Here is a 41,092-nt window from a genome sequence, read left to right as displayed (position 1 = left end):
AGTGGATGCAACGCGACCTCGCGGTGTTGTGGCATCCCTGCACCCAGATGAAAGATCACGAACAACTGCCGCTGATCCCGATCAAGCGCGGTGAAGGCGTCTGGCTGGAAGATTTCGAAGGCAAGCGCTACCTCGATGCGGTCAGTTCCTGGTGGGTCAACGTGTTCGGCCACGCCAATCCGCGAATCAACCAGCGGATCAAGGATCAGGTGGATCAGCTGGAGCACGTGATCCTCGCCGGTTTCAGTCATCAGCCGGTGATCGAACTGTCCGAACGCCTGGTAAAGATGACGCCGCAAGGCCTGACCCGGTGTTTCTACGCCGATAACGGGTCGTCCTGTATCGAAGTCGCGCTGAAAATGAGCTTTCACTACTGGCTCAACCGTGGTCAGTCGAACAAGAAACGCTTTGTCACGCTGACCAACAGCTACCACGGCGAAACCATGGCAGCGATGTCGGTCGGCGACGTGCCACTGTTCACTGAAACCTACAAGGCCTTGCTGCTGGACACCATCAAGGTGCCGAGCCCGGATTGCTACCTGCGTCCCGACGGCATGAGCTGGGAGGAACATTCGCGCAACATGTTCGCCGCGATGGAGCAGACCCTGGCCGAGAACCATGACAGCGTCGCTGCCGTGATTGTCGAGCCGCTGATCCAGGGTGCCGGCGGCATGCGCATGTACCACCCGGTGTACCTCAAGTTGCTGCGAGAAGCCTGCGACCGTTATGGCGTGCACCTGATCCACGATGAAATCGCCGTGGGCTTCGGCCGCACTGGAACCATGTTCGCCTGCGAACAGGCCGGCATCCGCCCCGATTTCCTCTGCCTGTCCAAAGCCCTGACCGGCGGCTACCTGCCGCTGGCGGCATGCATCACCACCGACGAGGTCTACAGCGCCTTCTACGACGATTACCCGACCTTGCGGGCCTTCCTGCACTCGCACAGTTACACGGGTAATCCACTGGCCTGCGCGGCGGCGTTGGCGACGCTGGATATCTTCGAAGAAGACAACGTCATCGAGAACAACCAGGCCCTGGCCCAGCGCATGGCCTCCTCCACCGCGCATCTGGCCGATCACCCGAACGTCTCGGAAGTGCGCCAGACCGGCATGGTGCTGGCGATCGAGATGGTCAAGGACAAGGCGAGCAAAGAAGCCTATCCGTGGCAGGAACGCCGGGGCTTGAAAGTGTTCCAGCATGCGCTGGAGCGCGGGGCTTTGCTGCGGCCGTTGGGCAGCGTGGTGTATTTCCTGCCGCCGTACGTGATTACTCCGGATCAGATCGACTTCCTGGCCGAAGTGGCGAGCGAAGGCATCGACATCGCCACTCGCGACAGCGTCAGTGTGGCGGTGCCGGAGAACTTCCACCCTGGCTTCCGTGATCCGGGCTGATTGGCAACGCTCGTTCCCACGCTCTGCGTGGGAATGCAGCCCGGGACGCTCCGCGTCCCAAAAGCGGACGCAGAGCGTCCGGTGAGGCATTCCCACGCAGAGCGTGGGAACGATCAAATTAAAGAGAATCCGCATGAGACTGTCCCGCTTCTTTATCGACGCCCCCCTGAGCATCGGCGAGCACGAACTGCCCGAGGCTCAGGCCCATTACATCAGCCGTGTGCTGCGCATGGCCGAGGGTGATGCGGTGCAATTGTTCGACGGCTCGGGCCATGAGTTTCGCGGCACGCTGACGGAAGTCGGCAAGAAGCGTGTGGTGGTGAGCATCGATGAGAGCTTCACCGGCCAGGTCGAATCGCCATTGCAGATCCACCTCGGCCAGGGCTTGTCCCGGGGCGAGCGCATGGACTGGGCGATTCAGAAAGCCACGGAATTGGGCGTCAGCGAAATCACGCCGATTTTCAGCGATCGCTGCGAAGTCCGGCTCAAGGACGAGCGCGCCGACAAGCGCTTGCAGCACTGGCGCCAGGTGGCGATCAGCGCTTGCGAGCAATGCGGTCGTTCAAGGGTGCCGGTAATTCGTCCACCGCTGTTGCTGGCCGATTGGTTGAAGCACACGGACGCTGAATTGAAGCTGGTACTGCATCCGGTGGCCGAGCCGCTGGTGAGTCATGCCAAACCTTCAAGCCTGGCATTCCTGATCGGCCCTGAGGGTGGGTTGTCCGATGCCGAAGTCGATCAGGCCAAGGCCAGCGGCTTCCATGCCGCCCGCCTCGGCCCACGGGTGCTGCGTACTGAAACCGCGCCGGTAGTTGCGCTGGCAGTAGCCCAGCAACTGTGGGGTGATTTCTAAGCTATTGCACCGGATCACTCACCGGTTTGGCAATGATCGCCTTGAGTTCGCTGGTCATCGGGAATTCAAGGTTCAACCCCTTCGGCGGGATCGGCTGCTCAAACCAGCGTTTATAGATGCCATTGATCTCGCCTGAACTGTACAGATCCGCCAACACACCGTTGACCAGCGCCAGGAACTGCGGATCGTCCTTACGCACCATGCAGCTGTAGATCTCCCGTGACTGCTCTTCCCCGACGACCACCCACTTGTGTGGGTCATGGGCCTTCGCGCGTTCGCCGTAGAGCAGCGCGTCGTCCATGTAGAAGGCCGCCGCCCGTCCCGATTGCAGCATCTGGAAGGCTTCGCCGTGGTCCTTGGCGCTGATCACAAACATGTCGATCTTGTGATCGACGTTGTAGCTTTTCAAGAAGCGCTCATTGGTGGTGCCGGCGGTCGTCACCACGTTCTTGCCGCGCAAGTCGGCGAAGCTCTTGATTCCGCTGTCCCTGGCCGTCAGCAACTGGCCTTTGACGTAGATGAAGCCGTAGGAGAACGCCACTTGTTTCTGCCGCTCGGCGGTCACGCCGGTGGAACCGCACTCCAGGTCAACCGTGCCGTTCTGTACCAGTGGAATGCGGGTTTGCGAGGTCACCAGGTTGTACTTCACCTTCAACTCCGGCAGGGCCAGTTGCTGCTGGATGCGCTCGACGATCTTGCCTGCCAGATCCACCGAGTACCCCATCGGCTTGCCGCTATGATCACCCACATAAGAGAAAGGCACCGAAGCATCGCGATAGCCCAGAGTGATGCTGTTGGCGCTGGCGACCTTGCTCAGGGTGCCGGTCAAAGGCATTTCATTGGCCTGAACCTGACTGCCGAACAACAGGCCAAGCGTACAAGTGAGCAACGTGACTTTTTGCATTGTTATTCTCCGTTGTGGGTATTGGTTTATCGGACGCGTGCCGCGATGACGGTGATTTCCACCAGCACCTGCGGTCGGGCCAGTTCGGCCTGCACGGTGGTGCGACTCGGCGCTTGACCCGGTGACAGCCAGGCCGACCAGACCTCGTTCATCGCGGCGAAATCTTCGGTGATGTTCTTCAGGTAAAGGGTCGCGCTGAGCAGATGGTCCTTGCCGCTCCCCGCCTCGGCCAGCAGCGAGTCGATTTTCGCCAGCACCTCGCGGGTCTGGCTGGCTGCATCAGTGGCATCGCCGGGCACCTGCCCGGAAAGAAACACCAGATCGCCAAAGGTCACGGCGCCGGACAGGCGCGGGTTGCTGTGCAGTCGGGTAATGCTCATAACAGTGTCCTCTTCAGAAGTCAGTATTCAGGCGGCGCGGTGGTTGAAACCCTGCAGGTCGATGGTAGTCCGACGCTCGCCAATCAGTTCACTGAGCAGGCGCCCGCTGCCGCATGCCAGGGTGAAACCCAGCGCGCCGTGGCCAAGGTTGAGCCACAGGTTGCGATACGCGGTCGCACCCAGCAGCGGCACTCCGTTAGGTGTAGCCGGGCGCATGCCGGCCCATTCGACAGCCGCGTCGTAGGCACCGGCATCGGGAAAGGTCTCACGGGCCTGACGCTTGATCAGCGCCAGTCGCTTGGGGTCGAGCGCAGGGTCGAAACCGACGATGTCGACCATCGCCGCCACCCGCAATTGCTCGCCGATACGCGCGTAGACGATCTTGCAGTCGTAGTCAGTGATGCTCACGTCCGGCGCCCGATGACCGACGCCAATTGGCACGGTCAGGCTGTAGCCCTTAAGTGGATACAACGGCAGTTGCAGCCCGGGCAGAGCCAACAATGGGCTGCGGTGGCCGGCGGCGATAACCAGGTGCTCGACCGGCAGCACTTGCTCGCCGAGTTCGATGGCGTTGACGCTGCCGTTGTTGTGGCGAATGCCGGTCACTGTTTGCCCGAGACGGAACTCGCAACGGCCGGAGGCCTGCAACCGGGCAGCCAGTTGCTGGCAGAAACCATGGCAATCGCCGACCTCTTCGTCCGGGGTGTAAATCGCGCCGACGAAGGGGGCATCGGCAAATGCCGGCTCCAGCCGCGTACATTCGGCAGGCGACAACACCTGCTGTTGCAGCGGGTCGGCCAGACCCCGGCACGCATGCTCGAAGCTGCTGTTCTGGCGGAAGGTCACCAGTTTGCCGTTGCGCCGCCACTGAAATCCCGTCAGTCCATCGTCCTCGCGCCAGGACTTCAAAGTGTCCTGGCTGAGCAGCGCCAGGCGCAGCAAGTGTGCGGCGTTCTCACGGTTGACCGAGCGACGGCAGGCGCCGAGGAAAGACGCCATCCAACGCCACTGGGCCGGGTCGAAGCGCGGGCGCAACTTCAGCGGTGAATCGCCGCGCAACATCCAGCCGATGGCCTGCAAAGGCACACCCGCGTCGGCCAGCGGCGCGACATAGCGATAGGAGAGCTGGCCGCCATTGGCGAAGCTGGTTTCACTGCCCAGCGAATCCCGGGCTTCGATCACTGTCACCTCGACGCCGTCGCGCACCAGCGCATAGGCCGTTGCCAGGCCGATCACGCCGCCTCCGATGATGCACACACGCTGAGCCATGTCCGTCCTTAAAGCCGTTGAGAAGACGATGCCAAGGTTAGAGCCAGGTGACAGACGTTGAACAATGCATAAAGATGGCAACCCCATAAACAAAGGTTATGGACTTGCCATGCGCCTGCGCCACATCGAGATTTTCCAGGCAATTCGACAAACCGGCTCGATCAGCGCTGCCGCGCAATTGCTGCACGTTTCGCAGCCGGCGGTGAGCAAAGTGTTGCAGCATGCCGAGCAACAACTGGGCTTCGCGCTGTTCCTGCGCGTACGCGGCAAACTGCAGCCGACGCCGGAAGCATTGGAGTTGGAGCGCGAGGTCGACAAGGTCAGCGAAAGCCTGCAAGGCGTGCGACGTCTGGCCCAGAGCCTGCGCCGCGAGCCTGGTCACAGTCTGCGGATCGGCGCCACGCCGGCGCTGGCCCTTTCATTGTTACCGCCGGCCATTCACGAGTGGACCAGACGCTACCCGGACATTGCCTGCGAACTGTCCAGCGCCCACAGTCGCGAACTGGTGCAGAACCTGTTGATGCGCGAAGTGGATGTAGCCCTGACCCTGCAACGCCCGGATCACCCAGGGCTCAAGGCACAGGCGCTGGCTTCGGGGGTTTTGGTGGCGCTGGCACCGGCGAGTTACTGGCCGGCGATGGAGGCAGGAACGCCGCTGCCGCTGATGGCGCTTGCCGATGCACCCTTGATCGGCCTGTCCAGCGCCGACCCATTGGCTGCCCGGCTCGATAGTTACCTGGAAGCGGTTGATCCACCGCCGCGGATACGCATCGCCGTGCAGACCTATTCACTGGCCCGGGCCATGGTGGAATCAGGTGCCGGTCTGGCGGTGATCGATCCCTTCACCGCCCTCGGCGCCTCACCGGGCACCACGACCCTCCGCCCGCTGGCCCCGCCATTGCCGATTACCCTGTATGCCGTGACTCGCGCCAGCGAACCACCGCCGCACACACTTGATGAACTGCTGCAGATCTTCAGTCGCCGTGCCCGGGAGCAATTGGACAACCTGATGCCTGGGCAACCCTGAAGTCTGATCAAGCCCCCTTGGCGCGTTACAGGACGTAGAACAAAATCGCCACAAAGTGCAGCAGACTTCCGGCGATCACGAACAGATGCCAGATCCCGTGGGCATGTCGCAATCGGTGATCGAGGGCGAAAAAGATAATCCCGACGGTGTACAACACGCCGCCCGACGCCAGCCAGGCAAACCCTGCGCTACCCAGTGCAGCCAGCAATGGCTTGACCGCCACCAGCACGATCCAGCCCATCACCGCGTAAATCACGATCGACAGGATCCGCGCTTCGGAACGCGGCTTGATCTCTTGCAGGATGCCGATCAGCGCCAACCCCCAGACAATCCCGAACAGCGTCCAGCCCCACGGTCCACGCAGCGTCACCAGACAGAACGGTGTATAGCTGCCGGCGATCAACAGGTAGATCGAGAAGTGATCGACTTTCTGCATGATCGCTTTCTTGCGCCCGCGCACGCTGTGGTACACGGTCGATGCGCTGTAGAGCGACATCAAGGTAAAACCGTAGATCGCCACGCTGACGATTTTCCATGGGCTGCCGTCCATGCTGGCAATCACCAGCATCCACACCACACCAACCGTTGCCGCCACTGCCCCGACCAAATGCGTCCAGGCGTTCAATCTTTCCCCGTGATACATCGTTTACCCACCTCATCAATCATTGCCGCAACACACAAGGCTCAGGCCTGCAGTCTGAAAGCGCAATATTTCAGAACATAACACCCCCCTGTAGGAGCCGGCTTGCTGGCGATAGGATCTCAAGTTTCACGTTGATCTTCAGGGCCTCATCGCTGGCAAGCCAGCTCCCACAAAGGTCTGCGTGCCCGAACGTAATTAGGCACAATCGAGCGATTCCAAAAAGAGTCCGCCCCATGCTGATCGATGAAGAGTTGACCCTGAAAAAACTCGAGGTGTTCCTGGCCTTCATGCGCACCGGCAACCTCGCCCGGGCCGCCGCCGAGTTGCAGACCAGCAACGTCAGCGTTCACCGCGCGATCCACTCTCTGGAAAGCGCCCTGCGCTGCCCGTTGTTCAAACACGAAGGCCGCAACCTGACACCGCTGGAGAGCGCCTATGTGCTGGAAGAGCGCGCGCAAAAGCTGATTCAGGACGTCGTCGAGAGCGTGCGCCTGACCCGTGAGGCCGCCGGATTTTCTGCCGAGCGCTTCAAGTTGGGTTCGCTGTATTCGTTGACGGTGAAGACCGTGCCGCAACTGATCATGGGCCTTAAGATCCGCCGCAGCGAGCTGAATATCGATCTGATTCTCGGCTCGAATTTCGACCTGTTGTACAAGCTCAAGAATATGGAAGTCGACGCGATCCTGGTATCACTGGACGACAGCATCATCGACCCGGACCTGGAACATATCCCACTGTTCTCTGACGACATCTTCCTGGCCACGCCGGCCGACTCGAAGTTCGCCCAACGGACCGAAGTCGACCTGGCCGAGGTCCGCGACGAAACTTTCATCACACTGACCCAAGGCTTCGCCACCCATCAGGATGGCAAGCGGGTATTCGAGCAGGCGGGGTTCGAGCCAAAGGTGGCGATGCAGGTCAACGACATCTTCACGCTGCTGAGCATGGTCAGCTCAGGCGTGGGTTACGCGTTGCTGCCGGGGAGGATTGCCGCGGTGTACGAGAACCGGGTGAAGCTGATTCCGTTGCAGGAACAATATCGCTTGCAGCAGCACATCGGCGTGGTGTTCCTCAAGGCCAAGGAGCGCGATCCGAATCTGCTGGCGTTGCTGGCGGAGTGTCGGATGTATGCCAATCGCCAGGCTTGAGTGTGGCGAGGGAGCTTGATGATCGTTCCCACGCTCTGCGTGGGAATGCTTCAAGGGACGCTCCGCGTTCCAGCTTTCGAATGGGACGCGGAGCGTCCCGGGCTGCATTCCCACGCAGAGCGCGGGAACGATCAGTTAGCCCACAATCCCGCGAACAATGAAGTACAACAACGAAGGCCCGAGCAGGCAGCCCAGCCCAGTGTGAAAGGTCGCCGTCAACGCCCCATAAGGCACCAACCGCCGATCCGTCGCCGCCAGCCCCGCCGTCACCCCGCTCACAGTGCCGGCCAACCCGCCAAACACCATCGCCGAACGCGGGTTATCCAGGCCCATCCAGCGCGCCGCCACCGGCGTGCCGACCATCACCAGAATCGCCTTGATCAACCCCGTGGCAATCGACAGCGCCATCACATCCGAGGTCGCGCCGATGGCTGCACCGGTCACCGGACCGACGATGTAAGTCACCGCGCCGGCGCCAATGGTGGTCATGCTCACCGCATCGCGATAGCCGAACACCCAGGCCATGCACGCACCGACAATGAACGGCAGCACCGTGCCGAGCAGCAGCGCGATCACCCCGATCAACCCGGCCTTCTTCGCTTCGGTCGCCTGCACTTCGAACGCCGTGGCAACGATGGCGAAATCGCGCAGCATGGCGCCGCCCATCAAGCCGATGCCGGAGAACAGCGTCAGGTCCGCCAGGCCTTTTTGCCCGCCGGTCATGGTGCCACCGACCCAGGCCAGCACCAGGCCGATGACGATGGCAATCGCCGAGCCATGAATGCGCCCGAAAGTCAGGCGTTTGGAGAGAATCACCGATACCCACATGATCACGCCGACGAAGGCGAAGGCAGTGACCAGACCGTTGTGTTCCAGACCTTTCTCGATGAGATCCCACATGTCAGCGACCTCCTGCCGGTGCGCCGACCGAGGTTACATCCGCCGGTTCATCGGGCAACGGTTCACCTTTATGAGTCCGGCTGATCAAGGCAATGGTGCAACCGCAGACCAGCACCGAACCGATCGCCGCCAGCACCGCCACCGGGCCGCCATGCAGTGCCGTGACCACGTTCTGTTGCGCGGCCATCGCCACCACCACCGGAATGTACATCGCGCCCCAGAAGCCGACGCCCATCTCGCAGTCCTTGGTCATGCCGCCACGTTTTTGCATCCACAACCGCGCGCAGATCAGCAGGATCATGGCGATCCCGACCCCGCCGACGTTGGATTTGACGCCCAGCAATACGCCGAGCATGTCACCCATGATCACTCCTGCCAGCGTACAGATCGCGAGCAGCGCCACACCGTAAATAATCATTGTTGTTGTCCTCAAAGTGCATCGTCGGATGTTGTTTTTGTTGTTCGAAGCCTGACTCGCGGATCTAAGGGTGGCGGCTTCCCTCCTCACGCATCAGCGCCTGCAGGGTATCGAGCCGTGCACCGTCGAAGGCAATCACGGTGCCTTGCTCGAATACCCGGCGCGCCAGCCCGGTCAACACCGCACCGGGCGGCAGTTCGATCTGTAGACGCACGCCACGCTCGTAGGCGCTTTGCACAGTGCCGCGCCAATCCACCACGCGGCACATGTTGAAAGCGAGGTCGTCGCGCAGCGCATCAACCTTGATCACCGGCCGCGCGCGACTGCCGCTCAGGTAACCGATCTTCGGGGTTTGCAGTTGCACCTTGGCGAAGGCTTCGGCGAGGGTTTTTGCAGGCATGTCCAACAGCGGGCAATGCGAAGGCACGCTCACCGCCAGACGCTTGGCCAGCCCTGCCCCGCGACTTCTTGCCAGCTCAGCCACTGCCTTCATCGCAGCGTCACTGCCGGCGATTACCACCTGGTTATCGGCGTTGATGTTGGCCAGGTAAACCGGCGTGTCGACGTTGTGCACCTGCGCCAGCAAACCTTCCACGGTGGCCAGGTCCAGACCGATGATCGCGGTCATGCCATAGCCCTGTGGATACGCCCGTTGCATCAGCTCACCGCGCAGGCTGACCAGATGCAACGCATCGCTGAACGCCAGGGCTCCGGCCACCACCGCTGCCGGATAGGCACCGATGGAAAGCCCCGCGACATGATCCGGGTCCATCGCCAACTGCCGTGAAGCCGCCACACCGGCGATCAGCAGGCAAAGCTGCACGGCCCTTGTCGACTGCAATGATTGCGCAGAATCCAGCAGCAAAACATCTTCACCAAGAATGTCGCTCGCCTCGCTCAAGGTTTGCCGAGGCAACCGCTGGAGCATGCCCGGCTGTTGCGCGCCTTGTCCCGGGAACACCAGCAAGCTGCTCATGCTGCTTGCTCCTGCGGGTTCCATGGGTCAATCACCAAGCAGGCTTCGCGGGTGTTTTTCAGTAGCACACGATTCGAAGTGCCGGCCCATTCGCGCAAGGCAACACCACCCGACGGCGTCTGCAATTGCATGTCCACGACACATGGCGCCGTATCGAGCAACGCCAGCAACTCCCGAGCCTGCTCACGCGCCAGAGGTAGTGGCGTACGCAAAATCAGATCCAGATCACTGCCCTGATGCAGCGCTGCAAAGCCGCTGGCCAATTCGAAGCCGGCACTGCCGCTGACGCCCCAGACCCAGCCGCACGCATCAAGCGCAGGGCGCAATTGCGCCAAGGCTTCAAGTGCCGGCAAGTCACGGGCGATATCGACACGGCAGAGTTCCTCGGGCGCTACGCGACGGGTAATAGAAGCCATCGCCATCGACGTCGCATAACGCTGCTCACGCAAACGCCCGCGCACGCCGACCGCAATCCGCTGCGCTGCCGACAGCGCGCGGCGCACCACCACCGGTTGCCCCGAGTTGAGCGACTCGACTGCCCACGCAGGCGCATTCGCAGGCAACTGCGCCGGGGTCATGCCCCAGAGCAGGTCGTGGGCCAGGGGCGCGTTCACCACTGCTCACTCAGCAATTGGCGGACCTTGCTCGAAGCGGCACGATTGGTCGCGCCGAGACGACCGCTGAGGTCGGCGCCCTTGTGCGCAACATCGTCAATCGCTAGCGTCAGGCATTCAGTCACCCGCGCCAGATCCGCCGCCGTCGGCTGTTCGATCTGTTCCACCGCCAAGGTTTCCCACAGCAGGCCGAGGCTGGCATAGCTGTCGATGTCATAGGCCATCGGCGGCACACTGGCAGCCAGGGTTTCCAGCTCTTCGACACTGCGCAAGGTCACCCGCGCGGCCGACGCTTTGCCCATGGCATGCACCATCACACCCGGATCACGCAGGGCGATCAGTCGGTTGGCCTGATACCCGTGGGCCAGGAACGCCCCGGACATCGCCTTGCCCACCAGCAAACCGATCACGGCATGACCGGCGAGGCGTGCACGAGCATAACTGTCCGCGGCAGCTGCCAGCGCCTGATGAATGCCCAGCGCTTCTTCGCGTCGACCATAAGCCTGGCTCGGCACATCGACGATGGCGATCAAGGCACGTTTCTGCGCTTTGTCCTGATCCGCCGTAATCACTTCATCCACAGCCTTGGCCAGACCCCAGCCTTCGAGCAATCCGACCTCGCCATGACGGGCGCGGACAAAACGGTTTGCCGGGTCGGCTACCACGGCGATAAATCGCACCGGTTGCCCGGCGAAAAAACCATCGGCGACTTTCAGCGAGGCCGGCAATCCGTCGACGGGTTTGGCATCGGCGCCCAAGGCCTTGAACCAGTTCAAGCCTCTGAGGGAATACGCACTCATGAACGCTCTCCTTGATACAGTTCGCGAACCACGCAGGGCTCGATTTGCGGCTCGGCATTCAGACGCGCCAGGCGTTGCAGGTACAGATCGGCTTGTTGACTGCGTTGCCGTGTCGGCAGACCCAATTTGAACAAATCACCGATTTGCTGGCGGATCTGCGCCGCATCGTCAGCGACATAACGATCCACCAGGCCGCTGGCGAAGCGTTGCTCGCCACCGGTCAGGCTCCAGATGAACGGACGGTCCCGCGAATCGTATTCCTCCAGCCCGGCTTCTTGCTCGATCACCTGCGGACCGTTCAAGCCAAGTCGTGCTTCCTGCGTCACCAGCAAATAGCTGCACAACCCGGCAGCGATCGACATGCCGCCAAAGCAACCCACGCTGCCCGCCACCACGCCCACGACCGGTTGGTATTGGCGAAGATCGACTATCGCCGCATGAATATCGGCAATCGCCGCCAGGCCGAGGTTGGCTTCCTGCAACCGCACGCCACCGGTTTCCAGCAGCAGCACGGCACGGGTCGGGATGCCTTTGCGGTTATCTTCGGCGGCCAGTTCCAGTGCGCCGGCAATCTTTGCCCCGCCGACTTCGCCAAGGCTGCCACCCTGGAAAGCGCCTTCGATGGCGGCGATCACCACCGGCAAGCCATCGAGGCTGCCTTTGGCGATGACTACGCCGTCATCGGCTTGCGGCACCACGCCCTGACGCGCCAGCCAGGGCGACATGACGCGCTGGAACGGGTCGAGCAATTCACGGAAAGTACCGGCATCGAGCAAGGCTTTCGCCCGTTGCCGGGCACCCAATTCGACGAAGCTGTGCTTGTTGAGCAACGAGGCGCTGTCAGTCATGGCCGATCTCCTCGAAGCCTTGTTCCAGACGCAGGCGTACCACACCGGGGGTTGCGCCGAAATCGTGGATATCAATGTCCATGGCGGCTGGCATCTGGCCCTCGAACATCCGTGCAAACAGATGCTGCCAGCGTTGTTCACTGCCGTTGACCGAGGTCTGCACGGTGATGGTCAACTTGCCGGACTGACCCGGTTCGATCAGTACTTCGAGATCGCCGGAACCGACACAGCCCACCAGCGTGCGACCGCGTGGCGGCTGCCCGGCGGGGAATTCGAAAGATAAGGTTTCCATCAAAAAACTCCCTTTTGCAGGCTGTCGCCCGACTCGATACCGTCGATCAACAGGCAGGCTGCGAGCAGGTCGGCAGCACCGCCGGGCGAGGCATTCAACGCGATAAGTTGTTGGTCGAGCTGGTGCAGCCGGCGCCGTCCGGCGAGGCTGGCACTGCCACCGGCATCGAGTACCGCCTGGGCGCCGATTTGCATGGTGCGCAGGCCCTGTTCGCCGGCGCGGTACAGCACGCAGGTGTCGGCCAGATCGGTCATGATCGCCAGCAGCGCATCGAGCCGAGCGTTCTGTTCGCCATGCCCGTTGGCGCGGCTGCGCTTGAGTTGCGGCAGCGCCCGTTGGATAACTGCCGGAAATCCCAGTTGGGCTTCTTCCCGGGCACCGCGCGCACCGTAGCGTTGCGCGACTTGCGCGCCGTGGCTGAGGGGACGTGGCGCGAAGCGATCATCGAGCAAGGCCAGCCTTGCCGCGCGCAACGCGATGGAACCGGCGGCGGTGGATTCAGGCTCCAGCGCGGCAGCGGCGACCAACAAGCCCAGCGCCCAGATCGCCCCGCGATGAGTGTTCACACCGTTGGTGGTGGTGAGCATCGATTGCTCGCCTTGGCGACCGATCAGGCCGATCGCTTCGCGCAGCGGCAAACCGATCTCGCCGATCTCGACAGCGGCTTCAGCCATTTCCTTGAACGCTGGCCACAAGGCCAGCGCCGAAGCGTGCATAAGCCCGAGGTGCAAATCGGTGTGGGCGCCATTGCCACGACGGTCGACCAATGCCGGTTTCGGCGACAGGTCCGCTTCGTCGATCAGCGCGTCTACCGCCCTATCCGCCAGCCGCTCGGCCAGGCTCAGGTTTTCTGGTTGCAGGTTGAGTGCGTGCATTACCAGCTCCTGAATTTGGCGGGTGGGTTGTAGAGGCCGCCGGACCACTCGACCAGATCGGCCACGCTCTTGGCGGCGAGCAGTTCGCGGGTGGCGTCGGTACGGCGGATGCCGAGGTCTTCGGGCAAGGCGATCAAGCCTTCGCGGCGCATGCGTGCGGTGTCTTTCGGGTTGTGGCGCAGGCCGATGGCAGTGACGCCAGCGACCGCAGCAATCATGGCCTGACGTTCTTCGAGCGAGCGCGCCTTGTACAAATAGGCGATGCCTTCTTCGGTCAACAGGTGGGTTACGTCGTCGCCGTAGATCATGATCGGCGCCAGTGGCATGCCGCTTTTCTTCGCCACTTCAATGGCGTCGAGGGTTTCGACGAAGGTTGGTTTTCCGCCCTCCTGGAAGGTCTCGACCATTTGCACCACCAGTTTCTTGCCACGTTCGAGCAACGGCTCGGCGGCATCGCCGTGGCGCATGTCCAGCCAGGCTGGCGTACCGTGGCGGCGACCCCGCGGGTCGTGACCCATGTTCGGTGCGCCGCCGAAACCGGCCAGCCGTCCACGGGTCACGGTGGAAGAATGGCCATCGCCATCGACCTGCAGCGTGGCACCGATGAACAGGTCCACGGCGTACTGTCCGGCCAATTGGCTGAACATCCGGTTGGAACGCAGCGAGCCGTCGCGTCCGGTGAAGAACACATCGGGCCGGGCGGCGATGTAGTTTTCCATGCCCAGCTCGGTGCCGAAGCAATGCACACTTTCAACCCAGCCGCTTTCAATCGCCGGGATCAGCGTCGGGTGCGGATTGAGCGTCCAGTTGCGGCAGATCTTGCCTTTGAGGCCGAGGGATTCGCCGTAGGTCGGCAGGATCAGCTCGATAGCGGCCGTGTTGAACCCGATGCCGTGATTGAGCGACTGCACGTTGTGTTTTTCGTAGATGCCACGGATCGCCATCATCGCCATCAACACGTGCACAGGCTTGATGTGCCGTGGGTCGCGGGTGAACAGCGGCTCGATGTAGAACGGCTTGTCGGCCACCACCACGAAATCGACCCACGACGCAGGAATGTCCACACGCGGCAAGTCGCTGACGTCGTCCACCAACTGGTTGACCTGGACGATGACGATGCCATCGCTGAAGGCCGCCGGTTCGATCAGCGCCGGAGTGTCTTCGGTACTTGGGCCGGTATAGATGTTGCCGGCACGGTCGGCCATGAAGCCGGCCGAGAGCACGACGTTGGGAATCAGGTCCACCACCAGTCGCGCATAGAGTTCGATGTAAGTATGGATCGCGCCGATTTCCAGCAGGCCGTCTTCGAGCAACTGGCTGATGCGCAGGCTCTGGGTGCCGGCGAAAGAGAAATCGAGCTTGCGGGCGATACCACGTTCGAACAGGTCCAGATGCTCGGAGCGGCCGACGCTGGGCATGATCATGTGCAGTTCGTGGAGCTTGCCCGGATCGACCTTGGCCAGGGAGCGCGAAAGAAAATCCGCCTGCTTCTGGTTGTTGCCCTCCAGTACCACGCGATCGCCCGGCAAGATCAATGCCTCGAGCGCCGCGACGATCTTGTCGGTGGGCAGCACCACCCCATCAGCCAGGGATTTAACCAACTCCAGACGCCGCTGCTTTTCGCTGCGCCGCCGCGTCCATCGCGAGTCGGGGGATATTGTTGTAGTCATGACCACTCCACGGGTTCGCTGTCGTGGGGGTCACATTAGGAGCGTTGGGTGGGGGCATCAATCAAGCAGCGTGGTGGATTGTTACGGTCAAGTTAATGGTTGCCTTCACTGACCCATCGCGGGCAAGCCTGCTCCCACAAGGTTCGCGCCGTACACAAAATTTGTGACCGACACGGTCACTGTGGGAGCGGGCTTGCCCGCGATGGCGTCAGTAAAGTCTCCAAAGTCTTGCGCCATGGAACATCACAGCTCAGCCATCTGCTCCTGCACTCGAATCAAAAGCTGGGAAGTACTTTCCAGCAATTGCGCCAGCAATGCCTCATCTTCATCCATATAGCCTTCGTACTCCGCCAGATTTCGCCGCTCATGACACAAGGCGAAAAGTCGGACCTGAAGCTTGTTCGCATCGGCGGTATGAACCAGACACTGGAAAACCAGGTAGCGCTTGTCGGAGCGATAGCCACTCAACCGCAGGGCAGTCAGCGCAATGGCGTGAGCAGCGTTGTAAGCCAAATCGAATCGACTTGCGAAGGAAAGAGAAAGGGTTTGTGCGTCTTTCAGTCAAGCGATGGCCGAACGCATCAAGCCTTCGCATTCCGTGCGTTCCGGCGGCTCGACCTTCAACCCACCGCTACGTACCAGATTCTCCAGACTCTCGTTGCTGCCCATCCTTGGACTCCACAGGGCTCTCACCCATCAGATTGATCTTGTCCTGTTGCGCTACCCGCACGACGAAGCTGTTTTCAGCCTTTATTTTTGCGGCCCAGTCTTCGGGGGTGTAGAGCGTCGGGTTAAAGGTGCGGCCCAGTTGCTCTTCCAGGGGCAAGAGCCGTTCCATCACTTCACTGTAGTGCAGCCCTTTACCAATCAGCATCAGATCAATGTCACTGGATGCGTTGGCCTGATCCTTGGCGATCGACCCATAGACAAACGCCCAATCGAGCTGATCGGCGAAGGCCTGCAATGCGTCGCGCAAAGGCTGTGCGATACCGAAGGTTTTGCGGGTGATACCCATAAGCTCTGTATAGATCGGGCAATCGGGATTGGCTTGATAGTGAGTCTGGTTGCCCTGTCGGGACATCGTCAGCACCCCCGCCCGTTGCAAACGATCCAGTTCGCGCATGAGGCTGCCTTTGCCCACTTGAGCCCAGCGCACGATCTCGTTGGCGTAAAAGCTTCGGTCGGGTTTGCCGAACAACAGGCCCAGCACTTTTTGCTGAGTGGTCGTGAACAAGGCTTCGCTGAGGGAGAGGTTTTGCACAGTGGACAACCAAAGAGTCCTAAAAAGGGAACGATAGGTCCCTTTTTTGGGACTTTTCATTCTTTTCCAACCCATTGGGTTCTGTATTTGAATATTTGTTCGTAGACACAGTGAGTGAATGCCCAGCCTAATGTCACGACCTAGAGCAATGCCGGAACTCGCTAAGTGGTGAATTGTTACCGTTACCGAAACTAATTCACGTCTTCTCGTATCTTCTTTAGTTTCTGTGCAAATCGATAAGTTGCCGCCGTAGACACCTCCGTCGCGCCACGTATATTTCCACTCGATACAAGCTCAGTTTGGACTGCGGCTACGCTAAATTTTGCATGAGCGCGACTCAGCCTAGGGGTAATTGAATTACCATTACCAAAGCTAGCAACTCTTTCCAATTGATCTAATACACCACGGTATTTGTCACGATGTTCGAAAAAATTATTAATTTTCGGATTTAAATATTTCCCCGAAAAAATATTCGAGAAGGGAGATGTGCGAATAGGCTCTATCCTAGAAAATTTCTTGATAAGATCCATGTTCAATGGATCTTTATCCAGCGCGCTATGTAAATTCACTGATCGCTCATTCGAAAAACGTGCCGGAGCTCTCCATTTTGCAAGTTGAGCGTTCGAATTCGATAGTGGATTATTCAGATTATTTGAGTGTTTTAGATATGAAAATTTATGCCCAGCCGAAAAGGCACTCATATCAGCCAATTTTGCATCTCTTAAAACGTCTACAAAGTCTATGGTTGACATCAAAAACCAACGCATATGGCCTGTTGGGTCAGAGCCATTCACAGGATCCCCCGAACAATAGGCGTAGGGATTAATCCCCCCCTTACCAAACGGACTCAAACTGTCCGGACTATTAAATCGCATCATAATCGGATTGAACGCCCGATATCCGTTACCCAACAAATAGTGTCTGGTGATCGCATCGGGCCGCTCACCATTAAAACCCAACAAGCTGGTTAAACTATTATCCGCGTGACGATGGCCATAAGGTGAATAAGCAATTGCAGGCGAATTCCCACCAACTGTGTGCATCACTGAACGCTGCTGATCAGTGGCCAACAAAGCCGTTTCCAGTGTGTCGCCCAAACTTATCCGCTGTGCCAATAACAGATCATCCTGCTGCAAGATTGAACAGCGAGCTAGGCCATGAATCTCCGTGACCAATCGTCTTTTGCAATAAAAGCGCTGAAGAGTGTCCTGTGTGGCCGAATTCAAGCCAATTAGACAATCCAGCGGATCATAATGATAAGTGCAGAGTACTTCTTTGTTTTGGGAAGGCATTGGCAGGGCTCCTGCTGCTCCTTGCTGATGGCATTGAGTTTCGGCCCTTAAGCTGAAGGTGTCTACTAGTAGAACTGATAGGTAAGCGTTGGCCCGAGGCCTCGACCAAGATTCGGGATGAGCCTGCTCATCACAAGCGGCCTGAACCGATGTTTTTTGTTTAATCATTTGTCTGCAGGAACGGCGTGAGGCTACGCAGTTTGACGTTGTGACCTACAACACCCCCTGAACCCGCTGACTGGTGCGCTTTTGTGCTGATCTTTATCGTTTGGGTGTCGCTGACAACTCAGTGACCGGGCCTGGAAATCCGAGGTGTAGATGACGCAAAAGCGCCTTTCATAACGTATGCTTGCGCACCTTGAATGTGTGCATTCCGTTATGGCGGCTGTGCGTGGGAGACCTTCGGGTCTGCCGGGTTGTTTCCTTCATTTACCCCCGGATTTCCAGCCTGCGTACAGCTGCCACCCTTCGCCTGGAGATCGAATGGTGCAGCTGAAACTCATCAAATGAAGGGTTATGTATTTTCAAAGTAACTCCCAATCCCCCAGAAACCGATCCCGATTCCCAAGCTTCCTTCGAAGACGAAAAACTCAAGGAAGCCGCCGACCGCGCCCTCTCTCATTACTTCCCGTCCCCTCACGAAAAACCGGCCAAGCGTCGAAAATTCCAGCTCTTCACCGTCTCTCCCGATGTCGGCACCGAAGCGCTTCTGGCCAATACCTCCGAAGACCTGCTGTCCATCAGCGCCATTGCGGCCGATCTGGCGGACGTTGTGGAAGGCTCCCGCCGCTCGGTAGCCCTGGCGCTCAGCCGGATGGCCGATGGCGTGCATTTGTTGGTGGAGCAGGCGCTGGATCATCATGAGGCATTGGCTCAGGCCAGGGTTTAGCAGTCAGGTTTTCGGTGGATTGAAGTTCGCGTTCAAGCCCGCTCCCACATTGGACCGAGGTGAACACAGGTTTTGTGAGGAGCTCGGACTAATGTGGGGCTTGCTCGCGAAGGGGCCCTTCAGACGAGCCCGGCACTCACCAACAACTCCTCCAGCGCCAACAAATCCGGCACCTTGGCCACCTGGTCAGCCACTTGCACCGCCGCTTTCTCCAGCGAACACAACGGCACATCCACATAACTCAACTGACTGTCGAGCTTGTACGAACGCGGAATCCCCTGCACCAGCATGGCAATGAATTTCAGCTCGGGCCGGCCTCCCAGGGCATTGAGAATGACGATTCGCGCCCGCTCGCCAATGACGATTTTCTGTCCGCAGACCGACTCGAAGCTGAGCAGCGGAATCTGCCGATTGCGCCACGTTACCCGCCCCAGGTACCAGGGTGGCGTATCCAGGTCGAACGCCGCAGGCTGGTAATCGATCAGCTCGGCCACCGCCACGTTGGGCAAGATCAGGTGACGGTCGGCCAGCGGTAGCAACAGGCCGGTGAGGTTGCTGGTGCGCTGGCTGATCAGCCGCTCAAGCATGGGTTTTGCTCCACAGGGCAATGCTTTCAAGCAATACCGATTCCTGGTACGGCTTGCCAAGATAGTCGTTGACGCCGATGGCCATCGCCCGGTCGCGGTGTTTCTGGCCGGTGCGTGAGGTGATCATGATGATCGGCAGGTGCTGCAAGCGCTCATCGTTGCGGACCTGGGTCGCCACTTCGAAGCCGTCCATGCGCGGCATTTCGATGTCCAGCAGCATCAGGTCGGGCATGTGCTCTTCGAGCAACAGCATGGCGTCGACCCCGTCCTTGGCGGTCAGCACGTTCATGCCGTGACGTTCGAGCAAGCGGCTGGTGACCTTGCGTACCGTGACGGAATCGTCGACCACCATCACCAGCAATGGCCGCTGCGGCTCGGCTTCGCCTTCGTGGCTCGCCGGGCGCTGCGGCACATGGGCCTGCATCGCACGGATCGGCGCCAGCAAGTCCAGAATCAGCACGACCCGGCCATCCCCCAGAATCGTCGCGCCGGAAACGCCCTGCACTGCGGCGAACTGCGGACCAAGGCTTTTCACCACGATCTCGCGGGTGCCGGCCATGGCGTCGACCAGCACGGCAATGCGGCGCTCGTTGCATTGCACCAGCAGCACCGGCAACGGCAGGCTCTGGCCCAATAGTTTTGGCCGGGCATTGGTTTTCAGCAGCTCGCCCAGATAGCACAGCTCGTAGCGTTGCCCGGCATATTCGTAGGTGGGCGGATCGAGGCGGAAATGCCCTTCAAGCTCGTTGGGCAATACGCGGACAATGCCGTCGATGGTGTTCAGCGGGATCGCATACTGATCATCAAGACATTGCACCATCAGCGCCCGATTGACCGACACGGTAAACGGCAGGCGAATGCGGAAATGCACGCCCTGCCCCGGCACGGAATCGATGCTCATGGTGCCGCCCAGTTGCCGCACTTCTTCGTGCACCACGTCCATGCCGACACCCCGTCCGGAGATCTGGGTGATTTTCTCGGCCGTGGAAAACCCCGGTTGCAGGATGAATTGCAGAACGTCACGGTCGCTGATGTCGCTGTCCTGATCGAGCAAGCCGCGCTTGATCGCCTTGCGCCGCACGGCATCCAAAGGCACGCCGGCACCGTCGTCGCGGATATCGAAAATGATGTCGCCGCCCTCGCGCAACAAGTCGAGGGTGATTCGCCCTTGCGCCGGTTTCCCCGCCGCGATCCGCACTTCGGCAGGCTCAAGGCCATGGTCCACGGCATTGCGCAGCATGTGCTCGAGGGGCGCCGCCATGCGTTCGAGCACGTTGCGATCCATCTCGCCTTCGGCGTTGCCGACGATGAACTCGACGTCCTTGCCCAGCTCGCCGGCCACCTGACGGACAATGCGCTTCAAGCGTGGCAGCATCCGTTCGAACGGCACCATGCGCGTGCGCATCAGGCCTTCCTGCAACTCGGTGTTGATGCGCCCCTGCTGTTGCAGCAGGTTCTCCGCATCCTGATTGCGCCGGTCGAGGGTTTCCTTGAGGTCGAGCAAGTCAGAGGCGGATTCGAACAGTGCCCGCGACAGTTGCTGCAACTGCGAGTGACGGTCCATCTCCAGCGGATCGAACTCTTCGTAACCCAGGCGCTCGGCGTCGACTTGCTGGCGGCTGAGAATCCGGCCCTGGGTTTCGGTGTCGAGGCGGCGCAACTGGTCACGCATCCGCTCGATGGTGGTTTCCATTTCGTTCAGCGCCACTTGGGCGTCGCTGACCTGCTGTTCGATGCGGCCGCGGAAGATCGAGGTTTCGCCAGCCAGGTTGACCAGGTCATCGAGCAGCTCCGCCGAGACCTTGACCATGTCTGCACCGGCATCCGCTTGCAGCAACGGCGTCTCGGGTTTTGCCGCCGCGGGCAACGCGGTCGTTGGCGCAGCTTCAGGTTCCGCCGGGTGGCTGAAGTTTTTGATCGCATCGATCAATCGGTCCGCCGGTGGCAGCGGTTCGCCGGCGCGAGTGGCGTCGAGCATTTGTGCCAGCCGGTCATGACTGCGTTGCAGCAGTTCGAACAACGCCCCCGTAGATTTCAGTTCACCGCTCGACAAGCCTTCGTAGAGAAATTCCAGCTCATGGGCCAGGTCGCCAATCGGACCGATTTCGACCATGCGCGCCCCGCCCTTGAGGGTGTGCAGGTCGCGCAGCAGGGTTTCCACTTCCTGACGGCTCGAAGGCTCAGCCTGCCAGCGCAACAGCGCCGCGCCGGAGCTTTCGATGATGTCGAAACCTTCTTCGAGGAAGATGTCCAGCAGTTCGCCATCGTGATGCGCCGAGTCATTGCTGGCTGCCGGTTCGACCATGTCGGCGTTACCGGCATGGCCCAGGCGGAACGCGCGTATCGCCTCGATCAGCTCACTCGGATCGCCCAACGGTTGATGCTGCTGCAATTGCTTCAGCAACTGTGCCATGCGCTCATGACTGTGTTGCAGCAACTGCGCCAGGACGTCGCTGTAGCTGTAGCGACGGTCCACCAACCCCTCGTAAAGGCTTTCCAGCTCATGGGCCAGATCACCGACCGGCTCGACCTCGGCCATCCGTGCGCCGCCCTTGAGCGTATGCAAATCGCGTTGCAGCGACGACAGCGGCGCAGCACTTTGCGGATCGTTCAACCAGCGCTGCAAGGCCTGGTTGGCGCTGTCGAGGATGTCCACCGCTTCTTCGAGGAAGATTGAAACGATCTCGTCTTCCAGATCGTTAGCGCGGTCCCCTGTGGGAGCTGGCTTGCCAGCGATGATCTCGCAGGCGACTTGGTTATCCAGTGAATGCGCGTCATCGTTGACGTCCATCGCTGGCAAGCCAGCTCCCACAGGGTGGAGTGTGTTTTCAAGTTCAGCGGTGACATCACCCAACTCGCGAATGCTCAGGGTGCGGCTGCCGTCACTGCGGATCAGGCCCATGGCCGATGGGTCGAGGCTCTGATCAAGCAAGCCATGCAAGGCACGAATCCGTTCCGGACGCGGGCTGACTTCCTGGCCAGCGGCCAATTCGTCGAGCATGTTGATCAACGCTTCATGGGCACTTTGCGCCTCGTGGAAAAACGCCTCGCTGACAGCCAGGCTGCTTTCTTCCACGGCACCGTAGAGGTCGAGCAAGGCTTCGCAAAGTTCATCCACCGGATGCAGATCGGCCAGGTGCGCGCCCTCGCCGAGGGTGGTCAGCTCGTCCAGCAGCGCACTGAGTTCCTGGCGCTCGCCGGGGTGCTGCTGCCAGCGCTGCAGCAGGCTTTCGGCATCCAGCAGGATGTCCATGCCCTGGGCCAGGAAGTTGTTGATCAACTGCGGATCGCGCTTGACCCGCAACCCGCTGCTCGGCGCGTTCAAGAGGTTTTGCAAACGCTCGCCGAGCATGGCCTGGGCCCGCTCGATCAACGCTTTGGCACGGGGTATTTCGGCCAACGGATCGCGCCTGAGCTGGCGCAAGCCAAGCCGGAACAAGCCTTCGGCTTCCAGCAACAATTCGACTTCATCCAGCTCCAGTGCCACCTGATGCGCCTTGTACTCGCGCAACAGTTGGTCCAGCGGCGCGGCCAGTTCGGCAATCGGCAACACACCCGCCATCGACGCACTGCCCTTGAGCGTATGCAAGGCTCGCTGCAACTCGTCACTGGCCTGCAGCGGCAGATGCTCGGCCGCCTGTTCGAGAAAGCGATTGAGGCTGCTCAAATGGCTTTCGGCCTCCTTGCGAAAGATCTCCAGCAACAGCGGATCAAGGGCCGAAACGTCTTGAGTGTCTTCCTCACAAGCCGGTTCCTCGCCCTTGGCCAAGGCATGGGCGCGGGCAGCCAACTGGTCGACATCGTTGCGCTGACGCTGAGCATTGGCGGCGTATTCGGCCACCAGTTCAGGCAACAGGTTGAGCACATCACCGAGCAGTTGCTGCACCGTGGCGCCTGGTTCCACGCTGTTTTCCAGTACGCGGTTGAGCAGGTTTTCCACGGCCCAGGCCAGCTCACCCAGCACCAATGCGCGAACCATGCGGCCGCTGCCCTTGAGGGTATGGAAGGCGCGGCGCAATTCAATCAAGGCCGAATGGTTATCGGGATTGACCGACCAGCGCGGCAGGTATTCGCGCAGGACTTGCAGGACTTCATCGGTTTCTTCGAGGAAAACCTCGCGCAACTCATCGTCCACCGGCTCTTCGCCGGGCGGAGGCGGCAGCAGGCTGCCGGGGGTAGTGACAGCGGGCGGATTCAGGGCGGACACCGGACTGGCCAGCACATCGGCGAGGGTCTGAACGATGGCTGGCCCATCAAGCTCCTGGCGTTGCTGCATGACCTGCGCTTCGCTGGGGCTCAGCACATCATCAAGCACCGGCACATGCTGTTCGCTGGACTTTTCATTAGGGAAGAAGCCGAGCGACGCCAGGCTTTTTTCGGCGACGTCGAGCAGTTGTTCGCCGGGTGCTTCAGGGTCATCGCTCAAGCGTTCCAGATAATATTCGAGACTGGTGATGACGTCGGCCAGGCTGTCGAGTTCCTGCCAGCCGGGCTGCCCCGGATCCAGCAGCAAGTGTTCGCGGATGAAATGGTTGCAGGTTTCGATCAGGCTCGCCGCGCGGTTCAACGGAATCATCGCCAACGCACCGCGCACTTGGGTCAGCAACGCTGGCAGTGCCTGCAAATGCTGGCGGTCCCAGTCGGCGTCGATGTAGTCGACGATCATGTCCTTGGCCTGTTGCAGGCAGATACGCGTTTCCTTGATCACGATCTGGTGGATCTGTGTCAGGTCGGTGGTCGGCAGGCGGCTGTCTTCCTGGCTTTCGGGCTCCACCGTGCCGACCATGCCGGCCAGCGTGGCTTCGACATAAAGCAACGCCCCGGCAACGTCCATGAGGATCGCATCGTCGGGCGCGCGCTGGCCCTGGACGAGGCTCAGCACCACCGCCAGTTGATCAATGATGACCTTGCGTGGCTGACCAAAGCCCAATACCGCCAGGGTGTCAGCGATTTGCCGCAGGGGTGCCAGCAGGCTGTCCAGATCGGAAGTGTGTTGCCGGTCGCTACGCACGAACAGGTCAAGGCGCTCCTTGACCCGTACCAGCTCTTCGCACAAGGCGGCCAATACCGAACGCATGGCGTCGCGGTCAGGACCGGCCAGCCGTGCGCGTTCTTCGTCGACCATTGCGCTGTCGGGCAGCGCGTCGTCCAGTCCGTAGCGATCTTTCATGGTCAGCATCTGCCCGGTGGGATGTTCGGCCTTGGCAATGTAGAACAGCAAACTCTTGAGCAACTCCGGTGGCGGAGGCTGATTGACGCCGTGCATGCCCTGCTCCAGCAGGCGCTTGAGCTCTTTGTCGGCATCCTTGAACAGGCTGCGCAACGCCGGACTGTTGGCGATGGCGCCAGCGCGCATGCCTTCGACCAATGCCGAAGCGACCTGCCACAACGGGGCCAGAGGCGCGTTGGCACACAAGCTTTCGAGACGGGCAAAGACTTTCGCCAGATAACCGAGATGGGTGTCGTCATCCTGCTCGCGCAACAGACCGACCAGTGCCATCTGCAACATCTGCCGCAGCTTGCGCAGCACGTTCGGCAGTTCGGCCGGTTCCAGCAGCGCCAGGGATTGTTCACTCAACGGCGGCAGGTGCGGCAGTTGCGGGCTGAACAGGCTGGTTTCCGACAACAGGCTTTCGCCACGGGCACTGCGCAAATCGTTGATCAACGGCAGTACGACCAAGGGTAGATCACGGCGGGCACCTTGCACGCGGTCAAGGTAGATCGGCAGTTGCCCCAAGGCCTGCAGCATCAGGTGCAATGCTTCGTCACGGTGACTGACGCGCCCCTCTTGCAACGCGATGACCAGTTGCTCCATTTCTTCGGCGAGCAGTGCCGCGCCGTAGAATTCGACCATCTGCAGGCTGCCGTGAACCTGATGGATATACGCCAGGCATTCGCTCAGGGCGTGCGTCGCCTGCGGATCGTCAAGCCGGGTTTCGATCGCGTGATGAGCCTGCTTCAGCGTTTCGGCAATTTCGCCTTTGACCCATTCGAGGGCCACATAGTCGTGCCGATCACCCATAACCACTCCAGTCCCCACTTCGTTCAAGATGCCTGCACCCGTGGTCCGGTTCAAGCTTTGTCCGCCACCGGCGCCTTGGTGGCGGGCAAGGTGAAACCAGACACCGAACGCCGCAACTGGCTGGCCATTTTCGCCAGGTTGCCGATGCTCTCGGCCGTTGCGGTAGAACCGGACGAGGTCTGCGTGGTGATCTGCTGGATCACGTTCATCGTCAGGGAAATCTGACCGGCAGACGACGTCTGTTGTTGTGCCGCGTTGGAAATGCTCTGGATCAGTGCCGCCAGGGTTTTCGACACCCCTTCGATCTCTTCCAGGGCCACACCGGCATCCTGCGCCAGGCGGGCACCACGCACCACTTCGGTGGTGGTCTGTTCCATGGAAATCACCGCTTCGTTGGTGTCGGTCTGAATCGCCCGTACCAGGGTTTCAATCTGTCGCGTGGCCGCCGATGAGCGTTCGGCCAGGCGTTGCACCTCGTCCGCGACCACCGCGAAACCGCGTCCGGCATCGCCGGCCATGGACGCCTGGATCGCCGCGTTGAGGGCGAGGATGTTGGTCTGGTCGGCAATATCGTCGATCAGGCTGACGATATCGCCGATTTCCTGGGACGACTCACCCAGGCGCTTGATCCGCTTGGCGGTGTCCTGGATCTGTTCACGGATATTGTCCATGCCGTGGATGGTGTTGTGCACCACTTCGTTGCCCTTGTTGGCGATTTCCACCGAACGCTCGGCCACCGCCGAGGATTCAGCGGCGTTGGCCGACACCTGATCGATGGACTGGGCCATGTCATTGATCGCGGTGGAGGCTTCGGAAATCTGCTGAGCCTGATGCTCGGAAGCCTGTGCCAGGTGCATGGCGGTGGCCTGGGTTTCCTGCACGGCGGCGGCGACTTGCCCGGCGGTCAGGTTGATGGTTGCCACCAGATCACGCAGCTGGTCCACGGAGTAGTTGATCGAGTCGGCGATGGTGCCGGTGAAGTCTTCAGTTACCGACGCGGTCACGGTCAAATCGCCGTCGGCCAGGTCCTCGATCTCGTCGAGCAATCGCATGATCGCGTTCTGGTTGCGTTCGTTTTTCTCGGCGGTTTCCCGCAGTTGGCGATTGGTTTCGCGCACCATCACCAGGCCGATGAGGATGATCGACATCAGCGCCGCCAGGCCCAGCACATAGCCGCCGATGGTGTCGGTATCGCGCCCGCCGGCGAGGTTTTCGAACCCGCTGGCCAGGTGCGAGGCTTCATCGAGCAGGGTTTGCGACAGGCTGAAAATGTTGGTGGCCGATTCGCGAACCTTGAACAGTTCAGGCGAGGTTTCGAGGATTTCATCGACGGAGCCGGAAACGAACTCGAACAGCTCGGCAATCTCGATCAGCCGCGCACGCGCATCTCGGTCCTCGACCTGGCTGACTTTCAGCGCCGGATTGCCTTGGAGCATGCCATTGAGCACCTGGCCGAAACGTGCGGCATCGCGACCGAAGGCATCGGCCGCCTGCTGCGAATTTTCATCCCCCGACAGCACCGTGTTGACGGCGCCCAGGATGCGCTCGGCCAGCAACGATTGGCGTTGAGCCATCGCCACCTGTGCGGCGGGCGCTCCGCGTTGCAGGAGGGTTTCCACCACTTTTTCGTACTCGACCTGCAACTGCGGGACGGTTTCAGCCAGGGTCGCGGCAACTTGATGCAGCGATAGCACGGTCTGTTCGCTGGAAAGAATGGCGTCGGTGTTTTTCAGCAGGCGTTCCCAGTCCAGTTGCACGGCGCGCATTTCCGGGCGCACGGCGGCCGGTGCGGGAGGCAGGCCGGTGGACGGGTCGCCTTTTTTCAGATAGCTCCAGCGCTGGGCAAAATCGTTGCGCGCATCGCTGAGCAACTTGAACGCCGCGGCCTTGCCGGCGGCGGCTTCGGTGGCGTTCTTGGCAATGCGCTGGGATAACACGCGCAGCTCGCCGGCATGGCCGATGTACTGCTTGTCGTACGTGGCCTGGGTGTTGAGGTACGCGAAGTTGGCGAACAACAGCATGATGAAGATGATCAGCGCGATGAACAGCACGATGATCTGCGACCGACTGCGCGACCCTTCCATTGGCTTGCCTGTTTTTGCTTTTGTCATCGGTCTTCGCCTGTACTGCCCAATTCACTTCAAACCCGACACCGTCCCTGTGGGAGCTGGCTTGCCAGCGATGGCATCACCTCGGTTCAAGATGAGACCGAGTTGCCTGCATCGCGGGCAAGCCCGCTCCCACAAAGGGCCGCGTTCACACCGCGATGTTCATGAAACCCTGCGAGCGCGCCAGCGCAAACGGGCTGAACACCCGCCAGGTCTGCTCGCCCTCAAAGCAGCCTTCGACAAACGCCGCCATCGGGCCGGAAACCGCATCGCCCGCGACAGCCTCAAGACTGCCGTGGGCGAAGTGCTGAAGGCCGAACACTTCGTCGACCATCAGCCCGGCGAACACGTCTTCATGCTCCACCACCAGCACCCGCCGCTGCCGACGCGCGACCGAGAGCTCGTGTCCAAAAAAGGCACACAGATCCATGATCGGCAGCAGGCGTCCACGCAGATTGGCAACGCCCTTGACCCAAGGCTTGACCCCCGGCACCTGAGTGAAACGCGGCTCATGCAACACTTCACTGACCTCGCCCATCGGCGCGACGTACCAGCATTCACCGAGGCGAAAACCGATGCCGCTCCAGCTGTTCTGGTGGGTCGGCTGGGACGGCAAATCCGCCGCCAGCAAGCGACAGCGCTGGTCGATCTGCAGCAGCAGTTCAAAAGCCGTCAGCGACTCGGTCATGGCCGGACGATCAACCGGCCAGCACGTTGTTCAGGGTTTTGAGCAGGGTTTCCTCATCAACCGGTTTGGTCAGGTAATCCTTGGCCCCTTGGCGCGTGCCCCAGACCTTGTCGGTTTCCTGATCCTTGGTGGTGATGATGATCACCGGGATGTGCCCGGTTTCCGGATCCTTGGTCAACTGTCGGGTAGCCTGAAAACCGTTGAGGCCGGGCATGACGATGTCCATCAGCACTGCGTCGGGTTTTTCCTGGCGGGCCAGGGCCACACCGTCGGCGCCATTCTCGGCTTTTAATACCTCATGGCCGTGCTTTTCCAGCATGCCGGTCAATTTGTACATTTCAGTCGGCGAATCATCGACGATCAGAATACGTGCCATGGTCTTCCCCATTCTTGTCGACGCAAGGCCCGTTGGCCGAGCGTCACTGTAGGTGTCTTACTGCGGCAAAACGGCGGCGAAGCCCGGAACATGGGCCTGGATCGCGTTCAGCAGTTCTTCCTTGCTGAAAGGCTTGGTCAAAAACTGGTCGGAGCCGACGATGCGGCCCTTGGCCTTGTCGAACAGCCCGTCCTTGGACGACAGCATAATCACTGGCGTGGACTTGAATGCACTGTTGTTCTTGATTAAAGCGCAGGTCTGATAACCATCCAGACGCGGCATCATGATGTCGACAAAGATGATGCCGGGATGATTGTCGGCGATCTTGGCCAGGGCATCGAAACCGTCGATGGCCGTGATGACCTCACAACCCACGTTCTTGAGCAGCGTTTCGGCGGTACGGCGAATCGTCTTCGAATCGTCGATCACCATGACCTTCAAGGCGCTGGGGTGCTGTTCCATAAATGCTCTACCGTCGCCTTTGTGAATCAATTTGTCCGTTTGCCGGTTAACGGCGGCCCGAAACCCTTGATACTCAAGGGCCAGCATCACTAGGCAGTCTTTTTAGCACAGTCTCCAGCACCAATCTATCGGCCGACCGGTGCGGTGGTTTTTCCTTGACCGGGAACCTACTCAGCGCCACTCTGACGCCACTTTTATTGGCTGGTTTTCTGTAGGAGCAAGCCCTCGCGATGGTCGTCAACGATATCACTGGCTGCCGACTCCCCGAGGCGCTCTCAGGTTTATCGCGAGCAGGCTCGCTCCTACAGGGGATCGGCACCGGCCCCCAAATTTCGAGGAAAAACCCATGAGCGTTCGCGTCGGGATTGTCATGGACCCAATTGCCAGCATCTCCTATAAAAAGGACAGCTCGCTGGCCATGCTGCTGGCCGCGCAGAAGCGTGGCTGGGAACTGTTCTATATGGAACAGCGTGACCTGTACCAGGCCGAAGGCCAGGCACGGGCGCGGATGCGTCCGTTGCAAGTGTTCGCCAACCCGGAAAAATGGTTCGAGCTGGGCGCTGAAAGCGATGCGCTGCTCAGCGACCTGGATGTGATCCTGATGCGCAAGGATCCGCCATTCGACATGGAGTTTGTTTACTCCACGTATCTGCTGGAGCAGGCCGAAAGCGCCGGCGTGCTGGTGGTCAACAAGCCGCAGAGCCTGCGCGACTGCAACGAGAAACTGTTCGCCACGCTGTTCCCGCAGTGCACGCCGCCGACCATCGTCAGCCGTCGCCCGGACGTGCTGCGCGAATTCGCCGACCATCACGGTGACGTGATCCTCAAGCCGCTGGATGGCATGGGCGGCTCCTCGATCTTCCGCCACACTGCGGGCCACCCGAACCTGTCGGTGATCCTCGAGACCCTGACCCTGCACGGCCAGCAACAGATCATGATCCAGGGTTACCTGCCGGCCATCGTCGATGGCGACAAGCGCATCCTGATGATCGACGGCGAGCCGGTGGATTACTGCCTGGCGCGCATTCCCGCCGCTGGCGAAACCCGTGGCAACCTCGCTGCCGGTGGCCGCGGCGAAGCGCGTCCGCTGACCGAGAAGGATCGCTGGATTGCTGCGCAAGTCGGCCCGACCCTGCGCGAAAAAGGCCTGCTGTTCGTCGGCCTCGACGTGATCGGTGAGCATCTGACGGAAATCAACGTCACCAGCCCGACCTGCATTCGCGAGATCGACAATGCCTTCGGGACCGACATTGGCGGCATGCTGATGGATGCCATCGATCAGAAGCTCAAGGCACGTTGATTAGCCAAACCAACATTGCGTTATCATGCGCGGCCTGTGAAAACGCGATGTTGGTTTCCTTGTCATGACCCTCCCGTCCGATCTGCCAGCTGAACTCGCCCACCGTGGCGTGCGCCCGGCCGATCGCCTCGGTTTTACCCTGTTCCTGGCGGCATTGATTCACCTGGCCTTGCTGCTCGGCGTCGGGTTCGCCGTGGTCGAACCCAAGCAGATCAGCAAAACCCTGGAAATCACCCTCGCTACCTTCAAAAGCGAAAAGAAACCTGAAAAGGCCGATTTTCTTGCTCAGGAGAATCAGCAGGGCAGCGGCACCCTGGATAAAAAAGCGGTCCCGAAGACCACTGAAATCGCACCGTTCCAGGACAACAAGGTGCAGAAAGTCACGCCACCGCCAGCGGCCAAGCCTGAACAGCAGGAAGCACCGCCCAAGGCTGCCGTGACCACGGTCGCGCCGAAGCCGAAGAAAGCCGCCAGCAAAACCGAAGAACCCAAGCCCGTCACCAAACCTGCGGTGGCCGCGCCAACATTCGACACCGAACAGCTGTCCAGCGATATCGCCAGCCTGGAAGCCGAACTGGCCAACGAGCAACAGCTTTACGCCAAACGCCCGCGCATCCACCGCCTGAGTGCCGCTTCGACCATGCGCGACAAGGGCGCCTGGTACAAAGATGAATGGCGCAAGAAGGTCGAGCGCATCGGCAACCTCAACTATCCCGACGAAGCCCGGCGCAAGCAGATTTATGGCAATTTGCGGCTGATGGTGTCGATCAACCGCGATGGTTCGCTGTATGAGGTACTGGTGCTCGAATCTTCCGGCCAGCCGCTGCTCGACCAGGCAGCCCAGCGCATTGTGCGGCTGGCGGCGCCGTTTGCACCGTTTACCGGGGATCTTTCGGACGTCGACCGGCTGGAAATCATCCGCACCTGGAAGTTTGCGCGCGGCGATCGGCTCTCCAGCAATTGATGTACGCCCCACCCCCTGTTAGGAGCGAGTCTGCTCGCGATGAACCTGAGAGCACCACGGGGTGTCATGGGCCCAGCGTTATCGTTGACGAACATCGCGAGCAAGCTCACTCCCACAGAAATGTGAGTCGTCAGCGGGAATTTGCGGCATTTCCTACGCATCCTCAGCTTGTCAGTTCGCCCCTCCAACGCCACACTAGCGCTCATGAAAAACGTCAGCCCCAGCTACCTCAAGCATCACTTCCTGATCGCCATGCCTCACATGGCCGACCCGAACTTTGCGCACACCTTGACCTACATCGTCGAGCACACGGCCAATGGTGCCATGGGGCTGGTGGTCAACCGTCCGCAAGACCTGAACCTGGCCGATATTCTCGAGCAATTGCGTCCCGATATAGAACCGCCGGTCCTCTGCCAGCATGTGCCGATCTTCATTGGCGGGCCGGTGCAGACCGATCGCGGCTTTGTCCTGCATCCTTCGGGCAAAGCCTTTCAGGCGACCGTTGATCTGGAAGGCGAGCTGTCCCTGTCGACCTCCCAGGATGTGCTGTTTGCCATTGCCGATGGCGTCGGCCCGGCAAAAAGCCTGATCGCCCTCGGTTATGCCGGCTGGGAAGCCGGGCAATTGGAGGCCGAACTGGCACAAAACGCCTGGCTGACCTGCCCGTTCGACGCCGACATCCTCTTCAACACCAGCAGCGAACTGCGTCTGGAGGCAGCGGCCAAGCATTTGGGCGTCAACCTCAGCCTGCTGACCAGCCAGGCGGGGCACGCCTGATGGCCCTGCGGCTGATTCTCGGTTTTGACTACGGCACCAAACAGATCGGCGTCGCGGTCGGCCAGGTGATTACCGGCCAGGCCCGCGAGCTGTGCACCTTGAAAGCACAAAACGGCATCCCCGACTGGGACCAGGTTGAAGCGCTCATCAAAGAGTGGAAGCCGGACGCCGTGGTGGTCGGCCTGCCGCTGAACATGGACGGCACACCAAGCGAGATGTGCCTGCGAGCCGAGAAGTTCGCCCGCCGCCTCAACGGCCGCTTCAACCTGCCCTTCTATACCCACGACGAGCGCCTGACTACCTTCGAAGCCAAAGGTGAACGACGTGATCGCGGCGGACAAAAGGGCAGCTACCGCGACAACCCGGTCGACGCCATCGCCGCGGCCTTGCTGCTGCAAGGCTGGCTCGACGAAAACACTGCACTGTTCGAATCCTGACGAGTCGCTAACCCGCCTCTCTTAGCTACAACCCGAGCCTGCCGTACAAGCAGCACCGGCTCGGGTCCAAGAAGGAGCAACCATGAGCCTGCCCAATCCTGCCGAACTGATCAGCCAGATGGCCACGCGCCTGAAGGCCCACCTGGAACACCGTGGTATCAGCGAACCGCGTTACATCGGCATTCGTACCGGCGGTGTCTGGGTCGCCCAGGCCCTGCTCAAGGAGCTGGGCAGCGAGGAGCCACTCGGCACCCTGGACGTTTCCTTCTACCGCGACGATTTCAGCCAGAACGGCCTGCACCCGCAAGTACGCCCCTCAGCCCTGCCGTTCGAAATCGAAGGCCAGCACCTGGTGTTGATCGATGATGTTCTGATGAGCGGGCGCACCATCCGCGCCGCGATGAACGAACTGTTCGACTACGGTCGCCCGGCCAGCGTGACGCTGGTGTGCCTGCTGGACCTGGACGCCGGCGAGTTGCCGATTCGCCCGAACGTGGTCGGCGCGACGCTGTCGCTGGCCGCCCACGAGCGCGTCAAGCTGTCCGGCCCGGAGCTTGCGCTCGAACTGCAAGACCTCGCCCTTTAATTCGCCCTATTGAGAGTCCCCCTCGCGATGACGCCTCTAGACACCAAGCGCCCGCTGCAGCTCAATGATCAGGGCCAGCTGCGCCACTTCCTCTCGCTCGACGGCTTGCGCCGCGAGCTGCTGACGGAAATCCTCGACACTGCCGATTCCTTCCTCGAAGTCGGTGCCCGGGCTGTAAAGAAAGTCCCGCTACTGCGCGGCAAGACCGTGTGCAACGTGTTCTTCGAGAACTCGACCCGCACCCGCACCACCTTCGAACTGGCGGCCCAGCGGTTGTCGGCTGACGTGATCACCCTCAACGTATCGACATCGTCGGCGAGCAAGGGCGAAACCCTGCTCGACACCCTGCGCAACCTCGAAGCCATGGCTGCCGACATGTTCGTCGTGCGTCACGGTGACTCCGGCGCCGCGCACTTCATCGCCGAACATGTCTGCCCGCAAGTGGCGATCATCAACGGCGGCGACGGCCGTCACGCGCACCCGACCCAGGGCATGCTCGACATGCTGACCATCCGCCGGCACAAGGGCGGCTTCGAAAACCTTTCGGTGGCCATCGTCGGCGACATCCTGCACTCGCGGGTCGCGCGCTCGAACATGCTCGCGCTGAAAACCCTCGGCTGCCCGGACATCCGCGTGATTGCACCGAAAACCCTCCTGCCGATCGGTATCGAGCAATACGGCGTGAAGGTTTACACCGACATGACCGAAGGCCTGAAGGATGTTGACGTGGTGATCATGCTGCGCCTGCAGCGCGAGCGCATGACCGGGGGCCTGCTGCCGAGCGAAGGCGAGTTCTACCGCCTGTTCGGCCTGACCACAGCGCGCCTGGCCGGCGCCAAACCCGATGCCATCGTCATGCACCCGGGGCCGATCAACCGTGGCGTGGAAATCGAGTCAGCGGTGGCCGACGGTCCGCACTCGGTGATCCTCAATCAAGTGACCTACGGCATCGCGATTCGTATGGCTGTGCTGTCCATGGCCATGAGCGGACAAACAGCGCAGCGCCAATTCGAGCAGGAGAACGTTCAGTGAAGCTCAGCATTCTCGGCGCACGCGTCATCGATCCCGCCAGCGGCCTGGATCAAGTTACCGATATTCACATTGAAGCCTGCAAGATCGTTGCCCTTGGCGCCGCACCGGCCGGTTTTGTCGCGGTCGACACCATCGATGCCAAAGGTCTGGTAGCCGCCCCGGGTCTGGTCGACCTCAACGTCGCCCTGCGTGAGCCGGGCTACAGCCGCAAAGGCTCGATTGTCAGCGAAACCCGTGCCGCAGCGGCCGGGGGTGTCACCAGCCTGTGCTGCCCACCGAAAACCAAACCGGTGCTGGACACCTCGGCTGTGGCCGAACTGATCCTCGACCGCGCCCGCGAAGCCGGCAACACCAAAGTCTTCCCGATCGGCGCCCTGAGCAAAGGTCTGGACGGCGAACAGCTGGCCGAACTGGTCGCCTTGCGCGATGCCGGTTGCGTGGCCTTCGGCAACGGTCTGGAGAGTTTCCGCAATACCCGCACCCTGTGCCGGGCGCTGGAATATGCAGCAACCTTCGACCTGACAGTGATTTTCAACTCCCAGGATCACGACCTGGCCGAAGGCGGCCTGGCCCATGAAGGCCCGACGGCCAGTTTCCTCGGCCTGCCGGGCATTCCGGAAACCGCTGAGACCGTGGCCCTGGCCCGCGACCTGTTGCTGGTCGAACAAAGCGGCGTGCGCGCGCACTTCAGCCAGTTGACCAGCGCTCGCGGCGTGGCCCTGATCGCCCAGGCCCAGGCCCGGGGTTTGAAGGTCACCGCCGATGTCGCGCTGTATCAACTGATCCTGACCGATGAAGCGCTGATCGATTTCAGCAGCCTGTATCACGTCCAGCCTCCGCTACGCACCCGCGCCGACCGCGATGGTCTGCGTGAGGCGGTGAAATCCGGAGTGATCTCAGCCATTTCCAGCCATCACCAACCCCACGAACGGGACGCCAAACTGGCGCCGTTCGGCGCGACTGAGCCGGGCATCAGCAGTGTTGAACTGCTATTGCCATTGGCAATGACGCTGGTGGAAGACGGTTTGCTGGACCTGTCGACGTTGTTGGCGCGATTGAGCACCGGACCTGCCGAGGCGCTGCGCCTGCCGGCGGGCAAACTGGCGGTAGGTGGCCCGGCGGACATCGTGCTGTTCGACCCTGCGGCCTCGACCGTGGCCGGTGAGACATGGCTGTCCAAAGGCGAAAACTGCCCGTTCATTGGGCACAGCCTGCCGGGCGTGGTGCGCTTCACATTGGTAGATGGTCGAATCAGTCACCAGGCTTGAGACCGCGTCGCTTGCATTCGCGGGCAAGCCCGCTCCCACACAGTACGAGGAGTTCACAGAATTTGTGAACTCCTCGGAACCTGTGGGAGCGGGCTTGCCCGCGATGGCTTATTGGAAGGCGCTGCGCTTCTGCGCGTTACGCACCGAAACCTGATCATTCAGCGTCCAGAAGTCATACAACACTCCCAGGAAAAACAACCCGCCGGTCAGCAGGTACAGCAATCCGCTGATCCACTTCCCCTGATACATCCGGTGCACACCGAACACCCCCAGAAACGTCAACAGAATCCACGCGACGTTGTATTCGATTGGCCCAGCGGTAAAACGCAGGTCTGCCTCACGATCCATGGCCGGGATCAGGAACAGGTCGATCAACCAGCCAATGCCCAGCAAACCCAAGGTGAAGAACCAGATCGTCCCGGTCACCGGCTTGCCGTAATAAAACCGGTGGGCGCCGGTGAAACCGAAAATCCACAGCAGATAACCAATCACTTTGCTGTGGGTGTCTTGATGCGGAACAGGCGGTTGATAGGTGTTCATGGATGACCTCGATTCACACGATAGATAAATATTCTTGAATTCTTTGTGACTTTTTTACGGGCACCCGACATACGGCAAATGGTACCTTCGCTCCCGTCAAAGCCTTATAACACCGGACTTCTGTCGGACAATTGCGTCCAATTGCCGCTTTTTTAGTTCCGTTGGACGCGAATTGAATCGACCAACGGCCTCGGAAGGGCAAAAAAAGCTGTTATAAAGTTGCGCGTTCACCTATTCGAGCCTTGCCTAATGCGTTCATTTTTCAAGACATGGCTAACCATTTGCCTTTTGATGCCACTGGCCGCCCACGCCACCAATCGTGAGCAACGTCTTCCAAACGTTAATGGTTACACCCCAAAATCCCACGCTTCTGCTCCTTCGAGCAAAAGCAAGAAAGCGCTCAGAACGGCTCCAGAGCTGACCAGCAAAAGCAGCCTGGTGCCACCGATGGCAACCAAGGAAAGCAGCAACGTGCTCAGCCGTGCGGTCAACGTCCTCGGTACGCCGTACCGTTGGGGCGGCAGCAGCCCGAGCAAAGGCTTCGACTGCAGCGGCCTGGTAAAGTACGCGTTCAACGACGCCACGTTTGACCTGCCACGTACTTCCAATGCCATGGCCAGCGGTCATGGCGAGAAAGTCGATCGCAAGGACCTCAAGCCGGGCGATCTGATTTTCTTCAACATCAAGAGCCGTCGAGTCAATCACGTTGCCATCTACCTGGGCAACGACCGCTTCATCCACGCGCCGCGCCGTGGCAAGTCGGTGACCATCGACACCTTGAAGAAACCGTACTGGGAAAGCCACTACGTGGTTGCCAAGCGGGTTCTGCCGAAAGAACAGAATCAGTTGCGGGTTGTTCAACGCTGATTGGACGGCGAGCACTTGTGGCGAGGGAGCTTGCTCCCGCTGGAGAGCGCAGCGCTCCCGCTTTTTGGGGCTGCTTCGCAACCCAGCGGGAGCAAGCTCCCTCGCCACGGTTGCATTAGGATCGTTCCCACGCTCTGCGTGGGAATGCAGCCCGGGACGCTCTGCGTCCCAAGAGCCGAACGCGGAGCGTCCGTTGAGGCGTTCCCACGCAGAGCGTGGGAACGATCATCCAAGCTCCCTCGCCACGGTTGCATTTCAATTCTCAAAAACCATCCGGCGACCGCGCCTTCTCCCGTGCATGCTCACGACTGACCAACCCCTTGGTCACCAAATCCTTCAAGCCCATATCCAGCGTCTGCATCCCCAGCGATCCGCCCGACTGAATCGATGAGTACATCTGCGCCACCTTGTCTTCGCGGATCAGGTTACGGATCGCCGACGTCCCCAGCATGATCTCATGGGCCGCCATGCGCCCACCGCCGATTTTCTTCACCAGTGTCTGCGACACCACCGCCAGCAATGATTCGGAGAGCATCGAGCGCACCATGGATTTTTCGTCGCCCGGAAACACATCGACAATCCGGTCGATGGTTTTTGCCGCCGACGTGGTATGCAGCGTGCCGAACACCAGGTGACCCGTTTCCGCAGCGGTCAGCGCCAGGCGAATGGTTTCCAGGTCGCGCATCTCGCCCACCAGGATCACGTCCGGGTCCTCGCGCAGGGCCGAACGCAGCGCCGTGGCGAAACTGCGGGTATCGCGGTGGACTTCGCGCTGATTGATCAGGCATTTACGCGATTCGTGGACAAACTCGATCGGGTCTTCGATGGTAAGGATGTGGTGGTGGCGATGGTTGTTCAGGTAATCGATCATCGCCGCCAGCGTGGTGGACTTGCCGGAGCCGGTCGGGCCGGTCACCAGCACCAGGCCGCGAGGTGCGTCGGTCATTTTGCGAAACACGTCGCCCATGCCCAGCTCGTCCATGCTCAGGACCCGGGACGGAATCGTGCGGAACACTGCGCCGGCACCGCGACTGTGGTTGAACGCGTTGACCCGAAAGCGGGCGACGCCGGGCACTTCAAAGGAAAAGTCGGTTTCCAGGTGCTTTTCGAAATCCACCCGCTGGGTATCGTTCATGATGTCGTAGATCAACGCCTGCACTTGCTTGTGATCCAGTGCCGGCAGATTGATCCGTCGTACATCGCCATCGACCCGAATCATCGGCGGCAGGCCCGCTGACAGGTGCAGGTCGGATGCGCCCTGTTTGGCGCTGAAGGCGAGCAGTTCAGTGATATCCATAGCGTCTCTCAATTCCAGTAGAATGCCGCGAACCTTCAGACCGCTGGCGCCTCTTGATGTCCACGATAGCAGACAACATTCTTCAGGTTAGTTCGCGCATACATGCCGCAACACTCGCCGCCAATCGCGTCGAAAACAGCGTCCAGCTGCTGGCCGTGAGCAAAACCAAACCCGCACAAGCCTTGCGCGAAGCCTATGCCGCCGGCCTGCGGGACTTTGGCGAGAACTATCTGCAGGAGGCCTTGGGCAAGCAGCTCGAACTGGCCGACCTGCCCTTGATCTGGCACTTCATCGGCCCCATTCAATCGAACAAGACTCGTGCCATTGCCGAGCATTTCGATTGGGTACACTCCGTGGATCGCTTGAAAATCGCACAACGCTTGTCCGAACAACGCCCTGCCGATTTGCCGCCACTGAACATCTGCATCCAGGTCAATGTCAGTGGCGAGGCCAGTAAATCCGGCTGCACCCCCGACGATCTGCCGGCCCTGGCTAATGCCATCAGTGCCCTGCCGCGCCTGAAGTTGCGCGGACTGATGGCTATCCCTGAGCCGACCGAAGATCGCGCCGCACAGGATGCCGCCTTCGCGGCCGTGCAAAGCCTGCAAGCCAGCCTCAACCTGCCGCTCGACACACTTTCCATGGGCATGAGCCACGATCTTGAATCGGCCATTGCCCAGGGCGCCACCTGGGTCCGTATCGGTACGGCACTGTTCGGCGCTCGCGACTACAGTCAGCCGTAACATGGCTGAGACACTTCTGAATAAGGACCTGACATGAGCAAGACGCGTATTGCCTTTATCGGTGCCGGCAACATGGCCGCCAGCCTGATCGGTGGCCTGCGGGCCAAAGGTCTGGATGCGGCGCAGATCCGCGCCAGCGATCCGGGTGAAGAAACCCGCGCCCGCGTGAGCGCCGAGCATGGCATCGAAGTATTCGCCGACAACGCCCAGGCCATCGATGGCGCCGATGTGGTCGTACTGGCGGTCAAACCCCAGGCGATGAAAGCCGTTTGCGAGGCCATCCGCCCGAGCCTCAAGTCCAACCAGCTGGTGGTGTCGATTGCCGCCGGCATCACTTGCGCCAGCATGAACAACTGGCTCGGTGCCCAGCCCATCGTGCGTTGCATGCCCAACACGCCGGCCCTGTTGCGCCAGGGTGTCAGCGGCTTGTTCGCCACCGCCGAAGTGACAGCCGAGCAGCGTCAGCAAGCCCAGGAGCTGTTGTCCGCAGTCGGCATTGCCCTGTGGCTGGACCAAGAGCAGCAACTGGATGCGGTCACCGCCGTTTCTGGCTCCGGCCCGGCGTACTTTTTCCTGTTGATCGAGGCCATGACCGCCGCAGGCGTGAAACTCGGCCTGCCAGCGGACATCGCCGCGCAATTGACCTTGCAAACCGCCCTGGGCGCTGCACACATGGCGGTATCCAGTGACGTCGACGCCGCGGAATTACGTCGCCGCGTGACCTCGCCTGCGGGCACCACGGAAGCCGCTATCAAGTCGTTCCAGGCCAACGGTTTCGAAGCCCTGGTCGAAAAAGCACTGGGCGCCGCCGCGCACCGCTCCGCCGAGATGGCTGAGCAACTTGGCCGCTAATCAGCTCTCAATAAGGAATCAATAATGCTCGGACTCAATGACGCTGCCATTTTTGTGATTCAAACCCTGGGCAGCCTGTATCTGCTGATCGTGCTGTTGCGATTCATCCTGCAACTGGTGCGTGCCAACTTCTACAACCCGCTCTGCCAGTTCGCCGTGAAAGCCACTCAACCGCTGCTCAAGCCACTGCGCCGGGTGATCCCGAGCATGTTCGGCCTGGACATGTCGTCGCTGGTCCTGGCCCTGCTGGTGCAAATGGCGCTGTTCGCGGTCATCCTGCTGCTCAGTGGCTACTCGGTCGACGCCCTGCTCCTGGCGCCTTGGGCGCTGATCGGTATCTTCGCGCTGTTCTTGAAGATCCTGTTCTGGGCGATGATCATCAGTGTGATCCTGTCCTGGGTCGCACCGGGCAGTCATAACCCGGGGGCGGAACTGGTGCAGCAGATCACCGAGCCGGTACTTGCGCCGTTCCGCCGGATCATCCCGAACCTGGGCGGCCTCGATATTTCGCCGATCTTCGCCTTCATCGCGTTGCAGTTGCTGCAAAGCTGGCTGATCCCGCGCCTGGCTTACTACGCGCTGATGCCGAAGGAATTGTTTGGCCTGATCTGACTCGTTCGCAGCTGGACCGCGTCATCGTTCATCGCGGGAAAGCCTCGCCCCTACAGGACGTATATGACTTCTGTAGGAGCGAGGCTTGCCCGCGAAGGCTGCGCCCCGATGTAACAGGAAAAAACAGGCCCGGCCTTCATGATCGTTCCCACGCTCTGCGTGGGAACGCCTCTGCGGACGCTCCGCGTTCGGCTCTTTGCGACGCGGAGCGTCCCTGGCCGCGTTCCCACGCAGAGCATGGGAACGATCATCGCGGGTAGTTGCTTGCTGCTAGGGGCAGCGGTCTTTAGACTTACGCCTCATTTCAACGAGAGCAGGGTCGATGCCAGCTGCCTTTCCCCCCGATTCTGTTGGTCTGGTGACGCCGCAAATGGCGCACTTCAGCGAACCCCTGGCGTTGGCCTGCGGCCGTTCGCTTCCAGCCTATGACCTGATTTACGAAACCTACGGCACGCTGAATGCTTCAGCGAGCAACGCCGTGCTGATCTGCCACGCCTTGTCCGGTCACCACCACGCTGCCGGCTATCACAGCGTCGACGACCGCAAACCCGGTTGGTGGGACAGCTGCATCGGCCCCGGCAAGCCGATCGACACCAGCAAGTTCTTCGTGGTCAGCCTGAACAACCTCGGCGGTTGCAACGGTTCTACCGGCCCGAGCAGCGTCAACCCGGAAACCGGCAAGCCGTTCGGCGCCGACTTCCCGGTGCTCACCGTGGAAGACTGGGTGCACAGCCAGGCGCGCCTGGCGGATCTGCTGGGCATCGGCCAATGGGCCGCTGTCATCGGTGGCAGCCTGGGTGGCATGCAAGCGTTGCAGTGGACCATCACTTATCCGGATCGCGTGCGCCACTGCCTGGCCATCGCCTCGGCCCCCAAACTGTCGGCGCAGAACATCGCCTTCAACGAAGTGGCGCGCCAGGCGATTCTCACAGACCCGGAGTTCCATGGCGGCTCCTTCCAGGAACACGGCGTGATTCCCAAGCGCGGCCTGATGCTGGCGCGAATGGTCGGGCACATTACCTATCTGTCCGATGATTCCATGGGCGAGAAATTCGGCCGCGGCCTGAAAAGCGAAAAGCTCAACTACGACTTCCACAGTGTCGAGTTCCAGGTTGAAAGCTATC

40 protein-coding genes and 1 pseudogene are annotated in these 41,092 nt (G+C 60.7%); 17 read left to right on the top strand and 24 right to left on the bottom strand.

Going from position 1 to position 41,092, the window contains the following annotated elements; all coding sequences use genetic code 11:
* The coding region (locus D8V06_RS01545; RefSeq protein ID WP_130930308.1) for an adenosylmethionine--8-amino-7-oxononanoate transaminase at positions 1 to 1,391 on the top strand (1,391 nt) is incomplete at its 5' end.
* Between the two features lie 133 nt (positions 1,392 to 1,524).
* Positions 1,525 to 2,244 carry a 16S rRNA (uracil(1498)-N(3))-methyltransferase gene (locus D8V06_RS01540; protein ID WP_130930307.1) on the top strand — a complete coding sequence of 240 codons (720 nt, stop codon included), beginning with the start codon at positions 1,525 to 1,527 and terminating at the stop codon, positions 2,242 to 2,244.
* A 1-nt stretch (position 2,245) separates the two neighbouring features.
* Here the strand turns inward: D8V06_RS01540 and D8V06_RS01535 are convergent, their stop codons facing one another.
* The 3 genes from D8V06_RS01535 to D8V06_RS01525 are packed head-to-tail and all read right to left on the bottom strand — an operon-like array spanning position 2,246 to position 4,797.
* Positions 2,246 to 3,148, bottom strand: a complete 903-nt coding sequence (locus D8V06_RS01535) for a transporter substrate-binding domain-containing protein (protein WP_130930306.1) — start codon at positions 3,146 to 3,148, stop codon at positions 2,246 to 2,248.
* 26 nt (positions 3,149 to 3,174) lie between these two features.
* Positions 3,175 to 3,528, bottom strand: coding sequence for a RidA family protein (locus tag D8V06_RS01530; RefSeq protein ID WP_130930305.1), 354 nt, complete (start codon positions 3,526 to 3,528; stop codon positions 3,175 to 3,177).
* Between the two features lie 27 nt (positions 3,529 to 3,555).
* The gene (locus D8V06_RS01525; RefSeq protein WP_130930304.1) at positions 3,556 to 4,797 is read right to left on the bottom strand and encodes a D-amino acid dehydrogenase; all 1,242 of its coding nucleotides are present in this window, start codon (positions 4,795 to 4,797) and stop codon (positions 3,556 to 3,558) included.
* Between the two features lie 109 nt (positions 4,798 to 4,906).
* On the opposite strand from D8V06_RS01525, the gene D8V06_RS01520 reads away from it, so the two are divergent.
* The gene (locus D8V06_RS01520; RefSeq protein ID WP_130930303.1) at positions 4,907 to 5,824 is read left to right on the top strand and encodes a LysR family transcriptional regulator; all 918 of its coding nucleotides are present in this window, start codon (positions 4,907 to 4,909) and stop codon (positions 5,822 to 5,824) included.
* Between the two features lie 25 nt (positions 5,825 to 5,849).
* Here D8V06_RS01520 and D8V06_RS01515 read toward each other — a convergent pair whose 3' ends face one another.
* Positions 5,850 to 6,467, bottom strand: coding sequence for a hemolysin III family protein (locus D8V06_RS01515; protein ID WP_056853953.1), 618 nt, complete (start codon positions 6,465 to 6,467; stop codon positions 5,850 to 5,852).
* Between the two features lie 233 nt (positions 6,468 to 6,700).
* Here D8V06_RS01515 and D8V06_RS01510 point away from each other — a divergent pair, with 233 nt between their 5' ends.
* The gene (locus D8V06_RS01510) at positions 6,701 to 7,615 is read left to right on the top strand and encodes a LysR substrate-binding domain-containing protein (protein WP_056853954.1); all 915 of its coding nucleotides are present in this window, start codon (positions 6,701 to 6,703) and stop codon (positions 7,613 to 7,615) included.
* A gap of 135 nt (positions 7,616 to 7,750) precedes the next feature.
* Here the strand turns inward: D8V06_RS01510 and madM are convergent, their stop codons facing one another.
* The 12 genes and pseudogenes from madM to D8V06_RS01450 form a co-directional block, all read right to left on the bottom strand.
* Positions 7,751 to 8,515, bottom strand: coding sequence for a malonate transporter subunit MadM (gene madM, locus D8V06_RS01505; RefSeq protein ID WP_056853955.1), 765 nt, complete (start codon positions 8,513 to 8,515; stop codon positions 7,751 to 7,753).
* Position 8,516: 1 nt separating this feature from the next.
* On the bottom strand, positions 8,517 to 8,933 hold the full coding sequence (gene madL, locus D8V06_RS01500; RefSeq protein WP_130906032.1) for a malonate transporter subunit MadL: 417 nt from the start codon (positions 8,931 to 8,933) through the stop codon (positions 8,517 to 8,519).
* Positions 8,934 to 8,997: 64 nt separating this feature from the next.
* Positions 8,998 to 9,909, bottom strand: coding sequence for a malonate decarboxylase subunit epsilon (gene mdcH / locus D8V06_RS01495; RefSeq protein ID WP_130930302.1), 912 nt, complete (start codon positions 9,907 to 9,909; stop codon positions 8,998 to 9,000).
* Positions 9,906 to 10,526: a malonate decarboxylase holo-ACP synthase gene (locus D8V06_RS01490; protein WP_130907676.1), complete on the bottom strand. Its 621-nt coding sequence runs from the start codon at positions 10,524 to 10,526 to the stop codon at positions 9,906 to 9,908. The genes mdcH and D8V06_RS01490 overlap by 4 nt, the downstream gene beginning before the upstream one ends.
* Positions 10,520 to 11,323, bottom strand: coding sequence for a biotin-independent malonate decarboxylase subunit gamma (gene mdcE / locus D8V06_RS01485; protein ID WP_130907675.1), 804 nt, complete (start codon positions 11,321 to 11,323; stop codon positions 10,520 to 10,522). The genes D8V06_RS01490 and mdcE overlap by 7 nt, the downstream gene beginning before the upstream one ends.
* Entirely contained in the window at positions 11,320 to 12,171 is an 852-nt protein-coding gene (locus D8V06_RS01480; RefSeq protein ID WP_130907674.1) for a biotin-independent malonate decarboxylase subunit beta, read from the bottom strand. The genes mdcE and D8V06_RS01480 overlap by 4 nt, the downstream gene beginning before the upstream one ends.
* Positions 12,164 to 12,463 carry a malonate decarboxylase subunit delta gene (locus tag D8V06_RS01475; protein WP_056853961.1) on the bottom strand — a complete coding sequence of 100 codons (300 nt, stop codon included), beginning with the start codon at positions 12,461 to 12,463 and terminating at the stop codon, positions 12,164 to 12,166. Before D8V06_RS01475 ends, D8V06_RS01480 begins: the two co-directional genes overlap by 8 nt.
* Positions 12,463 to 13,338 (bottom strand): triphosphoribosyl-dephospho-CoA synthase, encoded by an 876-nt coding sequence (locus D8V06_RS01470; RefSeq protein ID WP_130907673.1) that lies wholly within the window; start codon positions 13,336 to 13,338, stop codon positions 12,463 to 12,465. The genes D8V06_RS01475 and D8V06_RS01470 overlap by 1 nt, the downstream gene beginning before the upstream one ends.
* Positions 13,338 to 15,008, bottom strand: coding sequence for a malonate decarboxylase subunit alpha (gene mdcA, locus D8V06_RS01465; RefSeq protein ID WP_130907672.1), 1,671 nt, complete (start codon positions 15,006 to 15,008; stop codon positions 13,338 to 13,340). The genes D8V06_RS01470 and mdcA overlap by 1 nt, the downstream gene beginning before the upstream one ends.
* A 243-nt stretch (positions 15,009 to 15,251) precedes the next feature.
* Positions 15,252 to 15,677, bottom strand: a pseudogene (locus tag D8V06_RS01460) (hypothetical protein).
* Positions 15,640 to 16,269 (bottom strand): nucleotidyltransferase domain-containing protein, encoded by a 630-nt coding sequence (locus D8V06_RS01455; RefSeq protein WP_130930311.1) that lies wholly within the window; start codon positions 16,267 to 16,269, stop codon positions 15,640 to 15,642. Before D8V06_RS01455 ends, D8V06_RS01460 begins: the two are co-directional and overlap by 38 nt.
* Before the next feature lie 191 nt (positions 16,270 to 16,460).
* Positions 16,461 to 17,561 (bottom strand): RHS repeat-associated core domain-containing protein, encoded by a 1,101-nt coding sequence (locus D8V06_RS01450; protein ID WP_130930301.1) that lies wholly within the window; start codon positions 17,559 to 17,561, stop codon positions 16,461 to 16,463.
* A 520-nt stretch (positions 17,562 to 18,081) separates the two neighbouring features.
* Between D8V06_RS01450 and D8V06_RS30665 the strand changes: the two genes are divergently transcribed.
* Positions 18,082 to 18,450, top strand: coding sequence for a DUF6124 family protein (locus D8V06_RS30665; RefSeq protein WP_130907695.1), 369 nt, complete (start codon positions 18,082 to 18,084; stop codon positions 18,448 to 18,450).
* Positions 18,451 to 18,569: 119 nt separating this feature from the next.
* On the opposite strand, the gene D8V06_RS01440 is transcribed toward D8V06_RS30665, so the two are convergent.
* The 6 genes from D8V06_RS01440 to pilG all read right to left on the bottom strand — a co-directional run bounded on the left by D8V06_RS01440 (position 18,570) and on the right by pilG (position 28,693).
* A complete protein-coding gene (locus D8V06_RS01440; protein WP_130930310.1) occupies positions 18,570 to 19,025 on the bottom strand; it encodes a chemotaxis protein CheW in 456 nt (151 codons plus the stop codon).
* A gap of 4 nt (positions 19,026 to 19,029) precedes the next feature.
* Positions 19,030 to 25,059 carry an Hpt domain-containing protein gene (locus D8V06_RS01435; protein WP_130930300.1) on the bottom strand — a complete coding sequence of 2,010 codons (6,030 nt, stop codon included), beginning with the start codon at positions 25,057 to 25,059 and terminating at the stop codon, positions 19,030 to 19,032.
* Positions 25,060 to 25,109: 50 nt separating this feature from the next.
* Entirely contained in the window at positions 25,110 to 27,143 is a 2,034-nt protein-coding gene (locus D8V06_RS01430) for a methyl-accepting chemotaxis protein (protein WP_236708450.1), read from the bottom strand.
* A 172-nt stretch (positions 27,144 to 27,315) separates the two neighbouring features.
* Complete coding sequence (locus D8V06_RS01425; RefSeq protein ID WP_056853967.1) at positions 27,316 to 27,855, bottom strand: chemotaxis protein CheW; 540 nt, start codon at positions 27,853 to 27,855, stop codon at positions 27,316 to 27,318.
* 10 nt (positions 27,856 to 27,865) lie between these two features.
* Positions 27,866 to 28,231 (bottom strand): twitching motility response regulator PilH, encoded by a 366-nt coding sequence (gene pilH / locus D8V06_RS01420; protein WP_056853968.1) that lies wholly within the window; start codon positions 28,229 to 28,231, stop codon positions 27,866 to 27,868.
* Positions 28,232 to 28,288: 57 nt separating this feature from the next.
* Positions 28,289 to 28,693, bottom strand: a complete 405-nt coding sequence (pilG, locus tag D8V06_RS01415) for a twitching motility response regulator PilG (RefSeq protein ID WP_056854372.1) — start codon at positions 28,691 to 28,693, stop codon at positions 28,289 to 28,291.
* Between the two features lie 346 nt (positions 28,694 to 29,039).
* On the opposite strand from pilG, the gene gshB reads away from it, so the two are divergent.
* The 7 genes from gshB (at position 29,040) to D8V06_RS01380 (ending at position 35,057) form a co-directional block, all read left to right on the top strand.
* A complete protein-coding gene (gshB, locus tag D8V06_RS01410; protein ID WP_056853969.1) occupies positions 29,040 to 29,993 on the top strand; it encodes a glutathione synthase in 954 nt (317 codons plus the stop codon).
* 64 nt (positions 29,994 to 30,057) lie between these two features.
* Positions 30,058 to 30,957, top strand: a complete 900-nt coding sequence (locus D8V06_RS01405) for an energy transducer TonB (RefSeq protein ID WP_130906039.1) — start codon at positions 30,058 to 30,060, stop codon at positions 30,955 to 30,957.
* 204 nt (positions 30,958 to 31,161) lie between these two features.
* Positions 31,162 to 31,734, top strand: a complete 573-nt coding sequence (locus tag D8V06_RS01400; RefSeq protein ID WP_130930299.1) for a YqgE/AlgH family protein — start codon at positions 31,162 to 31,164, stop codon at positions 31,732 to 31,734.
* Positions 31,734 to 32,171 (top strand): Holliday junction resolvase RuvX, encoded by a 438-nt coding sequence (ruvX, locus tag D8V06_RS01395; protein ID WP_056853972.1) that lies wholly within the window; start codon positions 31,734 to 31,736, stop codon positions 32,169 to 32,171. Before D8V06_RS01400 ends, ruvX begins: the two co-directional genes overlap by 1 nt.
* An 82-nt stretch (positions 32,172 to 32,253) precedes the next feature.
* Positions 32,254 to 32,757, top strand: a complete 504-nt coding sequence (pyrR, locus tag D8V06_RS01390; protein ID WP_056853973.1) for a bifunctional pyr operon transcriptional regulator/uracil phosphoribosyltransferase PyrR — start codon at positions 32,254 to 32,256, stop codon at positions 32,755 to 32,757.
* Positions 32,758 to 32,784: 27 nt separating this feature from the next.
* Positions 32,785 to 33,789: an aspartate carbamoyltransferase catalytic subunit gene (locus tag D8V06_RS01385; RefSeq protein ID WP_020797380.1), complete on the top strand. Its 1,005-nt coding sequence runs from the start codon at positions 32,785 to 32,787 to the stop codon at positions 33,787 to 33,789.
* Positions 33,786 to 35,057 carry a dihydroorotase gene (locus D8V06_RS01380; protein WP_056853974.1) on the top strand — a complete coding sequence of 424 codons (1,272 nt, stop codon included), beginning with the start codon at positions 33,786 to 33,788 and terminating at the stop codon, positions 35,055 to 35,057. The genes D8V06_RS01385 and D8V06_RS01380 overlap by 4 nt, the downstream gene beginning before the upstream one ends.
* A 108-nt stretch (positions 35,058 to 35,165) precedes the next feature.
* Here the strand turns inward: D8V06_RS01380 and D8V06_RS01375 are convergent, their stop codons facing one another.
* Positions 35,166 to 35,597: a TM2 domain-containing protein gene (locus tag D8V06_RS01375; RefSeq protein ID WP_130906042.1), complete on the bottom strand. Its 432-nt coding sequence runs from the start codon at positions 35,595 to 35,597 to the stop codon at positions 35,166 to 35,168.
* A 249-nt stretch (positions 35,598 to 35,846) separates the two neighbouring features.
* On the opposite strand from D8V06_RS01375, the gene D8V06_RS01370 reads away from it, so the two are divergent.
* Positions 35,847 to 36,464, top strand: a complete 618-nt coding sequence (locus tag D8V06_RS01370) for a C40 family peptidase (RefSeq protein ID WP_056853976.1) — start codon at positions 35,847 to 35,849, stop codon at positions 36,462 to 36,464.
* 262 nt (positions 36,465 to 36,726) lie between these two features.
* Here the strand turns inward: D8V06_RS01370 and D8V06_RS01365 are convergent, their stop codons facing one another.
* Entirely contained in the window at positions 36,727 to 37,761 is a 1,035-nt protein-coding gene (locus D8V06_RS01365) for a type IV pilus twitching motility protein PilT (RefSeq protein WP_056853977.1), read from the bottom strand.
* A gap of 56 nt (positions 37,762 to 37,817) precedes the next feature.
* Between D8V06_RS01365 and D8V06_RS01360 the strand changes: the two genes are divergently transcribed.
* The 4 genes from D8V06_RS01360 to D8V06_RS01345 form a co-directional block, all read left to right on the top strand.
* Positions 37,818 to 38,504: a YggS family pyridoxal phosphate-dependent enzyme gene (locus tag D8V06_RS01360; protein ID WP_056853978.1), complete on the top strand. Its 687-nt coding sequence runs from the start codon at positions 37,818 to 37,820 to the stop codon at positions 38,502 to 38,504.
* Between the two features lie 33 nt (positions 38,505 to 38,537).
* Positions 38,538 to 39,356, top strand: coding sequence for a pyrroline-5-carboxylate reductase (proC, locus tag D8V06_RS01355; RefSeq protein ID WP_056853979.1), 819 nt, complete (start codon positions 38,538 to 38,540; stop codon positions 39,354 to 39,356).
* 24 nt (positions 39,357 to 39,380) lie between these two features.
* Positions 39,381 to 39,968, top strand: coding sequence for a YggT family protein (locus D8V06_RS01350; RefSeq protein ID WP_130906046.1), 588 nt, complete (start codon positions 39,381 to 39,383; stop codon positions 39,966 to 39,968).
* A gap of 322 nt (positions 39,969 to 40,290) precedes the next feature.
* The coding region (locus D8V06_RS01345) for a homoserine O-acetyltransferase (protein WP_130930309.1) at positions 40,291 to 41,092 on the top strand (802 nt) is incomplete at its 3' end.

Source organism: Pseudomonas sp. Sample_24, from assembly GCF_004307605.1.
GTDB lineage: Bacteria > Pseudomonadota > Gammaproteobacteria > Pseudomonadales > Pseudomonadaceae > Aquipseudomonas.
The sequence above is the reverse complement of the archived record's forward strand: the minus strand, read 5'-3'. Positions and strand labels throughout refer to the sequence as shown.

Excerpts from the sequence above, each read along its gene's own strand:
- D8V06_RS01540 (WP_130930307.1), top strand. The coding sequence starts at position 1,525 with ATGAGACTGTCCCGCTTCTTTATCGACGCCCCCCTGAGCATCGGCGAG.
- D8V06_RS01535 (WP_130930306.1), bottom strand. The coding sequence starts at position 3,148 with ATGCAAAAAGTCACGTTGCTCACTTGTACGCTTGGCCTGTTGTTCGGC.
- D8V06_RS01530 (WP_130930305.1), bottom strand. The coding sequence starts at position 3,528 with ATGAGCATTACCCGACTGCACAGCAACCCGCGCCTGTCCGGCGCCGTG.
- D8V06_RS01525 (WP_130930304.1), bottom strand. The coding sequence starts at position 4,797 with ATGGCTCAGCGTGTGTGCATCATCGGAGGCGGCGTGATCGGCCTGGCA.
- D8V06_RS01520 (WP_130930303.1), top strand. The coding sequence starts at position 4,907 with ATGCGCCTGCGCCACATCGAGATTTTCCAGGCAATTCGACAAACCGGC.
- D8V06_RS01515 (WP_056853953.1), bottom strand. The coding sequence starts at position 6,467 with ATGTATCACGGGGAAAGATTGAACGCCTGGACGCATTTGGTCGGGGCA.
- D8V06_RS01510 (WP_056853954.1), top strand. The coding sequence starts at position 6,701 with ATGCTGATCGATGAAGAGTTGACCCTGAAAAAACTCGAGGTGTTCCTG.
- madM (WP_056853955.1), bottom strand. The coding sequence starts at position 8,515 with ATGTGGGATCTCATCGAGAAAGGTCTGGAACACAACGGTCTGGTCACT.
- madL (WP_130906032.1), bottom strand. The coding sequence starts at position 8,933 with ATGATTATTTACGGTGTGGCGCTGCTCGCGATCTGTACGCTGGCAGGA.
- mdcH (WP_130930302.1), bottom strand. The coding sequence starts at position 9,909 with ATGAGCAGCTTGCTGGTGTTCCCGGGACAAGGCGCGCAACAGCCGGGC.
- mdcE (WP_130907675.1), bottom strand. The coding sequence starts at position 11,323 with ATGAGTGCGTATTCCCTCAGAGGCTTGAACTGGTTCAAGGCCTTGGGC.
- D8V06_RS01480 (WP_130907674.1), bottom strand. The coding sequence starts at position 12,171 with ATGACTGACAGCGCCTCGTTGCTCAACAAGCACAGCTTCGTCGAATTG.
- D8V06_RS01475 (WP_056853961.1), bottom strand. The coding sequence starts at position 12,463 with ATGGAAACCTTATCTTTCGAATTCCCCGCCGGGCAGCCGCCACGCGGT.
- D8V06_RS01470 (WP_130907673.1), bottom strand. The coding sequence starts at position 13,338 with ATGCACGCACTCAACCTGCAACCAGAAAACCTGAGCCTGGCCGAGCGG.
- mdcA (WP_130907672.1), bottom strand. The coding sequence starts at position 15,008 with ATGACTACAACAATATCCCCCGACTCGCGATGGACGCGGCGGCGCAGC.
- D8V06_RS01450 (WP_130930301.1), bottom strand. The coding sequence starts at position 17,561 with ATGCCTTCCCAAAACAAAGAAGTACTCTGCACTTATCATTATGATCCG.
- D8V06_RS01435 (WP_130930300.1), bottom strand. The coding sequence starts at position 25,059 with ATGGGTGATCGGCACGACTATGTGGCCCTCGAATGGGTCAAAGGCGAA.
- D8V06_RS01430 (WP_236708450.1), bottom strand. The coding sequence starts at position 27,143 with ATGGAAGGGTCGCGCAGTCGGTCGCAGATCATCGTGCTGTTCATCGCG.
- D8V06_RS01425 (WP_056853967.1), bottom strand. The coding sequence starts at position 27,855 with ATGACCGAGTCGCTGACGGCTTTTGAACTGCTGCTGCAGATCGACCAG.
- pilH (WP_056853968.1), bottom strand. The coding sequence starts at position 28,231 with ATGGCACGTATTCTGATCGTCGATGATTCGCCGACTGAAATGTACAAA.
- pilG (WP_056854372.1), bottom strand. The coding sequence starts at position 28,693 with ATGGAACAGCACCCCAGCGCCTTGAAGGTCATGGTGATCGACGATTCG.
- gshB (WP_056853969.1), top strand. The coding sequence starts at position 29,040 with ATGAGCGTTCGCGTCGGGATTGTCATGGACCCAATTGCCAGCATCTCC.
- D8V06_RS01405 (WP_130906039.1), top strand. The coding sequence starts at position 30,058 with ATGACCCTCCCGTCCGATCTGCCAGCTGAACTCGCCCACCGTGGCGTG.
- D8V06_RS01400 (WP_130930299.1), top strand. The coding sequence starts at position 31,162 with ATGAAAAACGTCAGCCCCAGCTACCTCAAGCATCACTTCCTGATCGCC.
- ruvX (WP_056853972.1), top strand. The coding sequence starts at position 31,734 with ATGGCCCTGCGGCTGATTCTCGGTTTTGACTACGGCACCAAACAGATC.
- pyrR (WP_056853973.1), top strand. The coding sequence starts at position 32,254 with ATGAGCCTGCCCAATCCTGCCGAACTGATCAGCCAGATGGCCACGCGC.
- D8V06_RS01385 (WP_020797380.1), top strand. The coding sequence starts at position 32,785 with ATGACGCCTCTAGACACCAAGCGCCCGCTGCAGCTCAATGATCAGGGC.
- D8V06_RS01375 (WP_130906042.1), bottom strand. The coding sequence starts at position 35,597 with ATGAACACCTATCAACCGCCTGTTCCGCATCAAGACACCCACAGCAAA.
- D8V06_RS01370 (WP_056853976.1), top strand. The coding sequence starts at position 35,847 with ATGCGTTCATTTTTCAAGACATGGCTAACCATTTGCCTTTTGATGCCA.
- D8V06_RS01365 (WP_056853977.1), bottom strand. The coding sequence starts at position 37,761 with ATGGATATCACTGAACTGCTCGCCTTCAGCGCCAAACAGGGCGCATCC.
- D8V06_RS01360 (WP_056853978.1), top strand. The coding sequence starts at position 37,818 with ATGTCCACGATAGCAGACAACATTCTTCAGGTTAGTTCGCGCATACAT.
- proC (WP_056853979.1), top strand. The coding sequence starts at position 38,538 with ATGAGCAAGACGCGTATTGCCTTTATCGGTGCCGGCAACATGGCCGCC.
- D8V06_RS01350 (WP_130906046.1), top strand. The coding sequence starts at position 39,381 with ATGCTCGGACTCAATGACGCTGCCATTTTTGTGATTCAAACCCTGGGC.